This window comes from Variovorax sp. P2_H12, assembly GCF_056403395.1.
The window spans coordinates 1-54,315 of the sequence record NZ_JBFUFO010000025.1; the positions used below are offsets into that span (position 1 = coordinate 1).

The window sequence follows — 54,315 nt, forward strand, 5'->3', positions numbered from 1 at the left end:
GGTCGAGACCGTGGACGGCGTGGCCGACAGCGGCAAGTCGAGCTTCGTGGGCCGCGAGGTCACCAAGAGCGAGCGCCCCGAGCTGACGGCGGCCAAGATCATCGTCTCGGGCGGCCGGGCGCTGGGCAGCGCCGAGAAGTTCCAGGAGGTCATGGCGCCTCTCGCTGACAAGCTCAACGCCGGTCTCGGCGCGAGCCGCGCGGCCGTGGACGCAGGCTACGCGCCGAACGACTGGCAGGTCGGCCAGACCGGCAAGATCGTGGCGCCGCAGCTGTACATCGCCGCCGGCATCTCGGGCGCGATCCAGCATCTGGCGGGCATGAAGGACTCCAAGGTGATCGTGGCGATCAACAAGGACGAAGAGGCGCCGATCTTCTCGGTGGCCGACTACGGGCTCGTGGCCGACCTGTTCACGGCCGTGCCGGAACTGGTCAAGGCGCTCTGATCCATTCAGGTCGTGTGAGCCAAAGGGCATCGTTCGCGGTGCCCTTTTTCACATTGGTGCGTATTCGGCCAGGAGGCCGCAGGAGACAACCATGAGTTACATCGCCCCCCTCAAGGACATGCTGTTCGACATCGAGCATCTCGCGGACATCGCGCAGGTGTCGCAAATGCCGGGACTGGAGGACGCGGGCCTCGAGACCGCCCAGGCCGTGCTCGAGGAGTGCGCCCGCTTCAACCAGGACGTGATCGCGCCGCTGAACGTGGCGGGCGACCGCAATCCCTCGTCGTTCAAGGACGGCCAGGTGACGACCACGGCGGGCTTCAAGGAAGCTTTCGCGCAGTACGCGAGCGGCGGCTGGCAGGGCCTGCAGCATCCTTCCGACTTCGGCGGCCAGGGCCTGCCGAAGACCATCGGCGCGGCCTGCGGCGAAATGCTCAATTCGGCCAACATGAGCTTCGCGCTGTGCCCGCTGCTGAGCGATGGCGCGATCGAGGCGCTGCTCACGGCCGGCTCCGACGAGCTCAAGGCGACCTACCTCGAGAAGCTGGTGAGCGGCCAGTGGACCGGCACCATGAACCTGACCGAGCCGCAGGCCGGCAGCGATCTCGCGATGGTGCGCAGCCGGGCCGAGCCGCAGCCCGACGGCAGCTACAAGGTGTTCGGCACCAAGATCTTCATCACCTACGGTGAGCACGACATGGCCGAGAACATCGTCCACCTCGTGCTGGCCCGCGTCACCGGCGCGCCCGAGGGCGTGAAGGGCATCAGCCTCTTCGTTTGCCCCAAGTTCCTCGTCAACAAGGACGGTTCGCCGGGCGCGCGCAACGACGTCCACTGCGTGAGCATCGAGCACAAGCTGGGCATCAAGGCCTCGCCGACGGCCGTGCTGCAATACGGCGACCACGGTGGCGCTGTCGGCTACCTGGTCGGCGAGGAAAACCGCGGTCTCGAGTACATGTTCATCATGATGAACTCGGCCCGCTACGCGGTGGGCATGCAGGGCATCGCGATCGCCGAGCGCGCCTACCAGCATGCGGTGGCCTACGCCAGGGACCGCGTGCAGAGCAGGCCGGTCGACGGCTCGATCAATGCCAGTGCGCCGATCATCCATCACCCGGACGTCAAGCGCATGCTGATGACGATGCGCGCCTACACCGAAGGCTGCCGCGCGATGGCCTCGGTGGCCGCGGCCGCCTACGACGCGACCCACCATCATCCCGATGCCGAGACGCGCAAGCAGAACCAGGCCTTCTACGAATACATGGTGCCGCTGGTCAAGGGCTACAGCACCGAGATGAGCCTGGAGGTCGCCTCGCTGGGCGTGCAGGTGCATGGCGGCATGGGCTTCATCGAGGAGACCGGCGCGGCGCAGTACCTGCGCGACGCCAAGATCCTGACCATCTACGAAGGCACCACCGCGATCCAGGCCAACGACCTCGTGGGGCGCAAGACCGCGCGCGACGGCGGCCAGACCGCGAAGGCGATCGCCGCGCAGATCGAGAAGACCGAAGCCGAGCTCGCGAAGCGCGGCAGCGCCGATGCGCAGGCTGTGGCGAAGCGGCTCAAGGCCGCACGCGAGGCCTTCGTCGACGTGGTCGAGTTCGTCGCCGGCCAGACCAGGGCGGCGCCCAATGCGGTGTTTGCGGGCAGCGTGCCCTACCTGATGCTCGCGGGCAACGTGGTGGCCGGCTGGCAGCTGGCGCGCTCGCTGCTGGTGGCCGAGGACCTCGCCCAGGCCGGGACCGACGTGGCTTTCATGAAAGCCAAGATCGCCACCGCGCGCTTCTACGCGGAGCACATCCTGAACAAGGCGCCGGGCATCCGCGACAGCATCGTCGACGGCGCCGACAGCGTCACGGCCCTCGCGCTCGACGCCTTCTGACATGACGCTCACCCCCAGGTTGGCCCACTTCGTGTGGCCGCCCACCCCCTCTCCGGGGGCAACACCAGCGGCCCGGCAGAGCCGGTTCCGCGGTGTTTCCCCAGCGGGCCTCGCTTCGCTGGCCGGCTTGTTTCGTGCACGACGCACCCTCTAATTCCTTCAACATGTCCGGAGACCCCATGTCCAAGCTGCCGCCCGTGCTCGCCAACCTTCCGCTGCCCATCATCGGCTCGCCGCTGTTCATCATCAGCAATCCCAAGCTGGTGATCGCCCAGTGCAAGGCCGGCGTGGTGGGCTCGATGCCCGCGCTCAATGCGCGCCCCGCGGCGCAGCTCGAGGAATGGCTGATCGAGATCACCGAGGAACTGGCCGCCTACAACAAGGCCCACCCGGACAAGCCGGCCGCGCCGTTCGCCATCAACCAGATCGTGCACAAGAGCAATGACCGGCTCGAGCACGACATGGAGATGGTCGTGAAGTACAAGGTGCCGATCGTCATCACCTCGCTGGGCGCGCGCACCGACGTCAACGACGCGGTCCACAGCTACGGCGGCGTGACGCTGCACGACATCATCAACAACAACTTCGCGAAGAAGGCGATCGAGAAGGGCGCCGACGGCATCATCGCGGTGGCGGCCGGCGCTGGCGGCCATGCGGGCGTGAAGAGCCCGTTCGCGCTGATCCAGGAAATCCGCCAGTGGTTCGACGGCCCGATCGCGCTGTCGGGCTCGATCGCCAACGGCGGCGCCGTGCTCGCCGCGCAGGCCATGGGTGCCGACTTCGCCTACATCGGCACCGCCTTCATCGCGACCGAGGAAGCGCGCGCCAGCGCCGAGTACAAGCAGGCGATCGTCGACGGCACCTCCGACGACATCGTCTATTCGAACCTCTTCACCGGCGTCCACGGCAACTACCTCGCGCCCAGCATCGTGGCCGCCGGCATGGACCCGGCCAACCTGCCCGAAGGCGACCTGAAGACCATGAACTTCGGCGGCGCCGAGGGCAGCAAGACCAAGGCCTGGAAGGACATCTGGGGCTCGGGCCAGGGCATCGGCGCGGTCACCGAGGTGGCGACCGCCGCGGACTTCGTCGAGAAGCTCAAGCGCGAGTACCTGGAAGCGCGGCGCCGCCTCGCCCTGTGAAACTCCCCCCGATGCGCCTGCGGTGCCTCCGAGTCGCTGCCAGAGGCAGCGGCTCTTCGGTTCCGTCCAAGCCTGCGCAGGCAGGCTTGGAGCCGCGGACCTCAGCCCCTCGAGGGGGGCGATACCAGCGGCCCGGCAAAGCCGGTTCCGCGGTATCCCTGGTATGGGATCGCCGAAGACCGTGACGAGAGAGCCTGCAGCATCGAGCCGCATGCCGCTGCTCGATGCGGTCAAGGGCATCGCCTGTGCGCTGATCGTCGGCCACCACCTCGCGCGCTACGGCCCGCTGCAGGAGGGCGCCTCCTCGCTGGCGCCGGCGCTGTTCGAATGGCTGGCCCAGCACGGCCGGCTGGCGGTGCAGGTGTTCCTGGTGCTGGCCGGCTTCCTGGCGGCCGGCAGCCTGGCGCCCGATGGCGTGCTGCGGGTCGACCGGCCGCTGGCCCGGGTGGGCCAGCGCTATGGCCGCCTGGTGATGCCCTACCTGGCCGCGCTGAGCTTCAGCGTGCTGGTCGCCGCGCTGGTCCGGCCCTGGCTGGCCGGCGACACGGTGCCGGCCGCGCCCGGGCTGGCGCAGTTGCTGGCGCACGGCCTGCTGCTGCAGGACCTGCTGGGCTTCGACGCCCTGTCGACCGGCGTCTGGTACGTGGCCATCGACTTCCAGTTGTTCGTGCTCGCCCTGGCGGCGATCGGCCTGTCGGAGCTGCTGCAGCGGCGCTGGTCGCTCGGGCCCGAGCGCTCGAGATGGCTGGTGGCGGGGCTGGTGCTGGCGCTGGTGGTGGCTTCGCTGGCGGTGTTCAACCGGCAGCAGGAACTCGATGCCACCGCGATCTACTTCTTCGGCTCCTACGGCCTGGGCATGCTGGTCTTCTGGATCGGGCGCGCCACCCGCGACAGCACCTGGCGCTATGCCGTGCTGCTGCTGGTGCTGATCGGCGCCGCGGCGCTCGCGCTCGACTGGCGCAGCCGCATCGCGATCGCCCTGGTCACGGCGCTGGCGGTGGCCGTGGTGCAGCGGCGCGACGGCCTCGCGCCCGCCGCCTGGCCGCGCTTCGGTGCACCGCTGGTGCGGCTCGGACGGATTTCCTATTCGCTGTTCCTGATCCACTTCCCGGTGCTGCTGCTGGTGAGCGCGGTGGTGACCCAGCTGCTGCCGGCGACGCCGTGGATCGACCTGCTGGGCCTGCTGGCGACCTTCGCGCTGTCGATCGCGGCCGCATCGCTGCTGTATCGCTGGGTCGAGTCGCGGCCCGCCACCTGGCGCGCGGTGCTGGCCCTGTTCGCGGGCCTGCTGGCCTGCGGCTTGCTCGTGTCTCGCTAGGCCGGCGCCGGGCCGCCCCAAGCGGCCTGCGGCCCCCTCGGGGGGCAGCGACCCACACGAAGTGGGGGAGCGTGGGGGCCAGCTAGACCACCGATCGTTCGTAGGCCGCGGCGTACTGGCGGCCGAGCACCCTCGATGAATTGAGGCCCTGGTGGAAGTCGAAGAAGGCGTGGCCTTCCTGGGCCACCGCCGCCGGATCGGCGAACCAGATCGCCAGCGCTTCGGCCAGGGCGCCGGCGTCCCCATAGGGCAAGGCGTTCGGCAGTCTTCGCTCCGTCGGCAGGCAGTCGCGCGATCCGTCGACGTCGGTGAGAAGGGAGGCACGCCCTGCGGCCGCCGCTTCGATCGTGACGATGCCCTGGCCCTCGATGGAGCTCACGAGGATCGCGAACAGCGATTGCGCATACTCGCTTCGGACGTCGCCCACATAGCCACGGAAAACGACCCGGTCGCCGAGCCCCAGGGCCTGGCACTTCTGCTCCAGGTCCTGGCGCAACGGGCCTTCGCCGACCAGCACCAGTTCGGCGTCGATGCCCCGGTCGCGCAGCAGGGCCCAGGCCTCGATCAGCGTCGCATGGCCCTTGACCGGGACGAATCGCGCCACGCAGACGGCGCGCCGGCGCACCGTGTCCGGGTCGATCGCGGGGCATTGCGGCGGGAAGGGGGTCGGGTTGCCCAGGATCTCGATGTCCCGCGTGCGGGTGGTGGCGAGGATGTTGTCCCTGACCGAGTGCGTGACCGCGATCGCGCGGCGCGGGCTCAGCAACCAGAACGGGGCCGAGAAGCCGTAGGTGAGGTTGCCCGAATAGAGCACCGGCCGGCGCAGCAGTGGCTGCAGCGCCGTGAGCACCATCGACAGCCGCCGGTGATGTACGTGGATGAGGTCGATGTCCCAGGCGTCCAGCAGGCGCTTCAGGTGCTGGACGCTGCGCCAGAAGACCCGTGGGCGGCCCGACATCAGGGCCAGGTGCTGGAGGCGATCGGGTGCCATCCATGACACGTCCTCTTCTTCGTCGCCGTAGCGGCAACTGATGAAGTGGTTCTCGATGCCGTAGGGCTGAACGGCCTCGTGGATGCGTCGAATCGCCATCGTCACGCCGCTGCTTCGGTAGTAGTTGGGGTTAATGACGCAGATGTTCATGGGCTTCTGGTAGCTTAACGACCCTCTGCCCGGCAGCGCCGGCTCGCCTCTCGTATGATCGTTAAGTTTTCAGTAAATTCTGAAATTACAGTAATCCAATACGTGAACTCGTCCGTCCGTTCGTTTGCCAGCCTGGTCCAGGGCGCCGCCGCGCTGCTGTGGCTGCCGCAGGCCGCCTTGCTGGCCTGGGCGGTGCAGCGGCTCGGGGCTGGCGAGGGCCTCACCGCCGTCCTGTTGCCGGCGGCCGGCATCCTGCTGCTGGGCCTGGGGCGCGCGGCCGCCGAGGCCTGGGGCATGCGCCGCGTGTATGCGCAGGCGCGCTTGCGCCTGTCCGCCTTGCGGGCCCAGGTCGCGGCTGCGCTGGCGGCGCGCTCGCCGCTGGACAGCGCGCGACCGGCCTCCGGCCTGGCCGCCAGCGTGATCGCGGAGCAGGCCGAGGCCGTGGTGCCCTACCTGGTGCGCTACGGTCCGGCGCGCTGGCGGGCGATGGTGGTGCCGCTGGTCATCGTGGCGGTGGTGGCCGGCCTGTCCTGGGTGGCGGCCGCGGTGCTGCTGGTTGCGGCACCGCTGATCCCGGTCTTCATGGCCATCGTGGGCTGGCGCGCCAAGGCCGCGAGCGAGGCGCAGATGGTCGAGATGGGCGGCATGAACGGCTTCCTGCTCGATCGCCTGCGCGGCCTCGCGACCCTGCGTTCGCTCGGCGCCGTCGATGCCACCGCACGCCGCCTGGGCGAAGCGGCGCAGTCCCTGCGCAGCCGCACGATGGCGGTGCTGCGCATCGCCTTCCTATCGTCTGCCGTGCTGGAGTTGTTCTCGGCGCTGGGCGTCGCGATGGTGGCGGCATACGTCGGCTTCCATCTGCTGGGCACCTTCGAGTTCGGCACCTGGGGCCGTTCGCTGAGCCTGGGCGAGGGCCTGTTCATCCTGCTGCTGGCGCCGGCCTTCTTCGAGCCGCTGCGCGAGCTGTCGGCGGTCTGGCACGACCGCGCGGCCGGCGAGGCCGCGCTGGCATCGCTGGACCGGCTGGCCGACGGCGGCGTCGCATTGCCCGGGGCTTGCGCGGCGCCGGGGCGGCCGGATTCGCCGCCGGGGTCCAGGGGCGCGGCGCCCTCGGTCCGCGTGCGCGGCCTGTGCTTCTCGCATGCCGGCGAGGACGCCTTCTTCGAGAACTACGAGTTGCGCGTGGCCGCGGGCGAGCACGTGGCGCTGATGGGCCCCAGCGGCTCGGGCAAGACCGCCTTGCTGAGCCTGATCGCCGGCCTGGTGCCGGCGCAGCGCGGCGAGATCCTGATCGGCGGCGTGCCGCTGGCCGACGACACCGTGGCCGGGCTGCGCGCGCGCATGGCCTGGATGGGCCAGAAGCCCCATGTCTTCGGTGCTTCGGTGCAGGCCAACGTGGCGCTCGGGCGCACCGGCGTGCAGGCCGCGCAGGTGGAGGCCGCGATGCGCTTCGCCGCGCTCGACGGCGTCGCCCAGGCCCGTCCGGGTATCGCGCTCGGGGAGGGCGGCAGCGGCCTGTCGGGCGGTGAAGCCGTGCGGCTGGCGCTGGCGCGCGTGGCGGCGCATCCCGATGCCGACCTGCTGCTGGTCGACGAGCCGACCGCCCACCTCGACAGCGAGACCGCGGAGCGCGTCGCCGATGCCCTGATGCAGCTGGCGCGCGGCAAGACCCTGATCGCCGCCACCCACGACCCCGTGCTGGCGGCGCGCATGGGCCGCGTGATCCGGCTCGACGAGCTGCCGGCGAAGGAGGCCGCATGAGCGCCGCGCCGGGCCGCCCCAAGCAAGCTCGCACCGCAGTGCGAAGCACGGAGGTTACCCAATGACATTTCTGCACGATGTCCGGCCGGTGCTGAAGGCTTTCGTGGGCGTGCAGCCGCGCCGCCTGGCGCTGGGCGCGGCGCTGGCGGCGCTGACCGTGCTGATGGGCATGGCGCTGCTGGGCCTGTCGGGCTGGTTCATCACCGCCACCGCGCTGGCCGGCCTGCAGGCCGCGACCGCGCTGCGGTTCGACGTCTTCATGCCGTCGGCCGGCATCCGCCTGCTGGCGCTGGGCCGCACCGGCTCGCGCTATGCCGAACGGCTGGTCACGCACGACGCCACCTTCGGGGTGCTGGCGGCGCTGCGCGAGGGCCTGTTCCGGGGCTGGGCCCGGCCCGAGGCCGCACGCCGGCTGCTGGCCCGGCCGGCCCGGCTGCTGTTCCGCCTGACCGCCGACATCGACGCCCTCGAGTCTTTCTACCTGCGGCTGCTGGTGCCGGCCGGGGCGGCGCTGGGCGCAGCGCTGCTGGCCGGTGTCGTGCTGGGGGTCATGAACGCCTGGATGGGCGCCGCGCTGGCGCTCTGGCTGATCGTCGCGGGCTGGGGCATCGCGCTGGTGGTGGCCGCGCGCGCCCGGCCGGCGGCGGTGCGGCGCGCGCATGCCATCGAAGCCCTGCGCGCTCGCGTCGCCGACCTGGTGGCCGGTCAGACCGAACTGGTCATGGCGGGCCGGATCGATGCGCAGCGCGAAGCCCTGGCGGTCGCCGATCGCCATCTGGCGCGGGCCGATCATGCGCTCAACCGGCTCGAAGCCCGGTCCGGCATGGCCTACGGCATGGCCGGCACGCTGACCCTGGTCGGCGTGCTGCTGGCGGCGGGCGCGCTGGTGGGCGAGGGCGCGATCGGCGCGCCGGCCGCAGCGCTGGCGCTGCTGGTGGCGCTCACCGCGATCGAGCCCTTCGCCGGCTTGCGCCGCGGCGCGCTCGAGGCCGGGCGCGCCTGGCTGGCGGCGCGGCGGCTGGCGCCCCGCATGGCCGATCGCCCGCCCGTCGCCGCGGCGCCGGCCTCGCCCTCCGACCCGGGGCTGGCGCTTCGACTGGCGCGGGTGAGCGCGACGCATCCCGGGAACCGCGTGGCGGTCCTGCACGACATTTCACTGGCTCTGGCCGCCGGCGAGCGCGTCGCCCTGGTCGGGCCCAGCGGCGCCGGGAAGTCCACCTTGATGGCGGTGGTCGCCGGCGAACTCGCGGCCGCGTCCGGCGAGGTGCGCGGCGCGCCGCATTGCCTGCTGACCCAGCGCACGGAACTGTTCCAGGACAGCCTGCGCGACAACCTCCGGCTGGCCGACCCGTCGGCCGAAGACGCCCGGCTGTGGGCCGTCTTGCAGGCCGCCGGCCTGTCCCGGGAAGTGCAAGCGATGGCTGCGGGCCTCGACACCGCGCTCGGCGAAGGCGGCCTCGGCCTCTCGGGCGGGCAGTCGCGCCGGCTGGCGCTGGCGCGGCTGCTGCTGCGCGACGTGCCGCTCTGGCTGCTGGACGAACCGACCGAAGCGTTGGACACTGCGACCGCGAACGATGTGCTGCGGCGCCTCGATGCCCAGGCCGCGGGCCGCACGCTGCTGATCGCGACGCACCTGCGGCGCGAGGCCGCGCTGGCCGACCGCCTGGTCTCGATGCAGGACGGCCGCATCACGGCCGACCTGCGGCGCGGCTCGCCTGCATTCGATGCGGCACTGAAGGCGCTGCGGCCGGACTGAGAACAGAGAACAAGAAAGGAACCTCATGGACCTCGACATCGTCGCCCTCTCCCGATTGCAGTTCGCCCTCACGGCGCTGTATCACTTCCTGTTCGTGCCCCTGACCATCGGCCTGGCCGTGATCCTCGCGATCATGGAGACGGTCTACGTGATGACCGGCCGGACCATCTGGCGCGACATGACGAAGTTCTGGGGCGTGCTGTTCGGCATCAACTTCGCGATGGGCGTGGCGACCGGCATCGTGATGGAGTTCCAGTTCGGCATGAACTGGAGCTACTACAGCCACTACGTGGGCGACGTCTTCGGCGCGCCGCTGGCGATCGAGGGGCTGATGGCCTTCTTCCTCGAAGCCAGCTTCGTCGGCCTGTTCTTCTTCGGCTGGGACAAGCTCTCCAAGGTGGCGCACCTGATCGTCACCTGGCTGGTGGCGATCGGTTCGAACTTCTCGGCGCTGTGGATCCTGATCGCCAACGGCTGGATGCAGAACCCGGTCGGCGCGGCCTTCAATCCGCAGACCATGCGCATGGAGGTGACCGACTTCGCCGCCGTGCTGACCAACCCCGTGGCCCAGGCCAAGTTCGTGCACACGGTGTCGGCCGGCTACACGGTGGCGGCGATCTTCGTGCTCGGCGTCTCGGCCTGGTATGTGCTGAAGGGGCGCCACCTGCAACTGGCCAAGCGCTCGATGACCGTTGCCGCCTCGTTCGGCCTCGCGGCATCGCTGTCGGTCGTGCTGCTCGGCGACGAGAGCGGCTATCTGTCCACCGAACACCAGAAGATGAAGGTCGCGGCGATCGAGGCGATGTGGAAGACCGAGCCCGCGCCGGCCGCGTTCACCGCCTTCGGCTTCCCGGACCAGCGCACGCGCGAGACGCACTTCGCGGTCCACATCCCGATGCTGCTGGGCCTGATCGGCACGCGATCTCTGACCACCGAGATTCCCGGCATCGACGACCTGGTGCACCGTGCGGAGTTGAACATCCGCGTCGGCGTCTCCGCCTACGACGCGCTGCAGAAAATCCGCGAGGCCGGCAGCACGGACGCGATTCCCGAATCGGCCAGGACCATCTTCGAGGAGAACGGCCATGCGCTGGGCTATGCGCTGCTGCTCAAGCGCTACGTCGACGATCCGCGCAAGGCCACGCCTGAACAGATCGCACAAGCCGCGCTCGACACCGTGCCGCCGGTGTGGCAGCTGTACTGGTCGTTCCGCATCATGGTCGGTCTGGGCATGTTCTTCATCCTGCTCATGGCGACCTTCTTCGTGCTCTCGGCGCGCCGAAGGCTCGATGCCCACACGTGGCTCCTGAAGGTCGCGGTGTTCTCCATTCCGCTGCCCTGGGTGGCTGCCGAGATGGGCTGGATCGTGGCCGAGCTCGGCCGCCAGCCCTGGGTCATCGAAGGCGTGCTGCCGACCGCGGTGGCGGTCTCCAACCTCGGCGCCGCGACGGTGCTCGGCACCATCGTCGCCTTCACGGCGATCTACACCGTGCTGTTCGTGATCGAGATGAAGCTGATGCTGAAGGCCATCCGCAAGGGGCCGACCGAAGACCCGGCGCCGCCCCCGGCTGCCTACCGCGCCAGTGCCGATCCTGAAATCGCGGGCCTCCCGCGCACCTCGCTGGGAGCCTGACCATGATTCTTCACACACTGCTTTCCTACGAAGTCCTACGCCTCATCTGGTGGCTGCTGCTCGGCGTGCTGCTGATCGGCTTCGCGGTCATGGACGGCTTCGATCTTGGCGCCGGCATGCTGCTGCCCTTCGCGGGCCGCAACGACCTCGAGCGCCGCGTCATCATCAACAGCGTCGGCCCGGTCTGGGAGGGCAACCAGGTCTGGCTGATCCTCGGGGGCGGTGCGATCTTCGCGGCCTGGCCGCAGCTCTATGCGGTGTCGTTCTCGGGCTTCTACATCGCGATGTTCGCGATCCTGGTGGCCCTGATCCTGCGGCCCGTGGCCTTCAAGTTTCGCAGCAAGCGCGATGATCCGGCCTGGCGTGCGCGCTGGGACTGGACGCTGTTCATCGGCGGCTTCGTGCCGTCGCTGATCTTCGGCGTCGCGATGGGCAACGTGCTGCGCGGCGTGCCGTTCCGCTTCGACGGCGACATGCACATCTTCTACGACGGCTCCTTCTTCGGCCTGCTCAATCCGTTCGCGCTGGCGTGCGGGCTGGTCTCGGTCGCGATGCTCGTGATGCACGGCGGCGCCTGGCTGGTGCTCAAGACCGAGGGCGCCGTGGCCGAGCGTGCGCGGCGCTACGGCAGCGTGGCGGCGGTCGCGACCGTGGTCCTGTTTGCGCTGGCCGGGGTGCTGCTGTGGTACTTCGTCGACGGTTTCCGCGTCACCAGCGCGCTGCCTGCGGACGGACCATCGAACCCGATGCTCAAGACGGTCGAGGTCCATTCGAGCGCCTGGTTCACCAACTACGCGGCGCGTCCGTGGCTCTATGTCGTGCCGGCGCTGGGCCTGGGCGGTGCGCTGCTGGCGCTGGTTGGTCTGCAACTGCGGCGTGAGCTGCTGGCGCTGCTGGCGAGCGCACTGTCCATTGCCGGCATCATCCTGAGCGTGGGCGTCTCGATGTTCCCGTTCATCCTGCCGTCGTCGATCGATCCGCGCGCCAGCCTCACGGTGTTCGATTCATCCTCGAGCCACCTGACGCTGTTCATCATGCTGGTGGTGACCGGCATCTTCATTCCGATCATCGTGGCCTACACGAGCTGGGTCTACGCCGTGCTGCGCGGCAAGGTGGACGCCGAGTCGATCCGTGAAGACCGTGGCCACGCCTACTGATCAACGAAACAAGGGAATCCGACCATGTGGTACTTCGCCTGGATCCTGGGACTGCCGCTCGCCGCGACCTTCGCGGTGCTGAATGCGATGTGGTACGAGCTGATGGACGACGAGGCCATCCGGCACGACAAGCTGGATAGGCCTTAGCTCGCCCCCAGGTTGCCCGGCACGTCGTGTCCGGGCGCCCACCCCCTACCGGGGGCAACACCGGCGGCCCGGCAAAGCCGGTTCCGCGGTGTTCCACCAACGGGCCGGGCTGCGCCGGCCGCTACTCCCTTGCCGTTGGGCGGGGCTTGGCGGCGCCGGTCAGGCGGTCCTTGAGGCCGAGCACCTTGGTCACTGTGGCGCCCATGCCCATCAGCTGCATGGCGGTCTCGGGCGCCAAGCGCTGGACGTCGTCGAACCAGGTCATGAGCCGGTCGATCAGGTCGTGCATCTCGCGCATGCGCTGCTGGGCGTGGCGCTCGGCCTCGCTCTGCGGTTCCTCGAGCAGTGCCATGCGCAGCATCGACAGCGTCGGCTCGACCTCGCGCCGGCGCCGCTCCTCGGCCAGCACCCGGAAGATCTCCCAGACGTCGGCCGGCGCCTCGAAATACTCGCGCCGGTCGCCCGGATGATGGCGCAGCCGCACCAGCCGCCAGGCCTGCAGCTCCTTCAGGCCGGTGCTCACGTTGGAGCGCGAGAACTCCAGCAGCTCGGCGATCTCGTCCGCGTTGAGCGCGCGCTCGGAAAGAAAGATCAGCGCATAGATCTGGCCGACCGTGCGATTGATCCCCCATTTGCTGCCCATCTCGCCGAAGTGGGCGACGAACTGGCGGTTCAAGGGCGGCAGGGAGGCAGTGGGCATCGGCCGATTTTCGACCGAATTTGCAGAAGCTTCAAGAAAGACTGAAAACAGGGATCATCCCCACGGGGTGGGCTGCGGCACTTCGCAGGCCGGCTCGACGTCGACGCTCTTGAAATCGGCCGGCGACACGATCTCCAGGTATTCCATGTCGGGCGAATAGTCGAACAGGTAGTGCCGGATGCCCGGGCGCTGGTGCACCACGTCGCCGGCCTCCACCAGCGTCTCCTTGTCCTCGTACATGAAGCGGGCCCATCCCTTCACCATGATCACGATCTGGAACTCCGCCTCGTGCCGGTGCCAGCCGGTGCCCGTTTCCGGTGCCATGTTGGCCTTGACCAGGTGCGCGATCACCTTGCCGTTCGTGGCCTCGGCGATGCCGAGGTCGCGGTACAGGAAGAAGTCGCGCAAGCCGCCCGAGACGTACTCGGTGTCGCCAGGCTTCACGTGGGAAAACGTCGTGTCGCTACGGTCCAGCATGGGCGCTCCTTCGAAGGGTGATGCTGCGCTGCAACATGCATAAACCGTTCCCGCGCGTGGCTTGACAAGGCCGTGCCGCGACTCGAAACTCAACCACATGGTTCACTCTGATGCCGCCTCCCTCGATGCCGTGTTTGCCGCGCTTTCGGATGCGACGCGCCGCTCGGTGCTTGAGCGGCTCGGCGAGGGGCGGGAGCTCACGGTGAGCGAGTTGGCGCAGCCGCATGGCATGTCGCTGACCGGCTTCATGAAGCATCTGCGGGTGCTCGAGCACGCCGGCCTGGTGTCGCGCACGAAGGAGGGCCGCATCGTGCGTTGCGCGCTCTCGCCCGAGCCCATGCAGGAGGCCGCCGTGTGGTTGTCCCGTTACGAGAAATTCTGGGCCGGTCGCCTCGACGCGCTGGCGCGCTTCCTTTACCACCAGGAGGAGACCGAATGGAAAGCCCGGCCACCCGCGACCACGAACGCCCCTCGCTCACCCTCCGAAGGCGCTTCGACGCCGCCCCCGCCAAAGTCTGGCGGGCGTGGACCGAGCCGCAAGCGCTGAAGCAGTGGTTCGGCCCGGCCGAGATCGTCTCGGTGCCGGTGGCCGAGATCGACCTGCGCCCGGGCGGGTGTTTCCGCGTCGTCATGCGGGCCGGCGATGGCGAGCGGCACGAGGTCAGCGGCCGTTATCTCGAACTGGTGCCCGAGCGCCGGCTGGTCTTCAGCTGGGCCTGGGTGTCGACGCCCGAACGGGTGTCGCGCGTGACCGTCCAGATCGAGCCCGACGGGCGCGGCGCCGCGCTGACGCTCACGCACGAGCAGTTCTTCGACGAGGCCGCGCGCGACGGCCACCACCACGGCTGGACCGGGTCGATGGTCAAGCTGGAGGCGCTGCTCGGCGAGCCGGCAGGACGCTGATGGCGCCGGCCGCGTCGACACCGGCGCAGGGGGAGGCGAGATTGTTGGGATAATCCCCGCATGAGCGGCAACACCTTCGGCACCCTTTTCGCGGTCACCAACTTCGGCGAATCCCACGGCCCCGCAATCGGCTGCGTCATCGACGGTTGCCCGCCCGGCATGGCGCTCAGCGAGGCCGACATCCAGGGCGATCTCGACCGGCGCCGCCCGGGCACCAGCCGCCACGTGACGCAGCGCAACGAACCCGACGTGGTCCAGATCCTCAGCGGCGTGTACGAAGGCAGGACCACCGGCACCCCGATCGCGCTGCTGATCCAGAACACCGACCAGCGCAGCAAGGACTACGGCCAGATCGCGCAGCAGTTCCGTCCCGGCCACGCCGACTTCACCTACTGGAAGAAATACGGCATCCGCGACCCGCGCGGCGGCGGCCGCTCTTCGGCCCGCCTCACCGCGCCGATGGTCGCGGCCGGCGCGGTGGCCAAGAAGTGGCTGTTCGAGAAGTACGGCACCCGGTTTCGCGGTTGCATGGCGCAGATCGGCGACATCGTGATTCCCTTCGAGAGCTGGGAGCATGTGCCGGGCAATCCCTTCTTCGCGCCGGTGGCCGACGTGTCGCAGATCGAGGCCTACATGGACGCGCTGCGCAAAGCCGGCGACTCCTGCGGCGCCCGCATCCGCGTCACGGCATCGAAGGTGCCGGTGGGCCTCGGCGAGCCGCTGTTCGACAAGATGGACGCCGACATCGCCTGGGCCATGATGGGCATCAACGCGGTCAAGGGCGTCGAGATCGGCGCCGGCTTCGCCAGCGTCACGCAGCGCGGCACCACCCACGGCGACTCGATCACGCCCGAGGGCTTCGAGAGCAACAACGCGGGCGGCGTGCTGGGCGGCATCAGCACCGGGCAGGACCTCGAGGTCAGCATCGCGATCAAGCCGACCAGCTCGATCATCAGCCCGCGTCAATCCATCGACGTCAACAACCAGCCGGTCGAGGTCGTCACCAAGGGCCGGCACGACCCCTGCGTCGGCATCCGGGCCACGCCGATCGCCGAGGCGATGCTGGCGCTGGTCGTGATGGAGCACGCGCTGCGCCACCGTGCGCAGTGCGGCGACGTGAATGCGCCCGAGGGCCTGCCGTCCAGCGGCCAGGATGATCCGTCGCCACAGGCGTCCTTCCTCTAGTGTCCGCGCCGCCCGCCGCGGGGGGGCGCGGCCACCTGCTGGCCTTCGCGGCGCTGTCGGCGAGCTACTTCGCCCACATCGGCTTCTTCAACCCGTACCTGCCGCTGTGGCTCAAGGAACTCGGGCTGCCGATCTTCGTCATCAGCCTGCTGACGTCCGTGCAGTCGGTCACGCGCGTCTTCGCGCCCTATGCATGGGGCGCGCTGAGCGACCACACCGGCCAGCGCGTGAAGCTGCTGCGCTTCAGCGCCGCGGTGGCGCTGGTCTCCTCGTTCGGCCTGTGGTGGAACGGCGGGCCCTGGTGGCTGATGCTGGTGCTGCTCGTGATGTTCACGCACACCAGTTCGATGATGTCGCTGACCGAGGCGGCCATGGCGCATCTGGTGGCCGGCGACTGGGGCCGCTACGGCCGCATCCGGCTGTGGGGGTCGGCGGGCTTCCTGGTCACCGTGTTCTTCGCCGGCGAATGGTTCGAGCGCTTCGGGATGCGGCACTTTCCGGCCTGGGCCGGCGGCACGCTGGCGATCGTGCTGATCGCGACGCTGCGGCTGCCCGACGTGCGCGAGCCGGTCTCGCACCACGCGCAGCCGAAGGAGCCGGTCGGCCCGGTGCTGCGCAATCCCGCGGTGCGCTGGTTCTTCGTCTCGCTCTTCTTCCAGGTGATGGCGCATTTCGCGGTCTACGGCTTCCTCTCGCTGTACCTCGACTCCCTGGGCTACGGCAAGGGCACGATCGGCCTCTTGTGGGCGCTGTCGGTGGTGGCCGAGATCGTCTGGTTCTTCCTGCAGGGGCGGCTGCTCGGGCTGCTGTCGATGCCGCGCTGGCTCCTCTTGTGCGGCATCGCGGCGGTGCTGCGCATGGGCATCACGGCCGGCTGCGGCCAGTGGGTCTGGGCCCTGGTCGTCGCGCAGGCGCTGCACGCGCTGTCGTTCGCGGCCCATCACACCGCCTGCATCGCGATGGTGTCGCGCCATTTCCCGGGGCGACTGCGCGGGCGCGGCCAGGCGCTCTTCACCGTCACCGGCTATGGCCTCGGCGGTGTGCTCGGCGTGCTCGCCGGCGGTGCGATCGCGCAGCACTTCGGCTATGTCGCGATGTTCGGCGTGGCGACCGTGGTGGCGGCGATCGCGAGCGCCTGCGCGTGGCAGGCGCAGCGGCTGGAGACTCCAGCTTGACATCGGAGGCGACGCAGCTAAAGTAAGGATTCCTTACTTGAGGAATTTCCCATGCTCGCCAAGATGACGTCCAAGAACCAACTCACGCTGCCGCGCAGCGTCACGGATCAACTCGGGCCCGCGGAGTATTTCGACGTTCAGTTGCGAGACGGCCAGATCGTGCTGACGCCGGTGCGCATCCAGCGCGGCGATGCCGTTCGCGCCAAGCTGGCAGCGCTCGGACTCACGAGCGCGGATGTGCAGGGCGCGGTCGAGTGGGCCCGGCAGACTGCAGGGCAGCCCGTCTCGGTGGCTGCCGAACCCGAAGCCGCGTACCGCACGAGCACCTCTAAGCGCAAGCCCAAGGCCTGACTGGCGTGGCGTCGATGCGGGTGGTGATCGACACCAATGTGGTGGTATCGGCCTTGCTATTCGGTGGTCCGGTCACGGGTCGGCTGCGGCGCTTGTGGCAGGAGGGTGTGTGCGTTCCTCTGGTCAGCACGGCCACCGTCGGCGAATTGCTGCGCGTGCTGGCCTACCCCAAGTTCCGGCTGACGCTCCCGGAGCGGGAGGAGTTGCTGGGAGACTACCTTCCATTCACGCACGTGCAGTCGCTGCCTGAACCACTTCCAACGGTGCCCGAGTGTCGCGATCCGTTCGACCTGCCGTTCCTGCAATTGGCCGCCGCGGGCCGCGCCACGCTCGTGACAGGCGATCGCGACCTGCTCGTGCTGGCCGGCTCGGCCTCGTTCGACATCGTCTCGATCGAGGCCTTTCTTGCGGGCTTCGACCCGGCCTGAAGCCCCTGCTCAGTCCCTCGAGGACTGAGGCCCGCGCGTTGAGCAGCGCCGCAGGCGCTTCGGGGGTGTTCAAATGATCGGCCGCAGCGCTTCCGCCACCTCGCGCAGTACCGGCAGCAGCTTGCCGACCATCTGATCGTCCGGGTACATCTGCCGCTGCACGGTCACGCTCAGCGCGTACTGGCACTGGCCCTTGCGGTCCTTCAGCGGCAGGGCGAGGCCGCAGAGCCCGAAGTTGAGGTACTGGTCGGCATGCCAGTAGCCGAGCCGGCGGGCCGTCAGCACGTTGTCGCGGAAGGCGACCGGATCGACCACCGTGAAGCCGGTGAAGCTCGCGAAGTCGTGCGCCGCGAGCCAGGCGTCCAGCCGGGCATCGTCGTAGGTCGACAGGATCGCCAGGCCCTGCGACACCACGTGCGCCGGCACCCGCGCGCCGGGATGGAAGCCGATCGACACCACCCGCGGCGAGTTGCTGCGCGACAGATACACCACCTCGTGCCCGTCCAGCGTGCCGACGTTCAAGGTCTCGCCGCACTGCATCGAGGCCCGCTGGATGAAGGGCTGGGCGATGCGCGGCACCCGTGCGCCCTCCATGAAGGCCTGGCCGAGCCGCAGCACGCGCGGCAGCAGCCAGTAGTACTTGCCGTCGGTGGCGGCGTAGCCGTAGTGCACCAGGCTTAGCAGGTAGCGGCGCGCCGCGGTGCGGGTCAGCGCGGCGCGCTCGCCGGCTTCGGTGGCCGTCAGGCGAGGGCGGTCGTCCGCGAAGGCCTCGATCACGCGCAGGCCCTTTCCGAGGCCTTCGATGAGGAGCTTGCGGTCGATCGGAACAGGGGAGGTGTCAGGCGGCATCGGCTGGGGAAAACCCGGTTTTCGTGCGAAGAATGATCGGATGCGATCAATGATCGCTCGCGACGTGCGTTTGCGGCGTTGTGGAGAACCCTGAGGCGGCTCACAGTTGCGGCCTGCACCGCCACCACTGCTGAACCCTACCCACAGGAGAGACAAATGAGCAATCCCAAGGACCACGAGCCGCAAGGCAGGCACCAGTCGAGAAAGGCCGCGGCCAGCGGCTGGATCGGCTCGGCGCTGGAGTACTACGACTTCTTCATCTACGCGACGGCAGCGTCGCTGATCTTCCCGCAGATCTTCTTCCCCGCGGGCAATCCGCGGATGGCGATCATTGCCTCGCTGGCGACCTACGGCGTCGGCTACGTGGCGCGGCCGATCGGCGCCTTCGTGCTCGGCCATTGGGGCGACACGCGCGGCCGCAAGAACGTGCTGCTGATGTGCATGTTCCTGATGGGCTTCTCGACCATCGCAGTCGGGCTGCTGCCGACCTACAGCCAGGTCGGCCTGTTGGCGCCGGCGCTGCTGGTGGTGCTGCGCCTGATCCAGGGCTTCGCGGTCGCTGGCGAGATCGCCGGCGCCAGCTCCATGATCCTCGAGCACGCGCCCTTCGGCCGCCGCGGCTTCTTTGCCAGCTTCAGCCTGCAGGGCGTGCAGGCCGGCCAGATCATGGCCGCCGCCGTGTTCCTGCCGCTCGCGCATTTCATGCCCGAAGACGCCTTCCTGTCGTGGGGCTGGCGCATCCCGTTCCTGCTGAGCTTCATCGTGATCGTGGCCGGCTACATCATCCGCCGCGAGGTCGACGAGACGCCCGCCTTCGCCGAGGTCGACAAGCAGCACGCGCTGCCGAAGGCGCCCATCATCCAGGCCATCACGAACAGCTGGCGCGACATGCTGCGCGTGATCTGCGCGGCGCTGATGAACGTGATCCCGGTGGTGGCGACAGTGTTCGGCGCCGCCTATGCGGTGCAGCCGGCCTACGGCATCGGCTTCCAGAAGGACGTCTACCTGTGGATCCCGGTGCTCGGCAACATCCTGGCCGTGATCGTGATTCCCTTCGTCGGCAACCTGTCGGACAAGGTCGGGCGCAAGCCGCCGATCGTGATCGGCGCCCTCGGCGCGGGCCTGCTGTCCTTCGGCTATCTCTACGCCATCAGCATCCACAATGTGCCGCTGGCGATCGGCATGTCGCTGCTGATGTGGGGCGTGGTCTACCAAGGCTACAACGCGGTCTTCCCGAGCTTCTACCCGGAGCTGTTTCCGACCCGCACCCGCTGCTCGGCGATGGCCATCTCGCAGAACCTCGGCACCACCGTCACCGCCTTGCTGCCCGCGCTGTTCGTCGCCGTGGCGCCTCCCGGCTCGGCCAACATCCCGCTGACCATCGGCGCGCTCACCTTCGGCATCACGGTCATCTCGGCGCTGGCGGTGCTGAGCGCGCGGGAGACCTACCGGATCCACATGAACGACCTGGGCAATCCCGATGCCGTGCCGGTCCCGAAGCCCGACTACGAGCGGATGCGCGCCAAGACGCTGGCGGATGCGAAGATCGCGAGGGCGGTAGCCTGACGGCCCAAGAGCCTCTGTGCAGCGATGACGCTTCTGCGGAATCGCGCGATAGTCGAGTCATCCGAAGCGAGGATCCAGAGCCATGTTCCCTTCCATCGTCGGCAGCACTTCCGTCTACCTGCTCCCCGGAGACCCGGTCACGAACGTGCGCTTGCCCCGCATGTTCAATGCGGCGTTCGAGCGTTTCGGCATCGATGCCGTGATGGTTCCGGTGCAGGTGGCCAAGCGCGACTTCGCGGTGTTCGTCAAGGCCGCGTTCCTCGCCAAGAACGTGCGCGGCATGGCGATCGCGCCGCCGCACAAGCCGCTGCTGGTCGACCTGCTCGACGGCTGCGGCTTGTTCGGCCGCGTGGCAGGCTCGGTCAACGTGGTGCGCCGCATCGACAACGGCGAGCTCGAGGGCGACCTGTTCGACGGCGAGGGCCTGCTGGGCGCGCTCGACCGCTGCAACATCCCGTACCGTGGCAAGCGGGTGCTGATCCTCGGCGCCGGCGTCAGCGCGGCGGCGATCGGCGTCGCGCTGGCCGAAGGCGGCACGGTCAACGGCGCCGAGCACATTGCCTTCCACGACATCGTGGCCGGCAAGGCGGCCGGCGTCGCGGCCCAGCTCGACGCTTTCTTCGACGCCAACACGGTCGCGGTCGACAGCAGCGACCCGGCCGGTTACGACCTGGTGATCAACGCCACCTCGCTCGGGCTGAAGCCCGACGATGCGCTGCCGGTCGACGTGGCGCGCATGGAACCGCACGCGGCGCTGTTCGACATCCTGCTGCGCAACCAGCCCACGCCGCTGGTGCGCGCCGCGCGCGCGCGCGGCCTCCATGCGCAGGCCGGTTTCGAGATGCTGGTGCAGCAGATGCCGCACTACTTCGATTTCTTCGGCCACCGCGATGCCGCCGACGCGCTGCGCAAGGACGCCGATTTCCTGCGCGAGCTGATCTACCCCGCGGCGATGGCCGACGAGATCCGCAATCCCTTGCGCTACCAGTCCGCGAGCGTGGCCTGAGCGCCGGCTCTTTCATTCCATACTTTCGGACTTCCCATGGCCATCGCCCTCGACCGCTTCGGCTTCAACACCGTCACCATGGGCGGCGAACTCGGCCACAAGCTCGAGTGCATGAAGGCGGCCGGCTTCGCGGGCGTGGAGCTGTGGGCGCGCGACCTGATCAACCATCCGGCCGGCGTCGACAAGGCGGCGCACCTGGTCAGGCACAGCGGCCTCAAGGTCACGGACTTCCAGCCGCTGCGCGACTTCGAATGCGCGCCCGACGCCATGCGCCCGCACCGGCTCGAGATGGCGCGCGAGCAACTGCGCCAGATGGCGCTGGTCGGCAGCGACCTGCTGCTGTGCTGCTCGACCACCTCGCCGCTCGCGATCGACGATCCCGAGCGCGCCGCCGAGGACCTGCGCACGCTCGCCACGCTGGCCACGCCGATGGGCATCCGCATCTGCTACGAGGCGCTCTCCTGGGGGCGCCATGTGAACCGCTGGCACCAGGCCTGGGACATCGTGCGCCGCTGCGACCGCGAGAATGTCGGCCTCAACCTCGACTTCTTTCACATGTCGGTGCATGGCGACGACACCCCCGAGACCCTGGCGCAGCTCGCCGAGGTGCCGATCGAGAAGATATTCCTCGTGCAGCTGGCCGACTACTTCTTCGAGTACAGCGACCGCCAGGCCGACATGATCGAGCTGGCGCGCCACCAGCGCCTGTTCCCGGGCGAAGGCCTGCACGACGTGCGCGACCTCGTGCAACTGCTCGAGGACAAGGGCTACCGCGGCCACTACACCTTCGAGGTGTTCAACGACGACTACGTCAATTCCGATCCGATGGTGGTCGGCCAGCGCGCGATGAAGAGCGCGCGCTGGATCAGCGAATCGCATGTGGCCGGCGACGCGCCGGCCTTTCCAAGGACAACCTCCCCATGATTTCCGGCAAGACCACCCTGATCGCCCACCTGGGCTACCCGACCGAGGGCTTCAAGGCCCCGATGATCTACAACCCCTGGTTCGACCAGCAGGGCATCGACGCCGTTGTGATGCCGATGGGCGTCCAGGCCGGGGACTACGCGGGCGTGCTGGCGTCGCTGTTCAAGCTGACGAACATCCGCGGCGCCCTGGTCACCATGCCGCACAAGATCACGACCCTGTCGCTGGTCGATGAGGCGACGCCGACCGCGAAGATCGCCGGCGCCTGCAATGCGATCCTCAAGCGCCCCGACGGCACGCTGCTGGGCGACCAGTTCGACGGCGCCGGCTTCGTGCGCGGCGTCCAGCGCAAGGGCCGTGCGCTCGAAGGCGCGCGGGTGCTGGTGTCGGGCAGCGGCGGCGTCGGGTCTGCGATCGCGGCCTCGCTGGCCGCGGCCGGCGTGGCCGAGATGTCGCTCTACGACACCAGCGCCGCATCGTCGGAGGCGCTCGCGGGGCGCCTGCGCGCGCACTATCCCCGGCTCGCCGTGGCCACCGGCTCCAACGACCCGGCCGGCCACGACCTGGTGGTCAATGCGACGCCGCTCGGTATGAAGGAGGGCGATCCGCTGCCCTTCGACGTCGAGCGCATCGCGCCGTCCACCTTCGTCGGCGAGGTGGTGATGAAGAGCGAATACACGCCGCTGCTGCGCGCAGTGCGCGACAAGGGATGCGCGGTGCAGGTCGGCACCGACATGCTGTTCGAGATGATCCCGGCCTATCTGGAATTCTTCGGTTTCGGCACCGCCACGCCGGAGGACCTGCGGGCCGTGGCGACGCTGGCCTACTGATCGAACTCTCCTCATGAGCCTCTTCGAAGGATTCCTCACCCACCCGGGCGCGCCCCAGTGAGCGGGGTTGCCGCGCGCCGCGGCATCCCGTTCGTGCTGCTGCTGCCCTTGCTGCTGGCCGCGCAGCCGGTCGCCACCGACAGCTATTTGCCGGCACTGCCCGCCATCGCGCGCGAACTGGGGTCGGCCAGCGCCAGCCTCACGGTGTTCGTGCTCGCCTTCGGCCTGGGGCAACTGCCGTGCGGTCCGCTGTCGGACCGTTTCGGGCGCCGCCCCGTGCTGCTGACCGGCCTTGCCTGCTATGCGCTGGCCGCCCTGGGCTGTGCGCTCGCGAGCGGCATCCCGATGCTGGTGGCCTGCCGGGCGCTGCAGGGGTTCTCGATGGCCGCCATCCTGGTCTGTGCCCGGGCTGCGGTGCGCGATCTCTATCCCGCGCACGAAGGCCCGCACGTCATGGCGCGCGGCCTGACCGGGCTCGGCGTGGTGGGGTTGCTCGCACCCGTGCTGGGCGCCTACGCGGTGCAGTCGGCGGGCTGGCGCTGGGTGCTGGCCGGCATGGCCGCCTACGCGCTGGTGCTGTGGCTGCTGTGCCTGCGCGGCTTCGACGAAACCCGGGTCCGCGCGTCCGACCCGTCGGCGCCGCCAGGCAGTGTGCGCGAGGTCTTCGCGAGTCGCAGCTTCAGGGCCTGGGCCTCTCTGGCCGCGGCCACCTACGGCGGGCTGTTCTGCTTCCTGCTGCTGTCGCCGATGGTCTACATCAGCTATCTCGGGCTCTCGCCGGCCTGGTACGGCTGGATTCCGGCCGGTGGCTCGCTGGTCTACATCTTCAGCACCACGCTGTGCCGCCGCCTGCTCAAGCGCAGGGGTGCGGTGCGCGCGGTGCAACTCGGCTCGCTGCTGAGCCTGGCCGGGCCGCTGGTGCAGGCGCTGGGTTGCTGGCTGGCGCCGATGTCGGCCTGGCCGCTGCTGCTGGGCCATGCGGTCTATTGTGTCGGCCATGGCATCCACCAACCCTGCGGCCAGGCCGGTGCGGTCGGCGACCTGCCGCATCTGGCCGGTCGCGCGGTGTCGTGGTCGGGTTTTGCGATGATGGCGGTCGCGTTCACCCTCGGGCAGATCGCGGCCGGTTTCGTCGACCCCGAATTCAGCCACGGCGCCTGGCCGATGGTGCTGCCGATGGCGCTGGCCGGCGTCGCGCTGGTGCTGATCGCGTTCGTCTGGCTGCCGCGCCTGCCGCCGTCCCATCCAGGAAAGGCAACACCATGACTAGGGGGGAATCGGGGCGGCGCGGTTGAAAGATGCGCTGCCGACCCCCATCATCCGGTGCTGCCTCATTCCCTTCAGACCCTCCACCATGACCTCCCGCCTCAAGATCGATTTCGTCTCCGACGTCACCTGCCCCTGGTGCGCCGTCGGCCTCGGCGCCCTCGAAGCCGCGCTGAAGAACGTGGCGCCCGACGTCACGGCCGAACTGCACTTCCAGCCTTTCGAACTCAATCCGCAGATGCCGCCCGAAGGCCAGGACGCCTTCGAGCACCTGAACCAGAAGTACGGCTCGACCCGCGAGCAACAGGCGCAGGCCCGCGCCGCGATCCGCGCGCGCGGTGCCGAGGTGGGATTCGGCTTCAGCGAAAACGGGCGCTCGCGCGTCTACAACACCTTCGATGCGCACCGGCTGCTGCACTGGGCCGAGCTGGAAGACCTGGCGAAGCAGGCGGCGCTCAAGAAGGCGCTGCTCAAGGCCTGCCACACGGACGGCGAGAATCCTTCCGACCCCGAGGTACTGGTGCGGCTGGCGACCCAATCCGGGCTCGATGCGCAGCGCGCGCGCGCCATCCTCGCGAGCGACGAATACGCCGCCGAAACCCGCGAACGCGAGCGCATGTACACCGACGCGGGCATCCATTCGGTGCCGGCCATCATCATCGACAACAAGCACCTGATCTCGGGCGGCCAGCCGGTCGAGGTCTTCGAGCGTGCGCTGCGGCAGATCGCCGGTGCGGCGCCGGCTGCGACGTCCCTCGCCTGAGACAGAAGTAAAGTACGTCAACCGCCGGGCGGGCCGGGCGGTTGAGGGGGACAGCCTCACCCAATCGAAGGCAAGGAGCCTGGATGACGACCTACCGATCCGCCGCCGCATCCGCGCTCCTGCTGGTGGGCGCCGTGTTGCTGGGTTCTTGCGCGGCACCGAAGGGCTGGGGTCCGCCGCCCAAGGTGTCTGCCCCCGATGAAGCCACGCAGCTGCGCTGGCTGGACCGCGTGAGCTGGGGTGCCACCGCAAGCAGCGCCCAGCAGCTGGCGCACGAGGGCTTGCCCGCATGGTTGCAAAAGCAGCTGCATCCGCCGCCGGCGGTGCTGCCGGCCGAGGCGCAGGCTCGGATCGACGCCATGGCGATCTCCCTTGCGCCGGTCGAGCAGCTGGTCGTGACGCTCGATGCGCAGCGGCGCGCCGCCGATGTCCTGGCTGACGAAGCGCAGAAGAAGGAAGCGCGAAAGGCCTACCAGCAGCAGCTCACGCAGCTTGCGCAGGAGGCGCGCCAGCGCTTCGTGCTGCGTGCGCTCTATTCGCCGAACCAGCTGCAGGAGCAGATGACCTGGTTCTGGGTCAACCACTTCAACGTCGATGCGCGCAAGAACAACTTGCGCGCGCTGATCGGCGATTACGAGGAGACGGCGATCCGGCCGCATGCGCTCGGCAAGTTCCGTGACCTGCTCGGCGCCACGCTGCGCCACCCTGCGATGCTGCGCTATCTGGACAACGCCCAGAACGCGGCCAACCGCATCAACGAGAACTATGCGCGCGAGCTGATGGAACTTCACACGCTGGGCGTCGGCAGCGGCTATTCGCAGGCCGACGTTCAGGAGCTCGCCCGGGTACTGACCGGCGTCGGCGTCCGGGTGCGCGCGCCCGATGCGCCGCCGCCCGCCGTCCGGCCGGCCTTGCGCGGCGACTACGTGCAGCAGGGTCTGTTCGAGTTCAATCCGAACCGGCACGACTACGGTGCCAAGACCTTCCTGGGGCTGCCCATGACGCAGCACGGCCTGGCCGAGGTCGACGAGGCGCTCGACCGGCTGGCGCGTTCGCCCGCCACGGCACGCTTCATCTCGGGCAAGTTGGCGGTCTATTTCGTCGCCGACGAACCGTCGCCGGCGCTGGTGGCGCTCATGGCCGACACCTTCGGCCGCACCGACGGCGATATCGCCGCGACGCTGCAGACGATGTTCGAATCGCCCGAGTTCTCGGCCTCGCTCGGCCACAAGTTCCGCGACCCGGTGCACTACGTGATCGCCGGCGTGCGGCTGGCCTACGACGCTCGCGTGGTCAGCAATGTGAATCCGATGCTCGGCTGGATGAATCGCATGGGCGAGCCGCTCTATGGCCACGAGACGCCTGACGGCTATCCGCTGACGCAGGATGCCTGGGCCAGCGCGGGCCAGATGAGCACGCGCTTCGAGATCGCGCGCGCCATCGGCAGCAACGGCGCGGTGCTGTTCCGAACCGGCGACGGCGCCGCGCTGGAGCAACCCACGTTTCCGCAACTGGCCGATTCGCGCGCCGTGCGCGCCAGCCTGCCGGGCTTCGGGGCCGACACGCGCGACGCGTTGGCCCAGGCTAGGTCGCCGCAGGACTGGAACACTTTCCTGCTGGCTTCGCCCGAACTCATGCACCGTTGAAGAAGGACCGTCCATGCAGCGCCGTGACCTCGTCAGACTCCTGGCTGCCGCGCCGCTCGCCGGCGCGGCCGGCCGGCTGCTCGCCGCGCCGGCGGCCGGCGGCGCGAAGCTGCTGGTGGTGTTCTTGCGCGGTGCCTACGACTGCGCCAATGTGCTGGTGCCGACCGCGAGCGACTTCTACTACGCCGCGCGCCCCAACATCGCCATCGCGCGGCCTGGCGAGCCCCATGGCGCGCTGGCCCTCGACGCCCACTGGGGCCTGCATCCGGCGCTGGCCGCGAGCCTGATGCCGATGGTCCAAAGGAAGCAGCTCGCCTTCCTCCCGTTCGCGGGCATCGACGACCTCACGCGCAGCCACTTCGAGACCCAGGATTCGATCGAACTGGGCCAGGCGCTCGACCAGCGCCGCGACTACCGCTCGGGCTTCCTCAATCGGCTGGCGCTCGTGCTCGGCGCCGGTCCGCTGACCGAGGTGGCGCCGATCGCCTTCACCGACCGGTTGCCGCTCTCGCTGCGCGGCGAGGCCAAGGCCGCCAACATGGCGCTGACTGCCGTCGCCCGACAGGGCATCGACGAGCGCCAGAGCCAGGTGATCCAGGCGATGTACCGCAACACCGCCCTCGCGCAGCCGGTGAGAGAAGGCTTCGAAGTGCGCGACGAGGTGCGGCGCGCGGTGCAGGCCGAGATGGACGCCGCGAGCCGCAACGCGATGACCGCCAAGGGCTTCGAACTCACGGCCCGTCGCATGGCGCGGCTGATGCGCGAGCGCTTCGATCTGGGCTTCGTCGACGTCGGCGGCTGGGACACGCACGTGGGGCAGGGCGGTGCCACCGGCTACCTCGCGAACCGGCTCGAGGAACTGGGCCGCGGCTTGGCGGGCTTCGCCACCGAAATGGGCGATGACGCCTGGCGCGACACCGTGGTGGTGGTCATCAGCGAGTTCGGCCGCACCTTCCGCGAGAACGGCAACCGCGGCACCGACCATGGGCACGGAACCGTCTACTGGGTGCTCGGCGGCGGACTGGCCGCGCAGGCCGGCGGGCGGATCGTCGGGGAGCAGGTGGAGGTCTCGCAACCGCGTCTTTTCCAGAACCGCGACTACCCGGTGCTCAACGAATACCGCGCGGTGTTCGGCGGCTTGTTCGCGCGCATGTACGGGCTCGCGCCGGCCCAGCTCGATCGGGTGTTCGGGGGCGTGGCGGCGAAGGATCTCGGCCTGGTCTAGGGCCTGACCGGACGCTGACCCGTGCGCCCTGCCGGTCGACCGGTGCGCTTAGGATGTTGCCGATGTGCGCCGGCCTCGGTGCAGCCGAGGTGCGCCATGAACATCGTCAAGCAGATTCGCAACTTCAATGCGGACCGCGAGCCCGAACGTCTGGCGCTCAAGTACCGCCACATGCGCAGCGATCCTTTCGTGTTTCTGCGTGCCACCTGCCACCTTTTCTACGCCCGTCTGCCGCTGGAGCCGGTGATGCGCAAGGCGCCGGCGGCCTGGGCCTGCGGCGACCTGCACCTGGAGAACTTCGGCAGCTACAAGGGCGACAACCGGCAGGTGTACTTCGACCTCAACGACTTCGACGAGGCGCTGCTGGCGCCGCTCACGTGGGATCCGGTGCGCGGCCTGGCCAGCATCCTGGTCGCGGGCAACTCGCTGCATCGCGACCCGGCCGTGCCGCCGCACCTGTGCGATTTGTTCCTGGACGTCTATGCGCGCACGCTGGTCGACGGCAAGCCGCGATGGGTCGAGCGCGAGACCGCCATGCCGCCGGTCAGCGACCTGCTGCAGGCGGTGCGCCAGCGCAGCCGGTCCACCTTTCTCGACACCCGCACCGTGCTGCAAGGCCGTCGCCGCCGGATCCGCATCGACGGACGCAAGGCCCTGGCCGCTACGCCGCAGCAGCATGCAACGGTGAAGACTTTCGTTGCCGACTTCGCCGTGCGGCAACCGGTGCCGCGCTTCTTCGAGGTGCTGGACGTGGCGCGCCGGATCGCCGGGAACGGCAGCCTGGGCGTGGATCGCTACATCGTTCTGGTGCACGGCAAGGGCTCGCCCGACGGCAACTACCTGCTCGATCTGAAGCAGGCCCTGCCCGCATCGCCGTTGCCGCGCGTGCCCCTGCGGCAGCCGGCCTGGACCGACGACGCGCAGCGCGTGGTGACGGTGCAGCAGCGGATGCAGGCGATCGCAATGGCCTTCCTGCATCCGGTGCACATGGGCGGGATTCCCTATGTGCTGCGCGCCCTGCAGCCCAGCGAAGACCGGGTGGCGCTCGCCGGCACAGGCATCCGGCATCCGCAGGCGCGGCTGGAACACCTGGTGACCGTGATGGCGCAGTGCCTGGCATGGGCGCAGTTGCGCAGCAGCGGGCGCGGCGGTTCGGCCGACGCCGACGAGCTGATCGATTTCGCACAGGGCCGCAAATGGCGCCGCCAGCTCATGGAGGTCGCGCGCCATTGTGCGGCCGAGGTCGACGGCGACTGGAAGGTGTTCTGCGCCGCCTACGATGCGGGGGCTTTCGCGGGTTGAGATCGATCGTCCGTCAGGGCTTGCCCAGCATCTCGATCAACCGCGCCAGCGCCACCGACGGCGTGCCGTGCCACACGAGATGCGTGCGATTGATGCGGATGCGCTCCGGCAGCGCATGCTGGCGAACATCGGCAGTCGCGCGCAGCGCCTTGAGCACCGACACCGGAACGATGGCGAAGCCCGTGCCCGCCGCCACGCAGGCGATCATTGCCTGGTAGGAAGAGAATTCGAGCGAACGCGAGGGCGCCGCGCCGCCCTTGCCGAGCCATTGCTCGAGCAGCCGCCGATAGGAGCAGCCCTGCGCGAACGCGATCAGCGTGGCGTTGGCCAGGTCGCCGGGCCCGGTGACCGAGGCCACGCTGCGCGCCGTGACCAGCACCAGTTCTTCCTCGAAGACTGCCATCGTCTCGAGCCCCGGGGCCGAGAAGGGCTGGGACACGAACGCGGCCTCGACCTCGAAGGCGTTCACCCGCTTGAGCAGTGCGCCCGTGGTCCCCGTGACCAGCTCGACCACGACGCCGGGATAGAGCTTGTGGAAGCGCGACAGCAGCGGCGCGAGCCGGCTGCCCGCCGTGCTTTCGAGCGAGCCGAGCCTGAAGGTGCCGATCGGCATTGCGCTGCGCAATTCGCTCTCGGCTTCGTCGGCCAGGCGCAGCAGGCGCTCGGCGTAGGGCAGCAGCTTGGCGCCGGCGGGCGCCAGCGCGAGCGTGCGGCCCTGGCGATGGAACAGCTTCTGGCCCAGCCGGCCTTCGAGCTGCTGGATGCGCGTCGTGACATTCGACTGCACGCGATGGAGCTTGTCGGCCGCGCGGATCACGCCGCCCTCGGCGACGACGGTGCGGAAGATCTCCAGGGAGTCGAGATCGATCGTTCTCATTTGAAGAATGGATGTTCTGAATAATTCATTTGTGCCGTGAGTGGATTCTGCGTCCAATCGGGACCCATGTCGAACCCTTCCATCGCCTTGGCCCGGCCCTCCTTTGTCGCCACCTGCATCGCGGGTCTGCTCGCACTGGCCGTCGCGATGGGCATCGGGCGCTTCGCCTTCACGCCGATGCTGCCCCTGATGATTCGCGCCGGCAGCGTCGATGTGGCGGATGGCGGCTGGCTCGCCGCGGCCAACTATGCGGGCTACCTGCTCGGCGCACTGACGACTGTGCGCATCCCGTTGACGCCGCAGCGCATCGGGCTCGTGGCGCTCTCGGCGATCGTCCTGTCGACGGCCGCCATGGGCTTGACGGCGTCGTTGCCGGCCTGGCTGGTGCTGCGCTTCGTCGCCGGCGCGGCGAGCGCCTGGGCGCTGGTGAGTACCAGCGTCTGGTGCCTGGCCTGGCTCGCGCGCTTCGAGCGGCCGTCCGGGGCGGGGCTGCTCTATGCGGGCGTCGGCGTGGGCATCGCGCTCGCCGGCCTTCATTGCTGGCGCGCCGGTGCCGCCGGCGTCGCGGCCGATGCGCTCTGGCTGCAGCTCGGTGCGCTCGCATTGGCGGGGCTGCTCGTCGTCGCGCTGCTGATGCCGCGCGAGGCGGCGGCCGGCGCCGCCGCGGCACCGGGATCGACGGCCGAAGCCGCGTCGTCAAGCGCCGCGGGCACCCCATGGGGCCTCGTGATCTGCTATGGCGCCCTCGGCTTCGGCTACATCCTGCCGGCCACCTTCCTGCCGGTCCTGGCGCGCGCCGTGGTCGACGACCCCTCGGTGTTCGGTGCCGCCTGGCCGGTATTCGGCGCTGCCGCCGCCGCGTCCACCCTGTTCGCGAGCATCGTGCTGGGCCGCATGTCCCGGCGGCGGATGCTGGCCGGCAGCCATGTGCTCATGGCCGCCGGTTGCCTGCTGCCGCTGCTGCATCTGTCGGCGATCACCGTGCTGGCGGCCGCGCTGCTGGTGGGCGGCACCTTCATGGTCGCCACCATGGCCGGCATGCAGGAGGCCAGGGCGCGCACCGTCGGCGACCCGACGCGCGCGCTCGGCCGCATGACGGCTGCCTTCGCGATCGGCCAGATGGCCGGGCCGATGCTGTCCTCGACCCTGAGCGCGAATTCGCAGGGTTTCGACGGCTTGTTCGTTGCGCTGGCCGTCGGCGCGGTGGCCTTGCTGGCCAGCGCGACGTGGCTGGTAAAAACCGACCTGAACTAACTGAAAGACCCACCATGTTCCAGCAAGGCCATACCCATCCCTGGGCCGAACGCCTCCCGATGCCCGCCGCCGATGCGATGACGCACGCGCAGCGCGCCGCCGCCCAGGCCCTGATCGACGGGCCTCGCAAGGCCGTCTTCGGCCCCTTCGTTCCGCTGCTGCAGAGCCCGGTGCTGATGGAACGCATCGGCAGCCTCGGCGAGTACCTGCGCTTCGACAGTGCGCTGGACGCCCGCGTGCGCGAGCTGGTGACCTGCGCGGTCGCGCGCCACGTGGGCAACCAGTTCGAATGGGTCCTGCATGCGACGGCCGCGGTCAAGGCCGGAGTCAACGCCGAGGCGATCGAGGCCCTGCGGCTCGGACGCCGGGCCCAGCCGCTGGCGCCGGACGAGCAGCTCGCGCTCGACTTCGCCCTCGAACTGCTGCAGCACCACGGCGTCAGCGAGCCGACCTATGCGGCGGCCGAGGCGCGCTTCGGCAAGGCGACGGTGGTCGAGCTCAGCGCCCTGGTGGGCTACTTCACGATGGTCTGCTGGATCATGAACGTGGCCCACACGCCGGTGCAGGGGGCCGAGGGGCAGCGCGGACTCGACGCTTTTCCGCTGTAGCACACAGCCCGGCGCCGGGCCGCCCCAAGGCGGGCTGCGGCCCCCTTGGGGGGCAGCGAGTACACGAAGTGACGGAGCGTGGGGGCGAGTGAGTCAGGCCTGAGTCGGGTTGGAGAGGCACAATGGCGCCCGCGCTGCGGACCGGGTCCGTGCATCGAACCCAACGCTTCCGCCCATGCTCGACAAACGCTTCTTCCCGCGCCAGGCCGTCGTGTCCGGCGGAAACCGATGGGACTGGGCGCTGCTCCCGCTGGTGCTGGCGGCGCTGTTCGCGCTGGCCTTCGGCGGCGCCCAGATGGCGCGGCCCTACGAGCTCGGCCAGCCGCTGCCGATCAGCCTCGATCCGTGGATGCTGCCGTATTACCTGCTGCGCACCACGCTGCGCATGTTCCTGGCGCTCGCGGCGTCGCTGGTGTTCAGCTGTGTCTTCGCGGTGCTGGCGACGCGCTACCGCGCCGCCGAGAAGGTGCTGGTGCCGATGCTCGACATCCTGCAGTCGATCCCGATCCTGGGCTTCCTGTCGATCACGGTGACCGGCTTCATCGCGCTGTTCCCGGGCAACCTGCTCGGCGTCGAGTGCGCCGCGATCTTCGCCATCTTCACCTCGCAGGCCTGGAACATGGCGTTCAGCCTCTACCAGTCGCTGCGTACCGTGCCTTCCGAATTGCGCGAAGCGGCATCGGTGTTCCAGCTCTCGGCCTGGCATCGCTTCTGGCGGCTCGAGTTGCCGTTCGCGATGCCCGGGCTGCTGTGGAACATGATGATGTCGATGTCCGGCGGCTGGTTCTTCGTGGTCGCCTCCGAGGCGATCTCGGTCTCCAACCAGAGCATCATGCTGCCCGGCGTGGGCTCCTACATCGCAATGGCGATCCAGGCGCGCGACCTCGGCGCCATCGGCTGGGCGATCGGCGGCATGCTGATCGGCATCACGCTCTACGACCAGTTGTTCTTCCGCCCCTTGATCGCCTGGGCCGACAAGTTCCGCTTCGAGGAGGGCAGCAGCGAGGACGCGCCGCGCTCCTGGCTGCTCACCTGGCTGCGCCGCACCGAGCGCATCAAGCGGGCCATGATCGGCGCGGCACGGCTGCTCGAGCGCTCGCTGGTGCTGTTCCGGCGCGACCATGACGGCACCTCGATCAAGGCCCGGCCACGCTCGCCGAACCCGGCCCTGGCGCGCGCGTGGGACGCCGCACTCGCGGCCGCGGTGCTGCTCGCCGTGGTGTGGCTGGTGCGCTTCATCCACACCGAGGTCGGCTGGTCCGAGGTCCGACACGTGTTCGTGCTGGGCCTCTACACCATGATCCGCGTGGTCGTGCTGATCGCGCTGGCCGCGCTGGTCTGGGTGCCGATCGGCATCTGGATCGGCATGAACCCGCGCTGGGCCGGGCGGCTGCAGGGTGTGGCGCAGTTCATGGCGGCGTTCCCGGCCAACCTGATGTTCCCGGTGGCGGTGCTGTTCATCGTGCGCTGGCAGCTCAACCCGAACATCTGGCTGGCGCCGCTGATGGTGCTGGGCACGCAGTGGTACCTGCTCTTCAACGTGATCGCCGGCGCGTCGACCGTGCCGACCGAATTGCGCTACGCAGCGAGCAACCTCGGGCTCGGCGGGTGGCTGCGCTGGCGGCGCTACCTGCTGCCGGCCGTGTTCCCGAGTTTCGTCACAGGGGCCATCACGGCCAGCGGCGGCTCCTGGAACGCGAGCATCGTGGCCGAGTACGTGACCTGGGGCGACACCACGCTGCAGGCCGCGGGCCTGGGCAGCTACATCGCCCACATGACGGCCATCGGCGATTTTCCGCGCATCGCGCTGGGCATCGGCGTGATGTGCGTGTTCGTCATGGGCATGAACCACTTCGTGTGGCGTCGCCTCTACGAGCTGGCCGAGAACAGGATGCACTTTTGATGATGAACGCGCGAGGAGGGCCCATGGCCGAAGCCATCGTCGAATTGAAGGGTGTGGGTAAGTCGTTTCGTTCGGCCGACGGCGCCGCGCGTTCGGTGCTCGAAGGCGTCGACTTCCGCCTGGCCGAAGGCGAGATCGTGGCGCTGCTGGGCCAGTCGGGCTCGGGCAAGTCGACGCTGCTGCGCATCCTTGCGGGCCTGATCGGCGTCGACACCGGCAGCGTGCGCTACCGCGGCCAGCCGCTCTACGGGCCGGCGCGCGGCATCGCGATGGTGTTCCAGTCCTTCGCGCTCTTTCCCTGGCTCACGGTGCAGCAGAACGTCGAGCTGGGGCTGGAGGCGCGCGGCGTGGCGCCGGCCGAGCGGGCCCGGCGCGCGAATGCCGCGATCGAGCTGATCGGCCTCGCGGGTTTCGAGGGCGCCTTGCCGCGCGAGCTGTCGGGCGGCATGCGGCAGCGCGTGGGCATCGCGCGGGCGCTGGTGGTGGAGCCCGAGGTCCTGTTGATGGACGAAGCCTTTTCGGCGCTGGACGTGCTGACCGGCGAGCGGCTGCGCGACGACATCCTGCGGCTCTGGGGCGGCGGCGCGATGCCGACCAAGGCGATGCTGGTCGTCTCGCACAACATCGAGGAAGCGGTGCTGATGGCCGACCGCGTGCTGATCTTCGCGGCCGACCCGGGGCGCGTGCGCGCGGAGCTGCCGATCCGGCTTGCGCGGCCGCGCGATGCCGACAGCTTGGAGGTGAGGGCGCTGATCGACGAGGCCTACGCGCTGATGACCGCCGGCGCGCCGATGGCCGGCCGCGCGCCCGAGGAGCCGGTGCGCATGCATCTGGGCGATCGCCTGCCCGATGCCGACATCGGCCGCATGGAGGCCTTGCTCGAGATGCTGGTGGATGAAGGCCGCGAAGGGCGAGCCGATCTGCCGCAGCTCGCGGAGGAGGCCGAGCTCACCGACCACGACCTGCTGCCGCTGGCGCAGGCCCTGTCGATGCTGGGCTTCGCGCAGCTGGCGGATGCCGACCTGCATCTCACGGAACTGGGCCGCCGCTATGTGGCCGGCGCGCACACGCTGCGCCAACAACTGCTGGGCCAGCAGTTGCTGGCGCACGTACCGCTCGCGGCGCACATCCGCCACAGCCTGGAGCAGGCACCGGCGGGTGAGTTGCCGCAGGAACCCTTCCTCGATCTGCTCGAGGAAAGCCTGGACCGGCCGACCGCCGAGCGCGTGCTGCGGACCGCGATCGAATGGGGGCGCTATGGCGAGGTGTTCGAGTTCGATTTGCGCACCGGGCTCATTCATTTGCCGGCCGGAGAAGAAGTCGAGAAAAATACCCTATAATCAGAGGCTTCGCGGGAGTAGCTCAGTTGGTAGAGCGCAACCTTGCCAAGGTTGAGGTCGAGAGTTCGAGACTCTTCTCCCGCTCCAGATATCGAATCTGGTGCTCGACGCGAAGCACGCAGACAAAAAGGCCACCTCCGGGTGGCCTTTTGCTTGGGCGATGCATGGGCAAGACGTCGACGACGTCGTCAACCCTGCTTGGGCTGCGCCAGCGCGATGCGGTGCAGCACGATCGCCTCCATCTCGGCGACCCAGCCGGCGTCGTCCGGTGGATCGGGCCGCAGCAGAAGGCGATAGCGCCGTCCGCCCCAGGCCGCGGTCAGCAAGGCCTGGATCGTCGCCGGCGGCGGTGGCCGCGGCAGGTCGGTGCAGGCCGCGAAGGCCTCGCGCCACCGGATCGCCAGTTCGTCATACACCCGTTGATGGTGCTTGGGCTCGGCCACGCGGTGCTCCAGCTGCAGCATGCCGCGGTCGAAGGCCGGCAGCCCTTCGAGCCGGGTGTCGCACGTGATCCGGACCAGCCGCTTCACGCGCTCCCGCGCCGGCAGTTCCGTGGCCGGCGGTGCGACGACGTCGGTGTCGAGCCGCCGCAGCAAGGCCTCGATGCAATGGCGCACGTAGCCCGAGAGCAGCGCCTCCTTGTCCGGAAAGTAGTCGTACAGCGTGCCGACGGCAATGCCGGTTTCGAGGGCCACGGCGCGGGTCGTCACGCCGTCCCAGCCCTCGGCATTCCATATCCGAACAAATGCGTCGTAGATGGCCTGCACGGTGAACTTGCCGCGGGCCTGCGTCGGGCGTTTCAGCGGCTTGGAGCGGGGCGCGGCGGCCTCCTGCTGCTTTCCGAACCCGCTGGTGGATGTGCGGCGGTACATTTTTTGGCAAGGGGGTCGACCCCCGAATCACCTGGGACAAGACATGAGCGACGCTTTCACTTTAACCCGTCTCGAGACCCGCAAGGACGCGCTGGGCACCACGCGCCTTCGCAGCGCGCAGGACCCCGGCGCGCTGGCCGCCGGCGAGGTGCTGCTGCGCATCGACCGCTTTGCGCTGACCACCAACAACATCACCTACGCGGCCTTCGGCGACGCGATGATGAAGTACTGGTCGTTCTTCCCGACCGGCGACCAGGACTGGGGCCATATGCCGGCCTGGGGCTTCGCCGATGTGGTCGCATCCACGGTCGAAGGCGTCGAGGTCGGAGAACGCTTCTACGGCTACTTCCCGATCGCCAGCCACTTGCGCATGACACCGGTGCGCGTGACCGAGCGCGGCTTCTACGACGGGGCGCCGCACCGCAGCGAGCTGGTCTCGGCCTACAACCAGTACATGCGCTGCAGCCACGACGCCGGCTATGCGCAGGCGCTCGAGAACTACCAGATGCTGGTGCGTCCGCTCTTCATCACCTCGTTCATGCTGGCGGATTTCCTGGAGGACAACGCCTTCTTCGGCGCCACGCAGGTGGTCGTCTCCAGTGCGTCGAGCAAGACGGCCTACGGCACCGCCTTCTGCCTCGGACAGCGCGAGGGGCCGAGCCTGATCGCGCTGACCTCGGAGCGCAACCGCGGCTTCGTCGAGAACCTGCGCTGCTACGACCAGGTTCTGCCCTATGCGAGCGCCACCTTGTTGCCCGCCAGTGTGCCGACGCTCTACGTCGACTTCTCGGGCGATGACGATCTGCGCGCCACCATCCACCACCATTTCGGCGCGGCGCTGGTCTACGACTGCTACGCCGGCTCGGCGCAGAAGACCGCCTTCCTCGTCGAAACGCCGCTGCCGGGGCCCAAGCCCTTGTTGTATTTCGCGCCGGTGCAGATCCGCAAGCGCAACGCAGACTGGGGTCCGCAGGAGGTGAACCGGCGCTTCAACGAGGCGCAGGGCCGCTTCATCGCCGAACTCAGCCGACCGGGCAGTCGCTGGATGACGCTGGCGGAAAGCCGGGGCTTCGAAGCCGCGCAGCAGGTGGTCGCCGATCTGCATGATGGCCGTGTCGATCCGCGCAGCGCGCACGTCGTCCGGCTGGACTGAGCCCCCACGCTCCCTCACTGCGTGTGGTCGCTGCCCCCCGAGGGGGCCGCAAGCCGCCTTGGGGCGGCCCGGCGCCGGCTTGAGCGCCCACGCTCCCCCGGCCTGCGCCCCCACGCTACATCTCGTCGATCGGCGTGCTTCGCGCCCCGTTCTGCGCCGCGAGCGCATAGCGCTCGCGCGTCTTCACATAGAAGCTCGCGCCGAAGCGCCCGACCGGGAAGTAGTGCTGCAGGCGCACGCGCCAGGTTTCGGTGTCGATCAGCTCGTCGCGCGCGTGCATCCAGCGCACCTGGCCGATGAAGATCTGCCGGCTTTCGGTTTCGAGCGTTTCCCAGAGTGTGCATTCGAAGGCGACCGGGGCCTCGGCGATGCGCGGTGGCTTGACCGCTTCGCTGGGCAGCGCGGTGAAGCCGACCACATCGAGCTCGCTCACGTGCGGCGGATGGCGCTCGCCGCAGCGGTGCATCTGCTCGGCGATGTCCTCGTCGGCCAGGTGGATCACGAATTCGCCGGTGCGCACGATGTTGGCCGCGGTGTCCTTGAGCACGCCGTCCTGCAGCCGGTTGACGCTGATCATCACGATCGGCGGTTCTTCGCCGAGCATGTTGAACATGCTGAAGGGGGCGGCATTGACGATGCCGTCTTCGCCGAGCGTGGTGACCAGCGCGATCGGCCGTGGCACGATCAGGCTCGCCATCAGCTTGTACCGCTGATACTCGGTCAGAGTGGAAAAGTCGATGTTCATTCGGATTCCTTGACGCTCACAGAGCGTTACGGCAGGAAGTGCCCGCGTGGTTTCCAATGGACCGCACGTATTGCCCGCATTTGAGAAAAGAGGATTCCACCATGCCCGAACGGGACCCAGCAGAATTCAGGCCAGCACGCGAGTCTTCGGTGTGGACCCTGGTGATTGTCGTTGCCGTGATCCTCGCGGCCGCCTTCGGCTGGTGGCGCTGGTCGCTGCAGAAGGAAGCGCCACCGGCACCGCCCGTCGCCAGCGCGCCGCCGCCTTCGGCCGCACCGGCCGACACGCCCCCTGCGGTGGCGGTCGGCCCGCAGAATCCGGTCGATGCACTGGCCGAGCCCGAGGCCGCGCTGCCCGCGCTGAACGACGCCGATGGCCGCGTCACCGCGGCGCTCAATGAACTGCTCGGGAAGAAAGCGGTCGGCACCTTCCTCGAAGCCGGTGGCTTCGTGCGCCGCTTCGTCGCCACCGTGGACAACCTGCCGCGGGCGCAGGCGCCTGCGCGCATGTGGCCGGCACAACGGGCGCCCAAGTCCTTCGAGGTGCAGGGCGCGGGCGGCCTGAAGACCATCGGCGCGGACAACGCCAGCCGCTACACGCCGTTCGTGCTGTTCGTCGAGTCGGTGGACACGGCCCGGGCGGTGGCGCTCTATGCCAGGCTCTATCCGCTGTTCCAGCAGGCCTACGAAGAGCTGGGCTATCCGGGCAAGTATTTCAACGACCGCCTGGTGGCCGTGATCGACCATCTGCTGCAGGCGCCCGAACCCGCCGGTCCGGTGCAGGTGAAGCTCACCGAAGTGAAAGGCGAGATGGCGCCGCAACGTCCCTGGATCAGCTATGAGTTCGTCGACCCCCAGCTGGAAGCGCTCTCGGCCGGCCAGAAGATGCTGGTGCGCATGGGCCCGGTCAACGAGCGCCGGTTGAAGGCCCGGCTGAAGGAGTTGCGCGTCCAACTCGCGACCGGCGCGGTGGCGAAGAAATAGCGCGAGGGCCGATCAACCGGCGCTCGCGGGGCCGCCGGAACAGGCCAGCGCGCGCATCAGCAGCAGCTTGCGCTCGCGTGCGTTGCGCGTGAGTTCCGCCGCCCGCTTGAACTCCTCGCGGGCCTCGGCCTTTCGGCCCAGCTTGGCGAGCAGGTCGCCGCGCACGCTCGGCAGCAGGTGGTAGCCCTGCAGCTGCGGCTCCGAGCGCAGTGCATCGACGAGTTCGAGGCCCACCGCCGGGCCGAAGGCCATCGACAGCGCCACGGCCCGGTTCAGTTCGACGATCGGCGAGGGCGCGAGCTGGGCCAGTGCCTCGTAGAGCGCGGCGATGCGCGTCCAGTCGGTTTGCGCCGCATTGCGCGCGCGTGCGTGGCAGGCGGCGATGGCGGCCTGCAGGGCATAGGGCCCCAGGGTGCCGCCGAGCTTCTCGGCACGCTCCAGGGCGGCGAGGCCGCGCCGGATCAGCATCTGGTCCCAGCGCGCGCGGTTCTGTTCGAGCAGCAGCACCGGTTCGCCGTCGGCGTCGATGCGCGCGGCCGCGCGCGAGGCCTGGATCTCCATCAGCGCGACCAGGCCATGAACCTCGGGTTCCTCGGCGACCAGCTCGGCCAGGATGCGCCCGAGCCGAAGCGCTTCCTCGCACAGCGCCGGACGCATCCAGTCCTCGCCGGCAGTGGCCGAATAGCCCTCGTTGAACACCAAGTAGATGACCTCGAGCACCGACGCAAGGCGCGCGGCCAGCTCGTGCGCGCGCGGCGCCTCGAAGGGCACCCGCGCGGCGGCCAGCGTTCGCTTGGCGCGCACGATGCGCTGCGCGATCGTCGCTTCCGGCACCAGGAAGGAGCGCGCGATCTCGTCGGTGGTCAGGCCGCCCAGCAGGCGCAGGGTCAGGGCGACCCGCGCCTCGGGCGAAAGCACCGGATGGCAGGCCGTGAACACCAGGCGCAGCAGGTCGTCGCCCACCTCGTCGTCGAGCGCGGCGTCCACCGCTTCGGCGAAGTCGGCGGCGGCGATCGCATGTTGGGCGTCGAGTTCGCGGCCGATTTCCCCTTCCTTGTTCGCATGCAGCGTGCGCTTGCGCAGCAGGTCGATCGCGCGGCGCTTGGCCGCGGCGGTGAGCCAGGCGCCCGGATTGTCCGGGATGCCCTCGCGCGGCCATTGTTCGAGGGCCGCGACCAGCGCGTCCTGCGCCAGCTCCTCGGCCACGCCGACGTCGCGCACCATCCTGGCGAGCGCGCCGATGATCCGGGCCGACTCGATGCGCCAGACCGCGTTGATCGCGCGATGCGTCTCGGCGACGTTCATCCGGGAGCGCCTATCGCGACATCTCGCGCACGGGGCGGATCTCGACCACGGGATGCACCGGCGCGTAGGGGTAGCGACTCGCCCATTCGATCGCTTCATCCATCGACCGGGCACGGATCAGCCAGAAGCCCGCGATCAGCTCCTTCGCTTCGGCGAAGGGACCGTCGACCACGCGCGGCTTGCCGCCGCCGAACTTCAGGCGGGCGCCCTTGGCGGTCGACTTCAGGCCTTCGCCCGCCAGCAGCACGCCGGCTGCGACGCTCTGGTCATTGCGCCGGGCCATCGCATCGAGCCGTTCGGGGGCGGTGGGCGCGTCGGCCTCCAGCTGGGCGTCGGACAGCAGCATCACCATGAAACGCGGATCCGGATCTTGCTGCGCGGCCGACGAGTGGATCCCCGGCAGGCCGCCGGGGCAGCCCGACTCGCGAATCTCGAGCACGGGCGCGGCCTCGGGGCCCGGCACCCAGCGGGCGAGCTGATCGGTGGCAGCCTGCAGCGAGTCGGCCTCGAAGAAGCCGAAGCCCGCCACCAGGTCTTCGGTGTGCTCGAACGGCCCCGGCACCAGCTGCGGGCCGTCCGCCGAGAAGTGCAGGCGGACGCCGTGCGAGCTGGCCTGCAGCGCGGCATGGGGGAGCGCCGGGGCCACCGGCAGCGTCTCGTCGGTGTCGAGGCCGGTCTCGGTGCGCCGGTCGGCCTTGCGGAGGATCACGAATCTCATCCCGCAAGGATAGCGTTGTGCGCTCAGCGCCGCAGCGGGAGCATGGCGCGCAACCGCTCGTCGCGCAGGAAGAGGCCGCCCCAGGCCATGAGTCCGAGGTAGAGCCCGAACAGCAGGTGGCTGAAGACCGGACTGCCCACGCGCAGGTGGGTCGCCATGGCGCCGCCGAGCAGGCCCGTCAGCAGGATGGCGCCGAGCACCGAGCTGCGCGGGATGGCGTAGAGCACGCCGATGGCGAGCGTCAGCACGCCGAGGCCGAAGGCGATGTCCGCCGGATAGCCGAGTTCGGCCAGGCTCTGCTTGACCACGTCCATCTCGACCACCTTGATGGCGCCGTCGAACAGCAGGAACGCGACGACCAGGCCGCTCAGGATGCGGCCGGTCCAGAGGGCGGCGCCCGAGGCGGGCGCGGTCGGAAGGATGGCTTGCATGCGAGTGCTCCTCAGGCCGTGCCGGCCACTTGCCGGGCCGCGGCGCGCTCGCGCAGGTTCTCTTCCTGCTTGCGGATCTCGGGCGTGAACTCGGCGCCGAAATCTTCCGCCTCGTAGACCTGGCGCAGCTCCAGTGCGACGTTGCCGTGGCCGTCGATCGGCGGCCAGCGCTTGACCCATTCGAGCGCTTCCTCCCTCGACTTCACCTGGATCAAGGTGAAGCCTGCGACCAGTTCCTTGGTCTCGGCGAAGGGGCCGTCGATCACGGTCGGCCTGCCGCCCTTGAACTGGATGCGGGCGCCCGTGGCGCTGGGCTTCAGGCCCATGCCGTCGAGCATCACGCCCGCGGCGATCATCTGCTCGTTGTACTTCATCATGTCGGCGACCAGCTGCTGGGTCGGCATCGCGCCGGCCTCGGTCTCGGGGTCGGCCTTGCGAATGATCATGAATTTCATGGTCGTGTCTCCTTCCGGCGTCCGTTCAGGCGCGCTTGGAGGCGACTTCGGCGAGCACCCGCTGTTCCTGCGCGCGCAGCTCCGGCGTGAGCTCGGCGCCGAAGTCGTCCAGCTCGAACACCTGGCGCAGCTCGAGCTCGGTGCCATCGTCGAAGGGCGCGCGGCGCAGCCATTCGAGCGCTTCCTCCTTCGAGCGCACCTGCCACAGCCAGAAGCCGGCGATCAGCTCCTTGGTCTCGCTGAAGGGGCCGTCGACCACGGTCCGGTCCTTGCCGGAGAAGCGCATGCGGGCGCCCTTGGCGCTGGGATGGAGGCCTTCCATCGCGAGCAGCACGCCGGCCTTGACCAGCGCCTCGTTGTAGTTGCCCATGTCGGTCAGCAGCTGTTCGCTCGGCATCACGCCGGCTTCCGAGTCTTTGCTGGCCTTGACGATCACCATGAATCGCATGTCGTTGCTCCTTCGGTTTCGAGGCCGGCGCCGGTCGGAATCGACCGGGCAATTCCGGGGCTCTGATTGGACGTCGAAGCAGCGAACGTGAAATCGACAGCCGGAGGGGCCGTCAATTGTAAAAAAATGTTGCTAAGTCGTCAGGCCTTGGCGTACGCATCCAGCGGCACGCAGCTGCAGAACAGGTTGCGGTCGCCGTAGACGTTGTCGACCCGGCCGATCGGCGGCCAGTACTTGGCCTGCCGGAGGCTGTCCAGCGGGAAGGCGCCGAGCTCCCGCGAGTAGGGCCGCGTCCATTCGCTGCCGAGCAGGCTGGCGGCGGTGTGGGGGGCGTTGCGCAGCGGGTTGTCGTCCTTGGGCCAGATGCCTTCCTCGACGCGGCGGATCTCGCCCCGGATCGCGATCATGGCGTCGATGAAGCGGTCGAGCTCGGCCAGCGGCTCGCTTTCGGTCGGCTCCACCATCAGCGTGCCGGGCACCGGGAAACTCAGCGTCGGCGCATGGAAGCCGTAGTCGATGAGTCGCTTGGCGACGTCCTCGGCACTCACGCCGCTGGCCTCCTTGAGCGGGCGCAGGTCGAGGATGCACTCGTGCGCCACGTGGCCGTTCGGGCTCGCGTACAGCGTCGGGTAGTGGTCCTTGAGCCGCGCGCTGATGTAGTTGGCGCTGAGGATCGCGGTCTCGGTCGCCGCCTGCAGGCCCTTGGCGCCCATCATGCGGCAGTACATCCAGCTGATCGGCAGCACCGCCGCATTGCCCAGCGGCGCGGCGGAGACCGCGCCGACCGCGCCGTTCGACGCCAGCCCGCCGGTGACGTGGCCCGGCAGGTAGGGCACCAGGTCTTCCACCACGCACACCGGCCCGACGCCGGGGCCGCCGCCGCCGTGCGGGATGCAGAAGGTCTTGTGCAGGTTCAGGTGGCTGACGTCGCCGCCGAACTCGCCCGGGGCGGCCACGCCGACCAGCGCGTTCATGTTGGCGCCGTCGACGTACACTCGGCCGCCGTGCGCGTGCACGATCTCGCAGAGCTCCTTGACGCGGGTCTCGAACACGCCGTGGGTGCTGGGGTAGGTGATCATCACCGCGGCCAGCTTGTCGCCATGTTTCTCGCAGGCGCGCTTCAGATCGTCGATGTCGACATTGCCGTCGGCGTCGCAGGCCGTCACCACCACCTGCATGCCCACCATCTGGGCGCTGGCCGGATTGGTGCCGTGCGCGGACGACGGGATCAGGCAGACGTCGCGGTGCGCTTCGCCCTTCGCCTCATGGAAGGCCTTGATCGCGAGCAGGCCCGCGTATTCGCCCTGCGAACCGGCGTTGGGCTGCAGGCTGATGCCCGCGTAGCCGGTCGCTTCGCAGAGCCAGGCGCGCAGCTGGGCGTCGAGCTGCGCATAGCCCAGCATCTGCTCGGGCGGCGCGAACGGGTGGATGTCGGCGAACTCGGGCCAGGTGATCGGGATCATCTCGCTGGTCGCGTTGAGCTTCATGGTGCAGCTGCCCAGCGGGATCATGCTGCGGTCGAGCGCGAGGTCCTTGTCGCTCAGGCTGCGGATGTAGCGCAGCATCGCGGTTTCGCTCTTGTGGGTGTTGAACACCGGGTGCGTCAGGAAGGCGCTCGTGCGGCGCAAGTCCTCGGGCAGGCGCGGCGCCGCCGTGGCGGCGATGGCGTCGAAGTCGGGCGCCGGCGTGCCGGCCGGCGCGAACAGACCCCACAGCGTCACGACGTCGGCCCGCGTGGTGGTCTCGTCGAGCGAGACGCCCAGGTGGTGCTGCAGGCGGTGGCGCAGGTTGATGCCGGCGGCCTGTGCGCGTTCGTTGATCGCCTGCGTGTCGTCGCCGGTGCGGATCGTGAGCGAGTCGAAGGCGGTGCCGTTGACCAGCTCGCGGCCCAGTTGTTCGAGGCCCTGCGCCAGCACCGCGGTCAGCAGGGCGACGCGCTGCGCGATGCGGCGCAGGCCTTCGGGTCCATGGTAGACGGCGTACATGCTCGCCACCACCGCGGGCAGCACCTGCGCGGTGCAGATGTTCGAGGTCGCCTTCTCGCGCCGGATGTGCTGCTCGCGCGTCTGCAGCGCCAGCCGGTAGGCCGGCTGGCCGTGCGCGTCGACGCTGACGCCCACCAGCCGCCCGGGCAGCGAGCGCTTGAATTCGTCGCGGCAGGCCAGGTAGGCCGCATGCGGGCCGCCGTTGCACATCGGCATGCCGAAGCGCTGGGTGGTGCCGCAGACGATGTCCGCATCCCATTCGCCCGGCGGCGCCAGCAGCGTCAGCGCCAGCAGGTCGGCCGCGACGCAGAAGGCGGCCTCGCACTGGTGCGCGTGGCCGGCCAGCGGGCGCAGGTCGTGCACCTGGCCGGTGGTGGCCGGGTATTGCGCGAGCGCGCCGAAGAAGCCGCCGCTGGCCATCAGGTGCGGCAGCGTCTCGGAGGCGGTGCTGACCTTGACCTCGATGCCCAGCGGCGCGGCGCGCGTGCGGATCACCTCGATGGTCTGCGGATGGCAGTCGCCCGACACCAGGAACACGTTGCTCTTGCTCTTGACGCTGCGCCGGGCCAGCGTCATCGCCTCGGCCGCCGCGGTGGCCTCGTCGAGCATCGAGGCGTTGGCGATCGCCATGCCCGTGAGGTCGCAGACCATGGTCTGGAAATTGACCAGCGCCTCCATGCGGCCCTGCGAGATCTCGGCCTGGTAGGGCGTGTAGGCGGTGTACCAGGCCGGGTTCTCGAGCACGTTGCGCAGGATCACGCCGGGCGTGTGGGTGCCGTAGTAGCCCTGGCCGATGAAGTTCCTGGCCACCTTGTTCTTGGCGGCGATCGCCTTCAGCTCGGCCAGCGCATCGGCTTCGGTGATCGGCGGCGCCAGCCGCATCGGCCGGCGCCGGCGGATGGCCGGCGGCACGATGCCGTCGATCAGTTCGGCTCGCGTGGCCGAGCCGACGGCGGCGAGCATGCGGACTTCGTCCTCGGCTTCGATGCCGATGTGGCGCGCGATGAATTCTTCGGCGTTCTGGAGTTCGCTGAGCGAGGGGGAAGTGGGCAGCACGGGCGTCGGCATGGAAGGGTCCGGTCGGGCGTAGGGGTCAGTTGTCGGCGGAGAATTTCGCGTAGGCGGTTTCGTCGAGCAGCGGCTCGAGCTGCGCGGGGTCGCTCACGCGCACCTTGAAGAACCAGCCGGCATCCATTGGTGCGCTGTTGGCGAGCGAGGGATCGGCGCGCAGCGCCTCGTTGACCTCGGTGATTTCGCCCGACACCGGCATGAACACGTCGGCCGCAGCCTTGACCGACTCGACCACGCCGGCGACATCGCCCTGGGCGAAGCTCTTGCCGACTTCGGGCAGGTCGACGAAGACCACGTCGCCGAGGGCGTCCTGCGCATGCACCGTGATGCCGACCGTGACCAGCGCCGCGTCGGCTTCCTGCCGCACCCACTCGTGGTCCTTGGTGTACTTGAGGCTCATGAAAAACTCCTTGAAAAGTGTCTGGCTTGAAGAAATCGAGAAATCGAGAAATCGGGGGAGGCCTCAGCCCCGGTGGTAGCGCGCGGGAACGAAGGGCAGGGTGCTCACTTCCATCGGCACCGGCTTGCCGCGCACGATGGCCTGGATCCGTGTTCCGGGCTCGGCATAGGCCAGCGCGACGTAGCCCATCGCGACCGGCCGGTCGACGGTCGGGCCCAACAGTCCGCTGGTGACCTGGCCGATGGCCAGGCCGCCCTCGAAGGATTCGAGCATCGTGCCGTCGCGCACCGGAATGCGTTCCAGTGCCACCAGGCCGACCCGCTTGCGCTTGAGTGTCTCGTGGTCCAGGTGGCCGGCCGCGCCGTTGGCGGCGGTGAGCTGCGCCAGCACCCTGGCCGCGCCGGGGAAGCCGCCTTCGCGTGCGCCGCCCGTGCGCCGCACCTTCTGGATCGCCCAGCCGAGTGAGGCCTCGACCGGCGTGGTGCCAGCGTCGATGTCGCTGCCATAGAGGCACAGGCCGGCTTCCAGCCGCAGCGAGTTGCGCGCGCCCAGGCCGATCGGCTTCACTTCGGGCTGGGCCAGCAGCAGGCGGGCCAGTGGCTCGGCGTCGCGGGCGGCGACCGAGATCTCGAAACCGTCCTCGCCGGTGTAGCCGCTGCGCGTCACGAAGGCCGCGATGCCGCCGATCTGCACCGTGCCGCCGGTCATGAAGACGAAGCGCTCGATGCCGGGCGACAGGCGCGCCAACGCGGCCGCGGCCTGCGGCCCCTGGAGCGCCAGCAGCGCGTGGTCGGGCATCGGCAGCACCTGGCAGCGCTGGCCGATCCGGGCCGTGATGTGCGCGATGTCGGCCTGCTTGCAGGCGCCGTTGACGATCACGAACAGCGAATCCTGGCCTTCGTTGAAGAACATCAGGTCGTCGAGGATGCCGCCTTCGTCGTTCAGCAGCAGCCCATAGCGCTGCTTGCCGGGCGCCAGGCCGATCACGTCGACCGGCATCAGGCTCTCGAAGGCGGCGGCGGCATCGGGCCCGGCCAGGCGCAGCTGTCCCATGTGGGAGATGTCGAACAGGCCGGCGGCCTCGCGCGTGTGCTTGTGCTCGGCCATCAGGCCGGCGGGGTATTGCACCGGCATCGCGTAGCCGGCAAAGGGCACCATGCGGGCGCCGAGCTCCAGGTGGAGGCCGTGGAGCGGGGTCTTCTGCAGATCGTCGGATGCGGCGGCCAAGGGCGTATCTCCAAAGGGGCAGTCTAGTTCCATGGCGAGAAGCCATGGGCCACCCCTGCTGTCCGCTTTACCTGAGAGATTCGCCCCACGATCGGGGTTTGCTCCTTCGGTGGACGGACCGGCGCGACTGCGCGACGAACCGCCTCTCTCCAGCAAGGAAACGCCCGGGAACGGGCGCTTCGTCAGTCCTTTTGCCTGAGCGTTCGGGCCCGTGTTTCGAGGGACCTGCGCCTTCGGCGGTCCCATGGTGGCGGGACGCTCTCCTGACCGGGCGAGTGTAAGGGAATCGGCGGCCACCCGGCCGGCGTTTTTCAGTGCACGGCCGTCGAAGGCAGCAGCCGGTCGATGCGCTCGCGGATCGACTCGGCGCGTTCGGTGCCCGCTGCCTGTTCGATTTCGTCCAGCATCGCGCCCGCCACGGCCAGCATCGCGGTGCGGTCGCGGGCCTCCCGCAGCAGCTCGCGAAAGCGGTCGGCCAGCAGGGGATCGCGCCGCACGAACATGCGTTCGCACAGATCGAAAAGGAACATGCGCGTGGTGGCGAGCGAGCGCTTGCCGTCGAAGGCATCGGCCGCGGCCGGCGCGGGGTCGGCCGGCTGTTGCTGCTCCGGCGCCGGCACCGGCACGCGGTCGTGCGCCAGGGGGCCGCGATCCAGGAGGTAGCCTTCGCGCACCAGATGCAGCGCGACACGCCCGGCTTCGTCCCGGCCGCCGAACAGCTGGCCGAAGTCGGTCACCGACCGCTGGCCATCGGCCATCAGCAGCAGGGCGCGTTCGCGCTGGCCCAGGCTGCGGCAGCCGGGGCGGAGTTCATGGCGCGCCTTGTCGGTCTTGATGAGGAACATGGGATGCTGCGGCGTTCGGTGGTCGAGCGCCGCAGCATGGGCCTCTTGCGTGACGGCTTCGTGAAACCGTCCGCATCGGTGGGGTGCTACTTCGAGTAGACCAGGTCGCGCAAGCCGAGCGAGATGCCGGGCACGTAGGTGACCACCATCAGGCAGGCCAGGATCACCAGCACGAACGGGATGAGGTACGGCACGATGCGGTCGAGCGAGATGCGCGCCACGGTGCAGGCCGCGAACAGATTGACGCCGAAGGGCGGCGTGATCATGCCGAGCGCCAGGTTCACCACCATGACCAGCCCGAAGTGCACCGGATCGATGCCGAAGTGCATCGCCACCGGCGCCAGGATCGGCGCCAGCACGATGATCGCCGCGCTGGTCTCGATGAACATGCCGATCACGAACAGGGCGGCATTGACACCGAGCAGGAACATCGCCGGCGACTGCAGCACCTCCTGCAGCCAGCGGCCGATGGCGTCGGGCACGCCGGCGCGCGTGATCAGGAAGGCGAACAGCCCGGCGTTGGCGATGATGAACATGATCACCGACGAGGACACCACCGACTTGCGCAGCACCGCATAGAGTTCGGCCGGCCGGATCTCGCGGTAGATCAGCGTGCCGACGATCAGCGCGTACAGCACGGCCACCGCCGACGCCTCGGTGGGCGTGAAGATGCCGCCGTAGATGCCGCCGAGGATGATCACCGGCATCAGCAGCGCCCAGCCGGCGCGCCAGGTGGCGGTGCCGACGCCGAGCCGGCCGTCGCCGTCGTTCTTGCCCAGTCCCTTGAACTTGCAGTAGACGTAGACGAAGGCCATCAGGGCCAGGCTGATCAGGATGCCCGGGCCGAAGCCGGCGATGAACAGCTCGCCGATCGAGACCTCGGCGCTGACGCCGTAGAGGATCATCGGGATCGAGGGCGGGATGATCACGCCGAGTTCGGCGCTGGTGGCCTGCAGCGCGGCGGCGTAGCCCACCGGGTAGCCGTGCTTGATCAGCGCCGGGATCAGGATCGCGCCGATCGCGAAGGTGGTCGCCACCGAGGAGCCCGACACCGCGGCGAAGATCATGCAGGTCAGCACGCAGGTCATGGGCAGGCCGCCCTGCACGCCGCCCACCAGGCTCTTGGCGAAGTCGACCAGGCGGCGCGAGATGCCGCCGGTCTCCATCAGGTTGCCGGCCAGGATGAAGAAGGGAATGGCGGCGAGCGGAAACTTGTTGATCGCGTTGAACATCTCCTTGACGGAGATCAGCATGTTCGCGTTGGAGGCCTGGATGCCGAGCACCGAGGCCAGGCCGATGGAAACGGCGACGGAGATGGTGAGTGCGAAGCACACCACCATGGTCGTGATCATCACGGGGGTCATTGAGCGGTTTCCAGTTCGTTGCGCTTCGGGTCGATCAGGTTGGCGATGATGCCGATCACGCAGAACAGCCCGCCCACCGGCAGCGCCAGGTAGGCCCAGAACATCGAGACCGATTCGAGGCCGGCCATCGACTGCACGCTGCCGCGCTGCGCGTAATCCCAGCCCCACCAGATGATGACCGCGATCAGGGCCAGTGCGGCCAGGCACACCACCCAGTCGAGCACGCGGCGGACCTTCGGCGGACTCCAGCGGTAGAGCACGTCGACGCTGACCATCGCGCCCTGGCGGAAGGCGGTCGGGATGCCCAGGAAGACCATCCAGATCAGGCTGATGCGGATCAGGATCTCGGACCATTCGGCCGGTTGTTCGAGCACGAAGCGGGTGACGATCTGGAACACGCCGAGGGCGGAGGCGACCACCAGCATGAAGCAGGCGATCGCCATCGCCAGGCCGGTGGTCCAGCGGTCGAGTGCGAGGAAGGCGGATTTCATGGGCGCATCAGGGGTTCGGACAAAAAAACGCCCGCCAGCGCAGGCTGTGCGGGCGCGTGCGGCCGCGAGGAGTCGCGCGGCGGCCGGTTACTTGACGTCGCGGATCTTGTCCAGGTTGGCCTTGCCGAACTGCTTCTCGAAGTCGGCGTTGACCGGCGCCAGCGCGGCTACGAACTTGGCCTTGTCGACGTTGTCGATGACGGTCATGCCCTTGGCGCGCAGGTCGGCCACGCCCTTGGCATCGTCTTCGTCGACGCGGGCCCGGTTGGCCTTGATGCCTTCCTTGGCGGCGTCGAGGAAGGCCTGCTTGTCGGCGGCGCTGAGCTTGTCGAAGGTGCCCTTGCTCATCAGGAAGATGCAGGGCGAGTAGACGTGGCCGGTCAGCGTGAGGTGTTTCTGCACCTGGTCGAACTTGGCCGAGATGATGACCGGCAGCGGGTTCTCCTGGCCGTCGACCGTGCCCTGCTGGAGCGCGGTGAACACCTCGGGGAAGGCCATCGGCGTGGTGATGATGCCGAAGCCCTTGTAGGCCGCGATATGCACCGGGTTCTCCATCGTGCGCATCTTCAGGCCCTTGAGGTCCTCGGGCGCCTTCACGTCGCGCTTGCTGTTGGTCATGTGGCGGAAGCCGTTCTCGCCCCAGCCCAGCGCCTTGAAGCCCTTGGCGTCGAACTTGACCAGCATGTCCTGGCCGATCGGGCCGTCGAGCACCGCGCGCGCATGCGCCTTGTCGCGGAACAGGAAGGGCACGTCGAGGATCTTGGTCTCGGGCACGAAGTTCGGCACCGGGCCGGTCGACGAGAAGGCGAGCTCCTGGGTGCCGAGCTGCACCGCTTCGATGGATTCACGCTCGCCACCCAGCGAGCCGTTGTAGAAGGTCTCAACCTTGTAGCGGCCATTGGTGCGCTTCGCGACTTCCTTCGCGAAGGTGTCGATGGCGACGCCCTGGTGCGAGTTCTGCGAGGTCGAGATGCTGATCTTCATCGTCGTCTGCGCAAGGGCCGCGCTCGCGATGCCAAAGCCGAGGACCAGGCCTGCGGCCAGTTGGCTCAATTTCATGGGGGTGTCTCCTGAGTGGAAAAGAGTGCGGACCCAGGCCCGCAAGGCAACCTGCGACTATGCCGCAATCGCGAGCTTCACTGCGTCGGGATTTTCACGGACGTAGTCGTGGATCACCGTCTCGAAGCTGGCGTCGGCCTGCAGGCCGAGCGCAGCGGCGCGCGCGGTTTCGAAGTGCCCGGGCCAGGTCTTCACGATGCGCCGGATCGACGGGTCGGGCGTGCGGTCGAGCAGCGCGGTGGCGGCCGGGCCGGCCACGCGCGCCAGCGCCGCCGCCATCTCGCCCACCGTGGTGGCGAGCGAGGGCAGGTTGAGCGCGGTGCGCGGGCCCCATTCGGCATCGCTGGCCTCGGCGGCGCGCAGCAGGCCCTCGATGGTGCGCGCCGGCGAGGCGATCGCCACCGGCGTGTCGTCGGCGACCGGGCAGGCGGCGGGCAGGCCCGCCAGGGGCTCGCGGATCATGCCGCTGAAGAAGCCGGAGGCGGCGCCGTTGGGGCGGCCCGGCCGCACGCTCACCGTCATGAGCCGGACGCTGCGGCCGCGGATGAAGCCCTTGCGCGCGTAGTCCGCCACCAACTGCTCGGCGACGAATTTCTGGATGCCGTAGCTTGTCTGCGGCGTCGGCAGCGTCTGGTCGGTGATCACCGCGGGCAGCGGTTGCTCGGGCGAATCGCCGAAGACCGCGAGCGAGCTCGAGAACACCAGTGTCGGCACGGTGCCGAGCCGGCGGCAGGCGTCGAGCAGGGCATTCGTGGCGGCGAAATTGCTGCGCATCCCGAGGTCGAAATCGGCTTCGCATTCGCCGCTGACCGCCGCGGCCAGGTGGAAGACCAGCGCGGTGCCCGGCGGCAGCACGCGCTCGGGTGCGCTGGCGAGCAGTTCATTGAGGTCGCCGACCACCGCGGCGACGCGCGGATCGGCCGCGAGGTCGGGCGGCGGCGCTGCGCGGTCGACCAGGGTGATCGCCGTGATCGATGCGGGGAGGGCTCCGGCGAGTGAGCGTTGCGCGCCGGCGAGCAGGGTGCGGGCCAGCCGGGCGCCGACGAATCCGGCGCCGCCGGTGATGACGATGTGCATGTGCGAGAGCCTCCTTGGGAAGGGGAGTCTAAGGGGGCCCCCCGCGGCGGCGGCGCATGAAGGCTTCGATGGCTTCGAACAGCGCCTCGCTCAGCAGCGCCAGCACCGCGGCCGGCACCGCGCCGGCGAGCAGCAACTGGCGGTCATTGAGCGCGAGCCCGGTCACGATGCGTTCGCCGAAGCCGCCGGCACCGATGAAGGCGGCGATGGTGGCGGTGCCGATCGCGATGGTGGTCGCGGTGCGCACCCCGGCCAGCAGGGTGGGCAGCGCCAGCGGCAGCAGCACCACGCGCAGGTTCTGCCCGCCGGTCAGGCCCAGTGCCGTGCCGGCTTCGCGCAGGCCGGCGGGCACTTCGGTGAGCCCGGTCACGGTGTTGCGCATGATCGGCAGCAGCGAATAGAGCGTCAGCGCGATCAGCGCCGGCAGCGTGCCGATCACGCCGAGCAGCGAGATCAGGATCGCCAGCAGCGCCAGCGATGGGATGGTCTGCAGCAGGCCGGTCAAGCCCAGCACGAGGGCGCGCAAGCGCAGGTGCGCGAACACCGCGATCCCCAGGGGCACGGCGATCAGGATTGCGACGCCGACCGAGATGGCGACCAGCAGCAGATGCTGGCGAGCGAGCCGGCCCAGGTCGGGGCCGAACAGCTTGGCCATGAAGCCGCGGGCCGCGCCGTCGGTTGCGGCGGCGGCCTTTGCTCCGGGCTGCCCCGCCGCCAGGAAATCGCGCGCGATGACGTCGAAGGCCACGCCCTGCAGTTCGGCGCGCGCGTTCATCGCGATCATCGAGCGCTCGTCGATGCGGCCCCCGAGCATTTGCAAGGCGGCCCAGGCTTCGGGCAGCCGCGTCGGCAGGTCGAGCCGGTACAGCAGCACCGCGTCGTAGCGCGGGAAGTAGCGCCGGTCGTCCTCGAGCACGCGCAGCCCCAGGTGGTCAATCTTGGCGTCGGTGGTGTAGATGTCCATGACGTCGATCTGCTTCGCCGCGATCGCCTCGTAGGCCAGTCCGTGGTCCAGCCCGGTCGGCGTCTGGCCGAAGCCGTAGCGCGCGGCCAGGCCCTGCCAGCCGTCGGCGCGGCCGATGAACTCGTTCGAGAGGCCGAGCCGCAGATCCGGATGGCCGGCCAGGTCGCTCAGGGTGCGCACGCCGAGCCGCTCGGCGTCGGCGGCGCGCATGGCGAGCGCATAGCCGTCGTTGAAGCCGAGCGGCACCGCCACGCCGAGGCCGAGCGGCCGCAAGGCGGCGTTCATGGCTTCGAGCGTCATCGATGGCGAGCCCTTGAGGATCTCCAGCGCGATGGTGCCGGTGTACTCGGCGTAGAGGTCGATCCCGCCGGAGCGCAGGGCCTCGTAGACGATGGCCGTGTTGCCGAGCCCCTGCCGCACCACCGGTGCGACCGGAGTCCGGGGCGCCGCGGTCTGGGCCAGCACCTCGGCCAGGATGTAGGACTCGGTGAAGCGCTTGGAGCCGATGCGCAGCGGCTGCTCCTGGGCGGTCGAAGCCAGGGCGGCGCAAAAGAGGGCCAGGAAGGCCAGGGCGGCGAGCCACCTGCGACGAGGCAATTGCATCGGGCCAGTGTATCGGCGCGCGAAGATGCCGTTCTCCTACAGCCGATGGTGCGTCGTGCTGATGCTGCCCGGCACCCAGGCCAGCCATAGTGAGCGGATGCTGATCAACTATGTCCGCCACGGTCAAGGAAAGCCTCTGCTGCTGGTGCATGGACTGGGCAGCAGCTGGCACACGTGGCAAACCATCCTCCAACCTCTGGCCGCCGAACGCGCCGTGGTGGCGATCGATCTCCCGGGTTTCGGCAAGAGCCCGCCGCTGGCGGGCGAAGTCTCGGTGCAGACGCTGGCCGCTGCGGTGGCGCAATTCCTGCGCGAGCACGATCTGCTGGGCACCGATGCCGTCGGCAGTTCGATGGGCGCGCGGCTGGTGCTCGAGCTGGCGCGTCGCGGCGAGGTGCTGGGTACGGTGGTCCTGCTCGGCCCGGGCGGTTTCTGGGCCGGATGGGAGCGCCTGGCGTTCCTGGGCTCGATCCGCATGTCGATGCGCCTCGCGCGGACGCTGAAGTTCGCGATGCCGTCGATGGCCGCCCATGGGTGGTCGCGATCGCTGTTTCTGGCGCGGTTCTCGCCGCGCGCTCACCAGCTGTCGCCGGCTCTGGTGCTGGAGGAAATGCGCAGCTATGCCTCGGCCCGGTCCTTCGATCCGATGCTGAAGGATTGCATGCGCGGGGCGCCGCTGGAGGGCGCGCCCCTCGGGCGGATGCGCAGGCCGATGGTGATCGGCTGGGGCCGCCTCGATCGCGTCTGCCCTCCCAGGCAGGCGACACGCGCGCAACAGCTGTTCCCCGATGCGCGGCTGCACTGGTTCGAGCGCTGCGGCCACTACCCCCATTGGGATGCGCCGGAAGAGACGGCGCGGCTGATCCTCGAGACCACGGCCGACTGAGCGATATCGCCTCCGGCAAGAAGTGAAAAAAAAAGCAATGGCCAAGGACCCGCAGGCGACGCCGCTTGCCGAAGCGCACGGCGCCCGCGAATTGCCCTGCGTGACGGTCGAGAGCTACAGCCTCCAGCTGCGCGACAAGGACGGCTTCATCGGCGACCAGGCCAGCCAGACCGCCTTCCGGCAACTGCTGGAGCGCTGGCGCCAGCGCCGTCGGCGCAAGGGCAGGGACCCGCTGGGCGGCGCCCAATCGAAGGACCTCGGCAAGCGGGAACT

The 54,315-nt window shown here is 69.2% G+C and carries 53 protein-coding genes, 1 tRNA gene and 2 riboswitches (1 of these 56 only partly in view); of the genes, 33 read left to right on the forward strand and 21 right to left on the reverse strand.

Annotated elements, in window-relative coordinates:
* From AC1DYK_RS18980 to AC1DYK_RS18995, 4 genes are all read left to right on the forward strand, one after another.
* Nucleotides 1-445: electron transfer flavoprotein subunit alpha/FixB family protein (locus tag AC1DYK_RS18980; protein WP_478167711.1), on the forward strand; the 445-nt coding region annotated here is incomplete at its 5' end.
* A gap of 91 nt (nt 446-536) precedes the next feature.
* The gene (locus tag AC1DYK_RS18985) at nt 537-2,327 is read left to right on the forward strand and encodes an acyl-CoA dehydrogenase (RefSeq protein WP_478167712.1); all 1,791 of its coding nucleotides are present in this window, start codon (nt 537-539) and stop codon (nt 2,325-2,327) included.
* Between the two features lie 179 nt (nt 2,328-2,506).
* A complete protein-coding gene (locus AC1DYK_RS18990; protein WP_478156587.1) occupies nt 2,507-3,469 on the forward strand; it encodes an NAD(P)H-dependent flavin oxidoreductase in 963 nt (320 codons plus the stop codon).
* 211 nt (nt 3,470-3,680) lie between these two features.
* Nucleotides 3,681-4,787: an acyltransferase family protein gene (locus tag AC1DYK_RS18995; protein ID WP_478167946.1), complete on the forward strand. Its 1,107-nt coding sequence runs from the start codon at nt 3,681-3,683 to the stop codon at nt 4,785-4,787.
* Between the two features lie 82 nt (nt 4,788-4,869).
* Here AC1DYK_RS18995 and AC1DYK_RS19000 read toward each other — a convergent pair whose 3' ends face one another.
* Complete coding sequence (locus tag AC1DYK_RS19000; protein ID WP_478167713.1) at nt 4,870-5,928, reverse strand: glycosyltransferase family 4 protein; 1,059 nt, start codon at nt 5,926-5,928, stop codon at nt 4,870-4,872.
* 54 nt (nt 5,929-5,982) lie between these two features.
* Here AC1DYK_RS19000 and cydD point away from each other — a divergent pair, with 54 nt between their 5' ends.
* The 5 genes from cydD to cydX all read left to right on the forward strand — a co-directional run bounded on the left by cydD (nt 5,983) and on the right by cydX (nt 12,382).
* Complete coding sequence (gene cydD / locus AC1DYK_RS19005) at nt 5,983-7,689, forward strand: thiol reductant ABC exporter subunit CydD (RefSeq protein WP_478167714.1); 1,707 nt, start codon at nt 5,983-5,985, stop codon at nt 7,687-7,689.
* A 61-nt stretch (nt 7,690-7,750) separates the two neighbouring features.
* Nucleotides 7,751-9,445, forward strand: a complete 1,695-nt coding sequence (locus AC1DYK_RS19010; RefSeq protein ID WP_478167715.1) for an amino acid ABC transporter ATP-binding/permease protein — start codon at nt 7,751-7,753, stop codon at nt 9,443-9,445.
* 25 nt (nt 9,446-9,470) lie between these two features.
* Nucleotides 9,471-11,078: a cytochrome ubiquinol oxidase subunit I gene (locus AC1DYK_RS19015; protein ID WP_478167716.1), complete on the forward strand. Its 1,608-nt coding sequence runs from the start codon at nt 9,471-9,473 to the stop codon at nt 11,076-11,078.
* A gap of 2 nt (nt 11,079-11,080) precedes the next feature.
* The gene (gene cydB, locus AC1DYK_RS19020) at nt 11,081-12,235 is read left to right on the forward strand and encodes a cytochrome d ubiquinol oxidase subunit II (protein WP_478167717.1); all 1,155 of its coding nucleotides are present in this window, start codon (nt 11,081-11,083) and stop codon (nt 12,233-12,235) included.
* Between the two features lie 24 nt (nt 12,236-12,259).
* Complete coding sequence (cydX, locus tag AC1DYK_RS19025) at nt 12,260-12,382, forward strand: cytochrome bd-I oxidase subunit CydX (RefSeq protein ID WP_088956434.1); 123 nt, start codon at nt 12,260-12,262, stop codon at nt 12,380-12,382.
* A gap of 121 nt (nt 12,383-12,503) precedes the next feature.
* On the opposite strand, the gene AC1DYK_RS19030 is transcribed toward cydX, so the two are convergent.
* A complete protein-coding gene (locus tag AC1DYK_RS19030) occupies nt 12,504-13,082 on the reverse strand; it encodes a GbsR/MarR family transcriptional regulator (protein ID WP_478167718.1) in 579 nt (192 codons plus the stop codon).
* A gap of 54 nt (nt 13,083-13,136) precedes the next feature.
* Entirely contained in the window at nt 13,137-13,559 is a 423-nt protein-coding gene (locus tag AC1DYK_RS19035) for a cupin domain-containing protein (protein WP_478167719.1), read from the reverse strand.
* Nucleotides 13,560-13,656: 97 nt separating this feature from the next.
* Between AC1DYK_RS19035 and AC1DYK_RS19040 the strand changes: the two genes are divergently transcribed.
* The 6 genes from AC1DYK_RS19040 to AC1DYK_RS19065 are packed head-to-tail and all read left to right on the forward strand — an operon-like array spanning nt 13,657 to nt 17,601.
* Nucleotides 13,657-14,106, forward strand: coding sequence for an ArsR/SmtB family transcription factor (locus tag AC1DYK_RS19040; protein WP_478167720.1), 450 nt, complete (start codon nt 13,657-13,659; stop codon nt 14,104-14,106).
* Entirely contained in the window at nt 13,995-14,462 is a 468-nt protein-coding gene (locus AC1DYK_RS19045; RefSeq protein ID WP_478167721.1) for an SRPBCC family protein, read from the forward strand. The genes AC1DYK_RS19040 and AC1DYK_RS19045 overlap by 112 nt, the downstream gene beginning before the upstream one ends.
* A 60-nt stretch (nt 14,463-14,522) precedes the next feature.
* Nucleotides 14,523-15,647, forward strand: a complete 1,125-nt coding sequence (aroC, locus tag AC1DYK_RS19050; RefSeq protein ID WP_478167722.1) for a chorismate synthase — start codon at nt 14,523-14,525, stop codon at nt 15,645-15,647.
* Nucleotides 15,647-16,822 carry an MFS transporter gene (locus AC1DYK_RS19055; protein ID WP_478167723.1) on the forward strand — a complete coding sequence of 392 codons (1,176 nt, stop codon included), beginning with the start codon at nt 15,647-15,649 and terminating at the stop codon, nt 16,820-16,822. Before aroC ends, AC1DYK_RS19055 begins: the two co-directional genes overlap by 1 nt.
* 51 nt (nt 16,823-16,873) lie before the next feature.
* A complete protein-coding gene (locus AC1DYK_RS19060) occupies nt 16,874-17,173 on the forward strand; it encodes an AbrB/MazE/SpoVT family DNA-binding domain-containing protein (protein WP_478167724.1) in 300 nt (99 codons plus the stop codon).
* 14 nt (nt 17,174-17,187) lie between these two features.
* Nucleotides 17,188-17,601 (forward strand): putative toxin-antitoxin system toxin component, PIN family, encoded by a 414-nt coding sequence (locus AC1DYK_RS19065; RefSeq protein ID WP_478167947.1) that lies wholly within the window; start codon nt 17,188-17,190, stop codon nt 17,599-17,601.
* Between the two features lie 69 nt (nt 17,602-17,670).
* Here AC1DYK_RS19065 and AC1DYK_RS19070 read toward each other — a convergent pair whose 3' ends face one another.
* Nucleotides 17,671-18,450, reverse strand: coding sequence for an IclR family transcriptional regulator domain-containing protein (locus AC1DYK_RS19070; RefSeq protein ID WP_478167725.1), 780 nt, complete (start codon nt 18,448-18,450; stop codon nt 17,671-17,673).
* A 156-nt stretch (nt 18,451-18,606) separates the two neighbouring features.
* On the opposite strand from AC1DYK_RS19070, the gene AC1DYK_RS19075 reads away from it, so the two are divergent.
* The 9 genes from AC1DYK_RS19075 (at nt 18,607) to AC1DYK_RS19115 (ending at nt 28,978) form a co-directional block, all read left to right on the forward strand.
* The gene (locus AC1DYK_RS19075) at nt 18,607-20,016 is read left to right on the forward strand and encodes an MFS transporter (RefSeq protein ID WP_478167726.1); all 1,410 of its coding nucleotides are present in this window, start codon (nt 18,607-18,609) and stop codon (nt 20,014-20,016) included.
* Between the two features lie 82 nt (nt 20,017-20,098).
* Nucleotides 20,099-21,022: a shikimate dehydrogenase family protein gene (locus AC1DYK_RS19080; RefSeq protein WP_478167727.1), complete on the forward strand. Its 924-nt coding sequence runs from the start codon at nt 20,099-20,101 to the stop codon at nt 21,020-21,022.
* Between the two features lie 36 nt (nt 21,023-21,058).
* Complete coding sequence (locus tag AC1DYK_RS19085; RefSeq protein WP_478167728.1) at nt 21,059-21,946, forward strand: sugar phosphate isomerase/epimerase family protein; 888 nt, start codon at nt 21,059-21,061, stop codon at nt 21,944-21,946.
* Nucleotides 21,943-22,776, forward strand: a complete 834-nt coding sequence (locus AC1DYK_RS19090) for a shikimate dehydrogenase family protein (RefSeq protein ID WP_478167729.1) — start codon at nt 21,943-21,945, stop codon at nt 22,774-22,776. Before AC1DYK_RS19085 ends, AC1DYK_RS19090 begins: the two co-directional genes overlap by 4 nt.
* Nucleotides 22,777-22,833: 57 nt before the next feature.
* The gene (locus AC1DYK_RS19095) at nt 22,834-24,042 is read left to right on the forward strand and encodes a multidrug effflux MFS transporter (RefSeq protein ID WP_478167730.1); all 1,209 of its coding nucleotides are present in this window, start codon (nt 22,834-22,836) and stop codon (nt 24,040-24,042) included.
* Between the two features lie 88 nt (nt 24,043-24,130).
* Entirely contained in the window at nt 24,131-24,805 is a 675-nt protein-coding gene (locus AC1DYK_RS19100) for a DsbA family oxidoreductase (RefSeq protein WP_478167731.1), read from the forward strand.
* Between the two features lie 83 nt (nt 24,806-24,888).
* Nucleotides 24,889-26,451, forward strand: coding sequence for a DUF1800 domain-containing protein (locus AC1DYK_RS19105; protein ID WP_478167732.1), 1,563 nt, complete (start codon nt 24,889-24,891; stop codon nt 26,449-26,451).
* Between the two features lie 13 nt (nt 26,452-26,464).
* Nucleotides 26,465-27,676, forward strand: coding sequence for a DUF1501 domain-containing protein (locus AC1DYK_RS19110; RefSeq protein ID WP_478167733.1), 1,212 nt, complete (start codon nt 26,465-26,467; stop codon nt 27,674-27,676).
* A 96-nt stretch (nt 27,677-27,772) separates the two neighbouring features.
* Nucleotides 27,773-28,978, forward strand: a complete 1,206-nt coding sequence (locus AC1DYK_RS19115; RefSeq protein ID WP_478167734.1) for a DUF2252 domain-containing protein — start codon at nt 27,773-27,775, stop codon at nt 28,976-28,978.
* 13 nt (nt 28,979-28,991) lie between these two features.
* On the opposite strand, the gene AC1DYK_RS19120 is transcribed toward AC1DYK_RS19115, so the two are convergent.
* A complete protein-coding gene (locus AC1DYK_RS19120; protein WP_478167735.1) occupies nt 28,992-29,855 on the reverse strand; it encodes a LysR family transcriptional regulator in 864 nt (287 codons plus the stop codon).
* A 66-nt stretch (nt 29,856-29,921) separates the two neighbouring features.
* On the opposite strand from AC1DYK_RS19120, the gene AC1DYK_RS19125 reads away from it, so the two are divergent.
* The 5 genes from AC1DYK_RS19125 (at nt 29,922) to AC1DYK_RS19145 (ending at nt 35,047) form a co-directional block, all read left to right on the forward strand.
* On the forward strand, nt 29,922-31,109 hold the full coding sequence (locus AC1DYK_RS19125) for a YbfB/YjiJ family MFS transporter (protein WP_478167736.1): 1,188 nt from the start codon (nt 29,922-29,924) through the stop codon (nt 31,107-31,109).
* A gap of 14 nt (nt 31,110-31,123) precedes the next feature.
* Nucleotides 31,124-31,717 carry a carboxymuconolactone decarboxylase family protein gene (locus AC1DYK_RS19130; protein ID WP_478167737.1) on the forward strand — a complete coding sequence of 198 codons (594 nt, stop codon included), beginning with the start codon at nt 31,124-31,126 and terminating at the stop codon, nt 31,715-31,717.
* A gap of 175 nt (nt 31,718-31,892) precedes the next feature.
* On the forward strand, nt 31,893-33,620 hold the full coding sequence (locus AC1DYK_RS19135; protein ID WP_478167738.1) for an ABC transporter permease: 1,728 nt from the start codon (nt 31,893-31,895) through the stop codon (nt 33,618-33,620).
* 23 nt (nt 33,621-33,643) lie between these two features.
* Complete coding sequence (locus tag AC1DYK_RS19140) at nt 33,644-34,960, forward strand: ABC transporter ATP-binding protein (protein ID WP_478167739.1); 1,317 nt, start codon at nt 33,644-33,646, stop codon at nt 34,958-34,960.
* Between the two features lie 11 nt (nt 34,961-34,971).
* Nucleotides 34,972-35,047: transfer RNA gene (locus AC1DYK_RS19145), tRNA-Gly, on the forward strand.
* Nucleotides 35,048-35,148: 101 nt separating this feature from the next.
* On the opposite strand, the gene AC1DYK_RS19150 is transcribed toward AC1DYK_RS19145, so the two are convergent.
* Nucleotides 35,149-35,832: a TetR/AcrR family transcriptional regulator gene (locus AC1DYK_RS19150; protein WP_478167740.1), complete on the reverse strand. Its 684-nt coding sequence runs from the start codon at nt 35,830-35,832 to the stop codon at nt 35,149-35,151.
* Nucleotides 35,833-35,875: 43 nt separating this feature from the next.
* On the opposite strand from AC1DYK_RS19150, the gene AC1DYK_RS19155 reads away from it, so the two are divergent.
* Complete coding sequence (locus AC1DYK_RS19155; RefSeq protein WP_478167741.1) at nt 35,876-36,985, forward strand: DUF2855 family protein; 1,110 nt, start codon at nt 35,876-35,878, stop codon at nt 36,983-36,985.
* Between the two features lie 115 nt (nt 36,986-37,100).
* On the opposite strand, the gene AC1DYK_RS19160 is transcribed toward AC1DYK_RS19155, so the two are convergent.
* Complete coding sequence (locus AC1DYK_RS19160) at nt 37,101-37,730, reverse strand: flavin reductase family protein (RefSeq protein ID WP_478167742.1); 630 nt, start codon at nt 37,728-37,730, stop codon at nt 37,101-37,103.
* Nucleotides 37,731-37,831: 101 nt separating this feature from the next.
* On the opposite strand from AC1DYK_RS19160, the gene AC1DYK_RS19165 reads away from it, so the two are divergent.
* Entirely contained in the window at nt 37,832-38,713 is an 882-nt protein-coding gene (locus AC1DYK_RS19165; RefSeq protein WP_478167743.1) for a DUF3014 domain-containing protein, read from the forward strand.
* Between the two features lie 12 nt (nt 38,714-38,725).
* Here AC1DYK_RS19165 and AC1DYK_RS19170 read toward each other — a convergent pair whose 3' ends face one another.
* The 14 genes from AC1DYK_RS19170 to AC1DYK_RS19235 form a co-directional block, all read right to left on the reverse strand.
* Nucleotides 38,726-40,018 carry an RNA polymerase sigma factor gene (locus AC1DYK_RS19170; protein ID WP_478167744.1) on the reverse strand — a complete coding sequence of 431 codons (1,293 nt, stop codon included), beginning with the start codon at nt 40,016-40,018 and terminating at the stop codon, nt 38,726-38,728.
* A 10-nt stretch (nt 40,019-40,028) separates the two neighbouring features.
* Nucleotides 40,029-40,727: a YciI family protein gene (locus tag AC1DYK_RS19175; RefSeq protein WP_478167745.1), complete on the reverse strand. Its 699-nt coding sequence runs from the start codon at nt 40,725-40,727 to the stop codon at nt 40,029-40,031.
* 32 nt (nt 40,728-40,759) lie between these two features.
* Entirely contained in the window at nt 40,760-41,167 is a 408-nt protein-coding gene (locus AC1DYK_RS19180; protein WP_478167746.1) for a DoxX family protein, read from the reverse strand.
* A gap of 11 nt (nt 41,168-41,178) precedes the next feature.
* A complete protein-coding gene (locus AC1DYK_RS19185; protein WP_478167747.1) occupies nt 41,179-41,622 on the reverse strand; it encodes a YciI family protein in 444 nt (147 codons plus the stop codon).
* Nucleotides 41,623-41,647: 25 nt separating this feature from the next.
* Complete coding sequence (locus AC1DYK_RS19190) at nt 41,648-42,070, reverse strand: YciI family protein (protein ID WP_478167748.1); 423 nt, start codon at nt 42,068-42,070, stop codon at nt 41,648-41,650.
* Between the two features lie 140 nt (nt 42,071-42,210).
* Nucleotides 42,211-45,123: an aminomethyl-transferring glycine dehydrogenase gene (gene gcvP / locus AC1DYK_RS19195; RefSeq protein WP_478167749.1), complete on the reverse strand. Its 2,913-nt coding sequence runs from the start codon at nt 45,121-45,123 to the stop codon at nt 42,211-42,213.
* Nucleotides 45,124-45,148: 25 nt separating this feature from the next.
* Entirely contained in the window at nt 45,149-45,526 is a 378-nt protein-coding gene (gcvH, locus tag AC1DYK_RS19200; RefSeq protein ID WP_478094045.1) for a glycine cleavage system protein GcvH, read from the reverse strand.
* Nucleotides 45,527-45,589: 63 nt separating this feature from the next.
* Entirely contained in the window at nt 45,590-46,753 is a 1,164-nt protein-coding gene (gene gcvT, locus AC1DYK_RS19205) for a glycine cleavage system aminomethyltransferase GcvT (RefSeq protein WP_478167750.1), read from the reverse strand.
* 48 nt (nt 46,754-46,801) lie between these two features.
* Nucleotides 46,802-46,916: riboswitch (glycine riboswitch) on the reverse strand.
* 18 nt (nt 46,917-46,934) lie between these two features.
* A riboswitch (glycine riboswitch) is annotated at nt 46,935-47,021 on the reverse strand.
* A 43-nt stretch (nt 47,022-47,064) separates the two neighbouring features.
* Nucleotides 47,065-47,598 carry a hypothetical protein gene (locus AC1DYK_RS19210; protein WP_478167751.1) on the reverse strand — a complete coding sequence of 178 codons (534 nt, stop codon included), beginning with the start codon at nt 47,596-47,598 and terminating at the stop codon, nt 47,065-47,067.
* A gap of 86 nt (nt 47,599-47,684) precedes the next feature.
* Complete coding sequence (locus AC1DYK_RS19215) at nt 47,685-48,962, reverse strand: TRAP transporter large permease (RefSeq protein ID WP_478167752.1); 1,278 nt, start codon at nt 48,960-48,962, stop codon at nt 47,685-47,687.
* Nucleotides 48,959-49,453, reverse strand: coding sequence for a TRAP transporter small permease (locus AC1DYK_RS19220; protein WP_478167753.1), 495 nt, complete (start codon nt 49,451-49,453; stop codon nt 48,959-48,961). The genes AC1DYK_RS19215 and AC1DYK_RS19220 overlap by 4 nt, the downstream gene beginning before the upstream one ends.
* 87 nt (nt 49,454-49,540) lie before the next feature.
* Nucleotides 49,541-50,512 carry a TRAP transporter substrate-binding protein gene (locus AC1DYK_RS19225; RefSeq protein ID WP_478094620.1) on the reverse strand — a complete coding sequence of 324 codons (972 nt, stop codon included), beginning with the start codon at nt 50,510-50,512 and terminating at the stop codon, nt 49,541-49,543.
* 57 nt (nt 50,513-50,569) lie between these two features.
* A complete protein-coding gene (gene denD / locus AC1DYK_RS19230; RefSeq protein ID WP_478167754.1) occupies nt 50,570-51,589 on the reverse strand; it encodes a D-erythronate dehydrogenase in 1,020 nt (339 codons plus the stop codon).
* 28 nt (nt 51,590-51,617) lie between these two features.
* The gene (locus AC1DYK_RS19235) at nt 51,618-53,156 is read right to left on the reverse strand and encodes an ABC transporter permease/substrate-binding protein (protein ID WP_478167755.1); all 1,539 of its coding nucleotides are present in this window, start codon (nt 53,154-53,156) and stop codon (nt 51,618-51,620) included.
* A gap of 25 nt (nt 53,157-53,181) precedes the next feature.
* On the opposite strand from AC1DYK_RS19235, the gene AC1DYK_RS19240 reads away from it, so the two are divergent.
* Together AC1DYK_RS19240 and AC1DYK_RS19245 are read left to right on the forward strand one after the other, a co-directional pair.
* A complete protein-coding gene (locus AC1DYK_RS19240) occupies nt 53,182-54,042 on the forward strand; it encodes an alpha/beta fold hydrolase (protein ID WP_478167756.1) in 861 nt (286 codons plus the stop codon).
* Between the two features lie 22 nt (nt 54,043-54,064).
* Nucleotides 54,065-54,315 carry the 5' end (the start) of an ROK family protein gene (locus tag AC1DYK_RS19245; protein WP_478167757.1) on the forward strand. It continues 826 nt past the right edge of the window, so only the first 251 of its 1,077 coding nucleotides appear in the window; it begins with the start codon at nt 54,065-54,067; its stop codon lies off the right edge, out of view.

What these genes read in the sequence shown, in the direction of transcription:
- AC1DYK_RS18985 (WP_478167712.1), top strand. Translation starts at nt 537, where the DNA reads ATGAGTTACATCGCCCCCCTCAAGGACATGCTGTTCGACATCGAGCAT.
- AC1DYK_RS18990 (WP_478156587.1), top strand. Translation starts at nt 2,507, where the DNA reads ATGTCCAAGCTGCCGCCCGTGCTCGCCAACCTTCCGCTGCCCATCATC.
- AC1DYK_RS18995 (WP_478167946.1), top strand. Translation starts at nt 3,681, where the DNA reads ATGCCGCTGCTCGATGCGGTCAAGGGCATCGCCTGTGCGCTGATCGTC.
- AC1DYK_RS19000 (WP_478167713.1), bottom strand. Translation starts at nt 5,928, where the DNA reads ATGAACATCTGCGTCATTAACCCCAACTACTACCGAAGCAGCGGCGTG.
- cydD (WP_478167714.1), top strand. Translation starts at nt 5,983, where the DNA reads ATGATCGTTAAGTTTTCAGTAAATTCTGAAATTACAGTAATCCAATAC.
- AC1DYK_RS19010 (WP_478167715.1), top strand. Translation starts at nt 7,751, where the DNA reads ATGACATTTCTGCACGATGTCCGGCCGGTGCTGAAGGCTTTCGTGGGC.
- AC1DYK_RS19015 (WP_478167716.1), top strand. Translation starts at nt 9,471, where the DNA reads ATGGACCTCGACATCGTCGCCCTCTCCCGATTGCAGTTCGCCCTCACG.
- cydB (WP_478167717.1), top strand. Translation starts at nt 11,081, where the DNA reads ATGATTCTTCACACACTGCTTTCCTACGAAGTCCTACGCCTCATCTGG.
- cydX (WP_088956434.1), top strand. Translation starts at nt 12,260, where the DNA reads ATGTGGTACTTCGCCTGGATCCTGGGACTGCCGCTCGCCGCGACCTTC.
- AC1DYK_RS19030 (WP_478167718.1), bottom strand. Translation starts at nt 13,082, where the DNA reads ATGCCCACTGCCTCCCTGCCGCCCTTGAACCGCCAGTTCGTCGCCCAC.
- AC1DYK_RS19035 (WP_478167719.1), bottom strand. Translation starts at nt 13,559, where the DNA reads ATGCTGGACCGTAGCGACACGACGTTTTCCCACGTGAAGCCTGGCGAC.
- AC1DYK_RS19040 (WP_478167720.1), top strand. Translation starts at nt 13,657, where the DNA reads ATGGTTCACTCTGATGCCGCCTCCCTCGATGCCGTGTTTGCCGCGCTT.
- AC1DYK_RS19045 (WP_478167721.1), top strand. Translation starts at nt 13,995, where the DNA reads ATGGAAAGCCCGGCCACCCGCGACCACGAACGCCCCTCGCTCACCCTC.
- aroC (WP_478167722.1), top strand. Translation starts at nt 14,523, where the DNA reads ATGAGCGGCAACACCTTCGGCACCCTTTTCGCGGTCACCAACTTCGGC.
- AC1DYK_RS19060 (WP_478167724.1), top strand. Translation starts at nt 16,874, where the DNA reads ATGCTCGCCAAGATGACGTCCAAGAACCAACTCACGCTGCCGCGCAGC.
- AC1DYK_RS19065 (WP_478167947.1), top strand. Translation starts at nt 17,188, where the DNA reads ATGCGGGTGGTGATCGACACCAATGTGGTGGTATCGGCCTTGCTATTC.
- AC1DYK_RS19070 (WP_478167725.1), bottom strand. Translation starts at nt 18,450, where the DNA reads ATGCCGCCTGACACCTCCCCTGTTCCGATCGACCGCAAGCTCCTCATC.
- AC1DYK_RS19075 (WP_478167726.1), top strand. Translation starts at nt 18,607, where the DNA reads ATGAGCAATCCCAAGGACCACGAGCCGCAAGGCAGGCACCAGTCGAGA.
- AC1DYK_RS19080 (WP_478167727.1), top strand. Translation starts at nt 20,099, where the DNA reads ATGTTCCCTTCCATCGTCGGCAGCACTTCCGTCTACCTGCTCCCCGGA.
- AC1DYK_RS19085 (WP_478167728.1), top strand. Translation starts at nt 21,059, where the DNA reads ATGGCCATCGCCCTCGACCGCTTCGGCTTCAACACCGTCACCATGGGC.
- AC1DYK_RS19090 (WP_478167729.1), top strand. Translation starts at nt 21,943, where the DNA reads ATGATTTCCGGCAAGACCACCCTGATCGCCCACCTGGGCTACCCGACC.
- AC1DYK_RS19100 (WP_478167731.1), top strand. Translation starts at nt 24,131, where the DNA reads ATGACCTCCCGCCTCAAGATCGATTTCGTCTCCGACGTCACCTGCCCC.
- AC1DYK_RS19105 (WP_478167732.1), top strand. Translation starts at nt 24,889, where the DNA reads ATGACGACCTACCGATCCGCCGCCGCATCCGCGCTCCTGCTGGTGGGC.
- AC1DYK_RS19110 (WP_478167733.1), top strand. Translation starts at nt 26,465, where the DNA reads ATGCAGCGCCGTGACCTCGTCAGACTCCTGGCTGCCGCGCCGCTCGCC.
- AC1DYK_RS19115 (WP_478167734.1), top strand. Translation starts at nt 27,773, where the DNA reads ATGAACATCGTCAAGCAGATTCGCAACTTCAATGCGGACCGCGAGCCC.
- AC1DYK_RS19120 (WP_478167735.1), bottom strand. Translation starts at nt 29,855, where the DNA reads ATGAGAACGATCGATCTCGACTCCCTGGAGATCTTCCGCACCGTCGTC.
- AC1DYK_RS19125 (WP_478167736.1), top strand. Translation starts at nt 29,922, where the DNA reads ATGTCGAACCCTTCCATCGCCTTGGCCCGGCCCTCCTTTGTCGCCACC.
- AC1DYK_RS19130 (WP_478167737.1), top strand. Translation starts at nt 31,124, where the DNA reads ATGTTCCAGCAAGGCCATACCCATCCCTGGGCCGAACGCCTCCCGATG.
- AC1DYK_RS19135 (WP_478167738.1), top strand. Translation starts at nt 31,893, where the DNA reads ATGCTCGACAAACGCTTCTTCCCGCGCCAGGCCGTCGTGTCCGGCGGA.
- AC1DYK_RS19140 (WP_478167739.1), top strand. Translation starts at nt 33,644, where the DNA reads ATGGCCGAAGCCATCGTCGAATTGAAGGGTGTGGGTAAGTCGTTTCGT.
- AC1DYK_RS19150 (WP_478167740.1), bottom strand. Translation starts at nt 35,832, where the DNA reads ATGTACCGCCGCACATCCACCAGCGGGTTCGGAAAGCAGCAGGAGGCC.
- AC1DYK_RS19155 (WP_478167741.1), top strand. Translation starts at nt 35,876, where the DNA reads ATGAGCGACGCTTTCACTTTAACCCGTCTCGAGACCCGCAAGGACGCG.
- AC1DYK_RS19160 (WP_478167742.1), bottom strand. Translation starts at nt 37,730, where the DNA reads ATGAACATCGACTTTTCCACTCTGACCGAGTATCAGCGGTACAAGCTG.
- AC1DYK_RS19165 (WP_478167743.1), top strand. Translation starts at nt 37,832, where the DNA reads ATGCCCGAACGGGACCCAGCAGAATTCAGGCCAGCACGCGAGTCTTCG.
- AC1DYK_RS19170 (WP_478167744.1), bottom strand. Translation starts at nt 40,018, where the DNA reads ATGAACGTCGCCGAGACGCATCGCGCGATCAACGCGGTCTGGCGCATC.
- AC1DYK_RS19180 (WP_478167746.1), bottom strand. Translation starts at nt 41,167, where the DNA reads ATGCAAGCCATCCTTCCGACCGCGCCCGCCTCGGGCGCCGCCCTCTGG.
- AC1DYK_RS19185 (WP_478167747.1), bottom strand. Translation starts at nt 41,622, where the DNA reads ATGAAATTCATGATCATTCGCAAGGCCGACCCCGAGACCGAGGCCGGC.
- AC1DYK_RS19190 (WP_478167748.1), bottom strand. Translation starts at nt 42,070, where the DNA reads ATGCGATTCATGGTGATCGTCAAGGCCAGCAAAGACTCGGAAGCCGGC.
- gcvP (WP_478167749.1), bottom strand. Translation starts at nt 45,123, where the DNA reads ATGCCGACGCCCGTGCTGCCCACTTCCCCCTCGCTCAGCGAACTCCAG.
- gcvH (WP_478094045.1), bottom strand. Translation starts at nt 45,526, where the DNA reads ATGAGCCTCAAGTACACCAAGGACCACGAGTGGGTGCGGCAGGAAGCC.
- AC1DYK_RS19210 (WP_478167751.1), bottom strand. Translation starts at nt 47,598, where the DNA reads ATGTTCCTCATCAAGACCGACAAGGCGCGCCATGAACTCCGCCCCGGC.
- AC1DYK_RS19215 (WP_478167752.1), bottom strand. Translation starts at nt 48,962, where the DNA reads ATGACCCCCGTGATGATCACGACCATGGTGGTGTGCTTCGCACTCACC.
- AC1DYK_RS19220 (WP_478167753.1), bottom strand. Translation starts at nt 49,453, where the DNA reads ATGAAATCCGCCTTCCTCGCACTCGACCGCTGGACCACCGGCCTGGCG.
- AC1DYK_RS19225 (WP_478094620.1), bottom strand. Translation starts at nt 50,512, where the DNA reads ATGAAATTGAGCCAACTGGCCGCAGGCCTGGTCCTCGGCTTTGGCATC.
- denD (WP_478167754.1), bottom strand. Translation starts at nt 51,589, where the DNA reads ATGCACATCGTCATCACCGGCGGCGCCGGATTCGTCGGCGCCCGGCTG.
- AC1DYK_RS19235 (WP_478167755.1), bottom strand. Translation starts at nt 53,156, where the DNA reads ATGCAATTGCCTCGTCGCAGGTGGCTCGCCGCCCTGGCCTTCCTGGCC.
- AC1DYK_RS19240 (WP_478167756.1), top strand. Translation starts at nt 53,182, where the DNA reads ATGCCGTTCTCCTACAGCCGATGGTGCGTCGTGCTGATGCTGCCCGGC.